57 protein-coding genes and 1 pseudogene (2 of these 58 cut by a window edge) are annotated in these 57,671 nt (G+C 53.6%); 41 read left to right on the top strand and 17 right to left on the bottom strand.

The window, feature by feature from the left end; genetic code table 11:
- From folC to hisP, 11 genes and pseudogenes are all read left to right on the top strand, one after another.
- Positions 1-84, top strand: partial view of a bifunctional tetrahydrofolate synthase/dihydrofolate synthase gene (gene folC / locus AC07NP_RS12450; RefSeq protein WP_494660654.1) — the final stretch only. It extends 1,185 nt beyond the left edge of the window; only the last 84 of its 1,269 coding nucleotides appear in the window; its start codon lies off the left edge, out of view; it ends in the stop codon at positions 82-84.
- Positions 74-757, top strand: coding sequence for a cell division protein DedD (gene dedD, locus AC07NP_RS12445; RefSeq protein WP_494660653.1), 684 nt, complete (start codon positions 74-76; stop codon positions 755-757). Before folC ends, dedD begins: the two co-directional genes overlap by 11 nt.
- 6 nt (positions 758-763) lie before the next feature.
- Positions 764-955 (top strand): annotated as a pseudogene (locus tag AC07NP_RS12440) (hypothetical protein); the annotation flags it as partial.
- 46 nt (positions 956-1,001) lie between these two features.
- A complete protein-coding gene (cvpA, locus tag AC07NP_RS12435) occupies positions 1,002-1,490 on the top strand; it encodes a colicin V production protein (RefSeq protein ID WP_162383106.1) in 489 nt (162 codons plus the stop codon).
- A gap of 37 nt (positions 1,491-1,527) precedes the next feature.
- Positions 1,528-3,045, top strand: coding sequence for an amidophosphoribosyltransferase (gene purF, locus AC07NP_RS12430; protein ID WP_192612919.1), 1,518 nt, complete (start codon positions 1,528-1,530; stop codon positions 3,043-3,045).
- 91 nt (positions 3,046-3,136) lie between these two features.
- Positions 3,137-3,712, top strand: coding sequence for a flavin prenyltransferase UbiX (ubiX, locus tag AC07NP_RS12425; protein WP_494660672.1), 576 nt, complete (start codon positions 3,137-3,139; stop codon positions 3,710-3,712).
- A 287-nt stretch (positions 3,713-3,999) separates the two neighbouring features.
- Entirely contained in the window at positions 4,000-4,782 is a 783-nt protein-coding gene (gene argT, locus AC07NP_RS12420) for a lysine/arginine/ornithine ABC transporter substrate-binding protein ArgT (RefSeq protein WP_203360555.1), read from the top strand.
- A gap of 247 nt (positions 4,783-5,029) precedes the next feature.
- Positions 5,030-5,812: a histidine ABC transporter substrate-binding protein HisJ gene (hisJ, locus tag AC07NP_RS12415; RefSeq protein ID WP_203360556.1), complete on the top strand. Its 783-nt coding sequence runs from the start codon at positions 5,030-5,032 to the stop codon at positions 5,810-5,812.
- A 94-nt stretch (positions 5,813-5,906) separates the two neighbouring features.
- On the top strand, positions 5,907-6,593 hold the full coding sequence (locus AC07NP_RS12410; RefSeq protein ID WP_162383101.1) for a histidine ABC transporter permease HisQ: 687 nt from the start codon (positions 5,907-5,909) through the stop codon (positions 6,591-6,593).
- Positions 6,590-7,303, top strand: coding sequence for a histidine ABC transporter permease HisM (gene hisM / locus AC07NP_RS12405; RefSeq protein ID WP_203360557.1), 714 nt, complete (start codon positions 6,590-6,592; stop codon positions 7,301-7,303). The genes AC07NP_RS12410 and hisM overlap by 4 nt, the downstream gene beginning before the upstream one ends.
- A 7-nt stretch (positions 7,304-7,310) precedes the next feature.
- Positions 7,311-8,084 (top strand): histidine ABC transporter ATP-binding protein HisP, encoded by a 774-nt coding sequence (hisP, locus tag AC07NP_RS12400; protein WP_203360558.1) that lies wholly within the window; start codon positions 7,311-7,313, stop codon positions 8,082-8,084.
- Positions 8,085-8,143: 59 nt separating this feature from the next.
- Here the strand turns inward: hisP and AC07NP_RS12395 are convergent, their stop codons facing one another.
- From AC07NP_RS12395 to yfcG, 4 genes are all read right to left on the bottom strand, one after another.
- On the bottom strand, positions 8,144-8,653 hold the full coding sequence (locus AC07NP_RS12395) for a GNAT family N-acetyltransferase (RefSeq protein WP_494660652.1): 510 nt from the start codon (positions 8,651-8,653) through the stop codon (positions 8,144-8,146).
- A gap of 70 nt (positions 8,654-8,723) precedes the next feature.
- Entirely contained in the window at positions 8,724-9,617 is an 894-nt protein-coding gene (locus tag AC07NP_RS12390) for a TIGR01777 family oxidoreductase (protein ID WP_494660651.1), read from the bottom strand.
- A gap of 21 nt (positions 9,618-9,638) precedes the next feature.
- Complete coding sequence (folX, locus tag AC07NP_RS12385) at positions 9,639-10,001, bottom strand: dihydroneopterin triphosphate 2'-epimerase (protein ID WP_494660650.1); 363 nt, start codon at positions 9,999-10,001, stop codon at positions 9,639-9,641.
- A 79-nt stretch (positions 10,002-10,080) separates the two neighbouring features.
- Positions 10,081-10,704, bottom strand: coding sequence for a GSH-dependent disulfide bond oxidoreductase (gene yfcG, locus AC07NP_RS12380; protein WP_494660649.1), 624 nt, complete (start codon positions 10,702-10,704; stop codon positions 10,081-10,083).
- A gap of 140 nt (positions 10,705-10,844) precedes the next feature.
- Here yfcG and yfcF point away from each other — a divergent pair, with 140 nt between their 5' ends.
- Genes yfcF through yfcD form a run of 3 tightly spaced genes read left to right on the top strand, consistent with a single transcriptional unit; the run spans position 10,845 to position 12,697 of the window.
- On the top strand, positions 10,845-11,489 hold the full coding sequence (gene yfcF, locus AC07NP_RS12375) for a glutathione transferase (protein ID WP_494660648.1): 645 nt from the start codon (positions 10,845-10,847) through the stop codon (positions 11,487-11,489).
- A gap of 55 nt (positions 11,490-11,544) precedes the next feature.
- Positions 11,545-12,096: a phosphodiesterase gene (yfcE, locus tag AC07NP_RS12370; protein ID WP_494660647.1), complete on the top strand. Its 552-nt coding sequence runs from the start codon at positions 11,545-11,547 to the stop codon at positions 12,094-12,096.
- Between the two features lie 55 nt (positions 12,097-12,151).
- Positions 12,152-12,697, top strand: coding sequence for an NUDIX hydrolase YfcD (gene yfcD / locus AC07NP_RS12365; RefSeq protein WP_192612907.1), 546 nt, complete (start codon positions 12,152-12,154; stop codon positions 12,695-12,697).
- 88 nt (positions 12,698-12,785) lie between these two features.
- Here the strand turns inward: yfcD and pta are convergent, their stop codons facing one another.
- Positions 12,786-14,927, bottom strand: coding sequence for a phosphate acetyltransferase (pta, locus tag AC07NP_RS12360; RefSeq protein WP_494660646.1), 2,142 nt, complete (start codon positions 14,925-14,927; stop codon positions 12,786-12,788).
- 75 nt (positions 14,928-15,002) lie between these two features.
- Positions 15,003-16,205 (bottom strand): acetate kinase, encoded by a 1,203-nt coding sequence (ackA, locus tag AC07NP_RS12355; protein ID WP_192612905.1) that lies wholly within the window; start codon positions 16,203-16,205, stop codon positions 15,003-15,005.
- 337 nt (positions 16,206-16,542) lie between these two features.
- On the opposite strand from ackA, the gene yfbV reads away from it, so the two are divergent.
- The 4 genes from yfbV (at position 16,543) to AC07NP_RS12335 (ending at position 20,157) form a co-directional block, all read left to right on the top strand.
- Entirely contained in the window at positions 16,543-16,998 is a 456-nt protein-coding gene (yfbV, locus tag AC07NP_RS12350) for a terminus macrodomain insulation protein YfbV (RefSeq protein WP_494660645.1), read from the top strand.
- 84 nt (positions 16,999-17,082) lie between these two features.
- On the top strand, positions 17,083-17,577 hold the full coding sequence (locus tag AC07NP_RS12345; protein WP_162383089.1) for a YfbU family protein: 495 nt from the start codon (positions 17,083-17,085) through the stop codon (positions 17,575-17,577).
- Entirely contained in the window at positions 17,570-18,247 is a 678-nt protein-coding gene (locus AC07NP_RS12340) for a sugar phosphatase (RefSeq protein ID WP_494660671.1), read from the top strand. Before AC07NP_RS12345 ends, AC07NP_RS12340 begins: the two co-directional genes overlap by 8 nt.
- A 77-nt stretch (positions 18,248-18,324) precedes the next feature.
- On the top strand, positions 18,325-20,157 hold the full coding sequence (locus AC07NP_RS12335) for an SLC13 family permease (protein WP_494660644.1): 1,833 nt from the start codon (positions 18,325-18,327) through the stop codon (positions 20,155-20,157).
- A gap of 45 nt (positions 20,158-20,202) precedes the next feature.
- Here AC07NP_RS12335 and yfbR read toward each other — a convergent pair whose 3' ends face one another.
- Together yfbR and alaA are read right to left on the bottom strand one after the other, a co-directional pair.
- A complete protein-coding gene (yfbR, locus tag AC07NP_RS12330; protein WP_203360567.1) occupies positions 20,203-20,802 on the bottom strand; it encodes a 5'-deoxynucleotidase in 600 nt (199 codons plus the stop codon).
- A gap of 91 nt (positions 20,803-20,893) precedes the next feature.
- On the bottom strand, positions 20,894-22,111 hold the full coding sequence (gene alaA, locus AC07NP_RS12325; protein WP_162383085.1) for an alanine transaminase AlaA: 1,218 nt from the start codon (positions 22,109-22,111) through the stop codon (positions 20,894-20,896).
- A gap of 919 nt (positions 22,112-23,030) precedes the next feature.
- Between alaA and lrhA the strand changes: the two genes are divergently transcribed.
- From lrhA to nuoN, 14 genes are all read left to right on the top strand, one after another.
- Positions 23,031-23,969, top strand: coding sequence for a transcriptional regulator LrhA (gene lrhA / locus AC07NP_RS12320; RefSeq protein ID WP_203360569.1), 939 nt, complete (start codon positions 23,031-23,033; stop codon positions 23,967-23,969).
- A gap of 626 nt (positions 23,970-24,595) precedes the next feature.
- A complete protein-coding gene (gene nuoA, locus AC07NP_RS12315; protein WP_162383083.1) occupies positions 24,596-25,039 on the top strand; it encodes an NADH-quinone oxidoreductase subunit NuoA in 444 nt (147 codons plus the stop codon).
- A gap of 15 nt (positions 25,040-25,054) precedes the next feature.
- The gene (nuoB, locus tag AC07NP_RS12310) at positions 25,055-25,717 is read left to right on the top strand and encodes an NADH-quinone oxidoreductase subunit NuoB (RefSeq protein WP_003028075.1); all 663 of its coding nucleotides are present in this window, start codon (positions 25,055-25,057) and stop codon (positions 25,715-25,717) included.
- A gap of 81 nt (positions 25,718-25,798) precedes the next feature.
- Entirely contained in the window at positions 25,799-27,601 is a 1,803-nt protein-coding gene (nuoC, locus tag AC07NP_RS12305; protein WP_494660643.1) for an NADH-quinone oxidoreductase subunit C/D, read from the top strand.
- Positions 27,602-27,603: 2 nt separating this feature from the next.
- Entirely contained in the window at positions 27,604-28,104 is a 501-nt protein-coding gene (gene nuoE, locus AC07NP_RS12300) for an NADH-quinone oxidoreductase subunit NuoE (protein WP_494660642.1), read from the top strand.
- Positions 28,101-29,438 carry an NADH-quinone oxidoreductase subunit NuoF gene (gene nuoF, locus AC07NP_RS12295; RefSeq protein WP_203360571.1) on the top strand — a complete coding sequence of 446 codons (1,338 nt, stop codon included), beginning with the start codon at positions 28,101-28,103 and terminating at the stop codon, positions 29,436-29,438. The genes nuoE and nuoF overlap by 4 nt, the downstream gene beginning before the upstream one ends.
- Positions 29,439-29,519: 81 nt before the next feature.
- Positions 29,520-32,246, top strand: coding sequence for an NADH-quinone oxidoreductase subunit NuoG (gene nuoG, locus AC07NP_RS12290; protein WP_301697954.1), 2,727 nt, complete (start codon positions 29,520-29,522; stop codon positions 32,244-32,246).
- Entirely contained in the window at positions 32,243-33,220 is a 978-nt protein-coding gene (gene nuoH / locus AC07NP_RS12285; RefSeq protein ID WP_162383079.1) for an NADH-quinone oxidoreductase subunit NuoH, read from the top strand. The genes nuoG and nuoH overlap by 4 nt, the downstream gene beginning before the upstream one ends.
- A gap of 14 nt (positions 33,221-33,234) precedes the next feature.
- Positions 33,235-33,777 carry an NADH-quinone oxidoreductase subunit NuoI gene (gene nuoI, locus AC07NP_RS12280; protein WP_003028062.1) on the top strand — a complete coding sequence of 181 codons (543 nt, stop codon included), beginning with the start codon at positions 33,235-33,237 and terminating at the stop codon, positions 33,775-33,777.
- Positions 33,778-33,788: 11 nt separating this feature from the next.
- Positions 33,789-34,343, top strand: coding sequence for an NADH-quinone oxidoreductase subunit J (nuoJ, locus tag AC07NP_RS12275; protein WP_192612894.1), 555 nt, complete (start codon positions 33,789-33,791; stop codon positions 34,341-34,343).
- Positions 34,340-34,642 (top strand): NADH-quinone oxidoreductase subunit NuoK, encoded by a 303-nt coding sequence (gene nuoK / locus AC07NP_RS12270; RefSeq protein ID WP_000612644.1) that lies wholly within the window; start codon positions 34,340-34,342, stop codon positions 34,640-34,642. The genes nuoJ and nuoK overlap by 4 nt, the downstream gene beginning before the upstream one ends.
- Positions 34,639-36,480, top strand: a complete 1,842-nt coding sequence (nuoL, locus tag AC07NP_RS12265; RefSeq protein WP_494660641.1) for an NADH-quinone oxidoreductase subunit L — start codon at positions 34,639-34,641, stop codon at positions 36,478-36,480. The genes nuoK and nuoL overlap by 4 nt, the downstream gene beginning before the upstream one ends.
- Positions 36,481-36,661: 181 nt before the next feature.
- Entirely contained in the window at positions 36,662-38,191 is a 1,530-nt protein-coding gene (nuoM, locus tag AC07NP_RS12260; protein WP_203360574.1) for an NADH-quinone oxidoreductase subunit M, read from the top strand.
- Between the two features lie 6 nt (positions 38,192-38,197).
- A complete protein-coding gene (gene nuoN / locus AC07NP_RS12255) occupies positions 38,198-39,655 on the top strand; it encodes an NADH-quinone oxidoreductase subunit NuoN (RefSeq protein ID WP_203360575.1) in 1,458 nt (485 codons plus the stop codon).
- A gap of 58 nt (positions 39,656-39,713) precedes the next feature.
- On the opposite strand, the gene AC07NP_RS12250 is transcribed toward nuoN, so the two are convergent.
- Positions 39,714-40,718 (bottom strand): chemotaxis protein, encoded by a 1,005-nt coding sequence (locus AC07NP_RS12250; protein ID WP_203360578.1) that lies wholly within the window; start codon positions 40,716-40,718, stop codon positions 39,714-39,716.
- 64 nt (positions 40,719-40,782) lie between these two features.
- A complete protein-coding gene (gene rbn / locus AC07NP_RS12245) occupies positions 40,783-41,700 on the bottom strand; it encodes a ribonuclease BN (protein WP_494660670.1) in 918 nt (305 codons plus the stop codon).
- Between the two features lie 65 nt (positions 41,701-41,765).
- On the opposite strand from rbn, the gene AC07NP_RS12240 reads away from it, so the two are divergent.
- The 8 genes from AC07NP_RS12240 (at position 41,766) to menE (ending at position 49,703) form a co-directional block, all read left to right on the top strand.
- Positions 41,766-42,227 (top strand): GNAT family N-acetyltransferase, encoded by a 462-nt coding sequence (locus tag AC07NP_RS12240; RefSeq protein ID WP_494660640.1) that lies wholly within the window; start codon positions 41,766-41,768, stop codon positions 42,225-42,227.
- Between the two features lie 53 nt (positions 42,228-42,280).
- Entirely contained in the window at positions 42,281-42,586 is a 306-nt protein-coding gene (gene elaB, locus AC07NP_RS12235) for a stress response protein ElaB (RefSeq protein WP_490470234.1), read from the top strand.
- A gap of 104 nt (positions 42,587-42,690) precedes the next feature.
- Positions 42,691-43,989: an isochorismate synthase MenF gene (gene menF / locus AC07NP_RS12230; protein ID WP_494660639.1), complete on the top strand. Its 1,299-nt coding sequence runs from the start codon at positions 42,691-42,693 to the stop codon at positions 43,987-43,989.
- A gap of 84 nt (positions 43,990-44,073) precedes the next feature.
- Positions 44,074-45,744: a 2-succinyl-5-enolpyruvyl-6-hydroxy-3-cyclohexene-1-carboxylic-acid synthase gene (menD, locus tag AC07NP_RS12225; RefSeq protein ID WP_494660638.1), complete on the top strand. Its 1,671-nt coding sequence runs from the start codon at positions 44,074-44,076 to the stop codon at positions 45,742-45,744.
- A complete protein-coding gene (gene menH, locus AC07NP_RS12220; protein ID WP_494660637.1) occupies positions 45,741-46,499 on the top strand; it encodes a 2-succinyl-6-hydroxy-2,4-cyclohexadiene-1-carboxylate synthase in 759 nt (252 codons plus the stop codon). Before menD ends, menH begins: the two co-directional genes overlap by 4 nt.
- Before the next feature lie 14 nt (positions 46,500-46,513).
- Positions 46,514-47,371 (top strand): 1,4-dihydroxy-2-naphthoyl-CoA synthase, encoded by an 858-nt coding sequence (gene menB / locus AC07NP_RS12215; protein WP_494660636.1) that lies wholly within the window; start codon positions 46,514-46,516, stop codon positions 47,369-47,371.
- The gene (gene menC / locus AC07NP_RS12210; protein WP_494660635.1) at positions 47,371-48,333 is read left to right on the top strand and encodes an o-succinylbenzoate synthase; all 963 of its coding nucleotides are present in this window, start codon (positions 47,371-47,373) and stop codon (positions 48,331-48,333) included. Before menB ends, menC begins: the two co-directional genes overlap by 1 nt.
- The gene (menE, locus tag AC07NP_RS12205; RefSeq protein WP_494660634.1) at positions 48,330-49,703 is read left to right on the top strand and encodes an o-succinylbenzoate--CoA ligase; all 1,374 of its coding nucleotides are present in this window, start codon (positions 48,330-48,332) and stop codon (positions 49,701-49,703) included. The genes menC and menE overlap by 4 nt, the downstream gene beginning before the upstream one ends.
- Positions 49,704-49,714: 11 nt before the next feature.
- Here the strand turns inward: menE and arnF are convergent, their stop codons facing one another.
- The 7 genes from arnF to arnB are packed head-to-tail and all read right to left on the bottom strand — an operon-like array spanning position 49,715 to position 57,097.
- Positions 49,715-50,107 (bottom strand): 4-amino-4-deoxy-L-arabinose-phosphoundecaprenol flippase subunit ArnF, encoded by a 393-nt coding sequence (arnF, locus tag AC07NP_RS12200; protein WP_494660633.1) that lies wholly within the window; start codon positions 50,105-50,107, stop codon positions 49,715-49,717.
- On the bottom strand, positions 50,107-50,442 hold the full coding sequence (gene arnE / locus AC07NP_RS12195) for a 4-amino-4-deoxy-L-arabinose-phosphoundecaprenol flippase subunit ArnE (protein ID WP_494660632.1): 336 nt from the start codon (positions 50,440-50,442) through the stop codon (positions 50,107-50,109). The genes arnF and arnE overlap by 1 nt, the downstream gene beginning before the upstream one ends.
- Entirely contained in the window at positions 50,439-52,094 is a 1,656-nt protein-coding gene (gene arnT / locus AC07NP_RS12190) for a lipid IV(A) 4-amino-4-deoxy-L-arabinosyltransferase (RefSeq protein WP_494660669.1), read from the bottom strand. Before arnT ends, arnE begins: the two co-directional genes overlap by 4 nt.
- On the bottom strand, positions 52,094-52,993 hold the full coding sequence (gene arnD, locus AC07NP_RS12185; protein ID WP_494660631.1) for a 4-deoxy-4-formamido-L-arabinose-phosphoundecaprenol deformylase: 900 nt from the start codon (positions 52,991-52,993) through the stop codon (positions 52,094-52,096). Before arnD ends, arnT begins: the two co-directional genes overlap by 1 nt.
- A complete protein-coding gene (gene arnA, locus AC07NP_RS12180; RefSeq protein WP_494660630.1) occupies positions 52,990-54,975 on the bottom strand; it encodes a bifunctional UDP-4-amino-4-deoxy-L-arabinose formyltransferase/UDP-glucuronic acid oxidase ArnA in 1,986 nt (661 codons plus the stop codon). Before arnA ends, arnD begins: the two co-directional genes overlap by 4 nt.
- Entirely contained in the window at positions 54,972-55,955 is a 984-nt protein-coding gene (gene arnC, locus AC07NP_RS12175; protein WP_494660629.1) for an undecaprenyl-phosphate 4-deoxy-4-formamido-L-arabinose transferase, read from the bottom strand. Before arnC ends, arnA begins: the two co-directional genes overlap by 4 nt.
- Before the next feature lie 2 nt (positions 55,956-55,957).
- Positions 55,958-57,097 carry a UDP-4-amino-4-deoxy-L-arabinose aminotransferase gene (arnB, locus tag AC07NP_RS12170; protein ID WP_494660668.1) on the bottom strand — a complete coding sequence of 380 codons (1,140 nt, stop codon included), beginning with the start codon at positions 57,095-57,097 and terminating at the stop codon, positions 55,958-55,960.
- A 281-nt stretch (positions 57,098-57,378) separates the two neighbouring features.
- On the opposite strand from arnB, the gene AC07NP_RS12165 reads away from it, so the two are divergent.
- Positions 57,379-57,671, top strand: partial view of a histidine phosphatase family protein gene (locus AC07NP_RS12165; RefSeq protein ID WP_494660628.1) — the start only. 313 nt of this gene lie beyond the right edge of the window; the window shows 293 of its 606 coding nt (coding positions 1-293); its start codon is at positions 57,379-57,381; the stop codon falls past the right edge of the window.

Raw genomic sequence — 57,671 nt, 5'->3', positions numbered from 1 at the left:
GATACCGTGCTGGTGTGTGGATCTTTTCACACTGTCGCACATGTCATGGAAGTGATTGACGCGGGGAGAAACGGTGGCAAGTAAATTTCAAAATCGTTTAGTCGGCACCATTGTGCTGGTCGCGCTTGGGGTGATCGTGCTTCCTGGGCTGCTTGATGGGCAGAAAAAACATTATCAGGATGAGTTTGCCGCGATCCCGCTGGTACCGAAACCCGGCGATCGTGATGAACCGGACATGATGCCTGCTGCGACGCAGGCGCTACCGACGCAGCCGCCTGAAGGCGCGGCGGAAGAGGTCAGGGCAGGGGACGCAGCTGCGCCATCCCTCGATCCGTCTCGTCTGTCGTTGAACAATACCGCCGATCTTGATCCGGTTCCTGAGCCTGTCGAACAACCCAAACCAAAACCGGTTGAAAAGCCGAAGCCACAACCGCCGCGTGAACAGCCGGTTGCTGTGACGCCGACGCCGCCTCCTGCGCCTAAACCGGTCGCTGAGGAAAAACCAGCACCGACCGGCAAAGCCTGGGTTGTACAGCTGGGCGCCTTGAAAAATGCCGACAAGGTCAATGAGATCGTTGGTAAACTTCGTGGCGCGGGGTTCCGGGTATATACTTCCCCCTCAACGCCAGTACAGGGTAAAATAACCCGCATTCTCGTTGGGCCTGACGCTTCGAAAGATAAGCTGAAAAGTTCACTGGGTGAGCTTCAGCAGATCTCAGGCTTAAGTGGGGTGGTGATGGGTTATAGCCCGAATTAAGTGACGTTGTTGCCTGATGGCGCTGCGCTTATCAGGCCTGTGATTCGACACTTATATCGACCGGATAAGGTGTTTACACCGCCATCCGGCAATGCCCAAAAAGGCAAAAAGTATGATGGCGTTGAAGATTTTTTCAGCGCCATTTTTATTTACGCGTGGAAAGGAAATCCCTACGCAAACGTTTTCTTTTTCTGTTAGAATGCGCCCCGAACAGGACGACAGGGCGTAAAATCGTGGGACATGTATGGTCTGGATTGATTACGCCATTATCGCGGTGATTGGTTTTTCCTGTCTGGTTAGCCTGATCCGTGGCTTTGTTCGTGAAGCATTATCGTTGGTGACATGGGGTTGTGCTTTCTTTGTCGCCAGCCATTACTACACTTACCTGTCTGTCTGGTTTACGGGCTTTGATGACGAACTGGTTCGAAATGGGATTGCTATCGCGATACTGTTTATCGCGACGCTTATCGTCGGCGCTATCGTCAATTTTGTGATAGGTCAGCTGGTCGAGAAAACCGGTCTGTCAGGGACTGACAGGGTATTGGGGATCTGTTTCGGGGCTCTGCGAGGAGCGTTGATAGTCGCTGCCATTCTGTTCTTTCTCGATACCTTTACAGGCCTGTCGAAAAGTGAAGACTGGAGTAAGTCGCAGCTTATCCCGCAGTTCAGTTTCATCATCAGATGGTTCTTTGACTATCTGCAAAGCTCGTCAAGTTTCTTGCCCAGAACATAACTGAGTTCTGAGATGTGGCTTAACGAGGAAAAGACGTATGTGCGGTATTGTCGGTATCGCCGGTGTTATGCCGGTCAACCAGTCGATTTATGACGCGTTAACGGTGCTCCAGCATCGTGGTCAGGATGCCGCGGGCATCATCACCATCGATGCGAACAACTGCTTCCGCCTGCGCAAGGCGAATGGCTTAGTGAGCGATATTTTCGAAGCTCGCCACATGTTGCGTTTACAAGGCAATATGGGCATCGGTCATGTGCGTTACCCTACGGCTGGCAGTTCCAGCGCCTCCGAAGCTCAACCTTTTTACGTCAACTCACCGTATGGTATTACGCTTGCCCATAATGGCAATCTGACCAATGCGCATGAGTTGCGTAAAAAGCTGTTTGAAGAAAAGCGCCGCCACATCAACACCACGTCAGATTCTGAAATCCTGCTCAATGTCTTCGCCAGCGAACTGGATAACTTCCGCCATTACCCGCTGGAAGCCGACAATATTTTTGCGGCCATCGCGGCGACTAACCGTCAGATCCGCGGCGCGTATGCGTGCGTGGCGATGATTATCGGTCATGGCATGGTCGCGTTCCGCGATCCGAATGGCATTCGCCCGTTAGTACTGGGCAAACGTGATATTGGCGATGGCCGTACCGAGTATATGGTCGCTTCCGAAAGTGTTGCGCTTGATACTTTGGGTTATGAGTTCCTGCGCGATGTAGCACCTGGCGAAGCGGTGTATATCACCGAAAAAGGCCAGTTGTTTACCCGTCAGTGTGCTGATAATCCGGTCAGCAATCCCTGCCTGTTCGAGTATGTTTACTTTGCGCGTCCTGACTCCTTTATCGATAAGATCTCCGTCTACAGCGCCCGCGTGAATATGGGCACCAAACTGGGCGAGAAAATTGCTCGTGAATGGGAAGATCTGGACATCGACGTGGTCATTCCGATTCCGGAAACTTCGTGTGATATCGCGCTGGAAATCGCGCGCATTCTCGGTAAACCGTACCGCCAGGGGTTTGTGAAAAACCGCTATGTAGGTCGTACCTTTATCATGCCGGGTCAGCAGTTGCGCCGTAAATCAGTACGCCGCAAGCTGAACGCCAATCGCGCGGAATTCCGTGATAAAAACGTCCTGCTGGTGGATGACTCAATCGTGCGCGGTACAACGTCCGAGCAGATTATTGAGATGGCCCGTGAAGCCGGGGCGAAGAAGGTGTATCTCGCTTCTGCTGCGCCGGAAATTCGCTTCCCGAATGTCTACGGTATTGATATGCCGACGGCGACGGAGCTTATCGCGCATGGCCGTGAAGTCGACGAAATCCGCCAGATCATCGGCGCTGATGGACTTATCTTCCAGGATCTGAACGATCTTATCGAAGCTGTACGTGCCGAGAACCCGGATATTCAACAGTTTGAATGTTCGGTGTTTAATGGCGTGTATGTGACGAAAGACGTTGACCAGCAGTATCTCGATTTCCTGGATACCCTGCGTAATGACGACGCCAAAGCGGTACAACGTCAGAACGAAGTGGAAAACCTCGAAATGCACAACGAAGGGTAATTTCCTTCTCCGGGCAAGGGCGCAGGCAGCGCCCTTGCTTGCAACTCCCCGTAAAATCCTGCAAAGTCAGCCCTGAAGCAAGAAAGGGCAAATAAACATGAAACGACTCATCGTAGGGATCAGCGGCGCCAGCGGCGCGATTTATGGCGTGCGCTTATTGCAGGTATTGCGCGACGTTGCTGACGTGGAAACCCATCTGGTCATGAGTCAGGCGGCGCGGCAGACGCTTTCGCTGGAAACGGATTTTTCTTTACGTGAAGTGCAGGCTTTCGCTGATGTCACCCACGATGCGCGTGATATTGCGGCCAGTATCTCCTCAGGCTCTTTTCAGACGGCAGGGATGGTGATTTTGCCATGCTCCATCAAAACCCTGTCTGGCATTGTGCACAGTTATACCGATGGATTGCTGACCCGTGCGGCGGATGTGGTGCTGAAAGAGCGTCGCCCGTTAGTGTTGTGCGTACGCGAAACACCGCTGCATCTTGGACATCTGCGCCTGATGACGCAGGCGGCTGAAATTGGTGCCGTGATTATGCCGCCGGTCCCGGCGTTTTATCATCGCCCTCAGACCCTGGATGATGTGATTAATCAAACGGTTAATCGCGTTCTCGACCAGTTTAACATTGCTCTGTCGCAGGATCTTTTTACCCGCTGGCAAGGGGCATAATCTGCATTTTCCCCGCGCATAATTCATTCCGTTGCCCTGTTTCAGGGCAATTTTGTAACCGCGATCATATCCTCAACATTTAATTCGTCAAAACTCACCGAAACGCTGCGGTTCAACCGCTATACCTGCTATCTTCAACATCAGGACAATATTGCAACGTTTTATTAACAAATTTAACGTCAAATATCCTCATTGACGTGAAAATGGCATAAGACCTGCATGAAAAAGTCTGCAAACACACAACACAACGTAAAACATAATAAAATTACGCCACTTGAGGGTTATGTATGAAGAAGACGGTTCTCGCTTTGTCTCTGCTGGTAGGACTTTCCGCGACAGCGGCCAGCTACGCAGCATTGCCACAGACGATTCGCATTGGAACAGATACCACCTATGCGCCTTTCTCATCGAAAGATGCCAAAGGGGATTTCGTGGGGTTTGATATCGATCTGGGTAACGAAATGTGTAAGCGTATGCAGGTTAAGTGTACGTGGGTCGCCAGTGACTTTGATGCGCTCATACCGTCGCTGAAAGCGAAAAAAATTGATGCGATTATCTCTTCTCTCTCTATCACCGAGAAGCGTCAGCAAGAGATTGCCTTCTCCGACAAACTGTATGCCGCTGACTCGCGACTGATTGCCGCGAAAGGCTCGCCGATTCAGCCGACCCTCGATTCACTGAAAGGAAAACATGTTGGTGTCCTGCAGGGCTCAACACAGGAAGCCTATGCCAACGATACCTGGCGGAGCAAAGGCGTCGATGTCGTGGCCTACGCCAACCAGGACCTCATCTATTCTGACCTGACGGCGGGACGTCTTGATGCTGCATTGCAGGATGAAGTGGCGGCCAGCGAAGGGTTCCTCAAACAGCCTGCCGGTAAAGACTATGCGTTTGCCGGTCCTTCTGTGAAAGACAAGAAGTACTTTGGCGACGGTACCGGTATTGGTCTGCGTAAAGACGATACCGAGCTGAAAGCGGCGTTTGATAAAGCGCTGGGCGATCTGCGTAAAGACGGTACCTACGACAAAATGGCGAAAAAGTACTTTGACTTTAATGTCTACGGTGACTGATTCACCGCAGCGGGAAATTTACTGCACCGTTTTGGTTAACCAAAGCGGTGCATGATAAGTTCCAGGCACTGTTATGGTGCAACAGTTGCTGTCGAAATGAGCATGAATGCATACTTAAGCGTTTTTCATGCAAATTAATATTGCTGGCAGGGTAGAATGCTTTGCCTTGTCAGCCCGATTGATGGCACGATAACTGCTGCTGGTCCTGTAAAGATCCCCTATAAAAGACAGTCTGTTGAGGATAGTTATGAAAAAACTGGTGTTGTCTCTTTCTCTGGTCCTGGCTTTCTCCAGTGCTACCGCCGCATTTGCAGCCATTCCGCAAAAAATTCGTATCGGTACCGATCCGACTTATGCCCCGTTCGAATCGAAGAATGCGCAGGGTGAATTAGTCGGTTTTGATATCGATCTGGCGAAAGAACTGTGCAAACGTATTAATACACAATGTTCCTTCGTGGAAAACCCGCTGGACGCGCTGATCCCTTCGTTAAAAGCGAAGAAAATCGACGCAATTATGTCTTCGCTGTCCATCACTGAAAAACGTCAGCAGGAAATCGCGTTTACCGACAAGCTTTATGCAGCAGATTCTCGTCTGGTTGTCGCGAAAGCGGCTGACATCCAGCCCACCATTGAATCCCTGAAAGGGAAGCGTGTTGGCGTATTGCAGGGCACCACTCAGGAAACGTTCGGCAATGAACACTGGGCGCCAAAAGGCATTGAAATCGTTTCTTATCAGGGGCAGGACAACATCTATTCCGACCTGACGGCAGGACGTATTGATGCGGCGTTCCAGGATGAAGTCGCTGCAAGTGAAGGTTTTCTGAAGCAGCCTGTAGGCAAAGATTACAAATTCGGCGGCCCGTCAGTGAAAGATGAGAAACTGTTCGGCGTCGGTACCGGGATGGGTCTGCGTAAAGAAGACAATGAGCTGCGCGAAGCCCTGAACAAAGCATTCGCTGAAATGCGTGCTGATGGTACTTACGAGAAGCTGGCGAAAAAGTACTTCGATTTTGATGTATACGGCGGCTAATCACCCCGGCAGTTGATAAAGCCCACTCCCTCCTGCTGATGCGGGAGGGTGAAAAAAGAGGCGAAGCGTTACCACACACGACAGGACAGGCAGCATGTTGTACGGGTTTTCAGGCGTTATTTTACAGGGCGCGATTGTTACGCTGGAGCTGGCTCTCAGCTCAGTTGTGCTGGCCGTTCTCATCGGTCTCGTCGGCGCGGGGGCAAAGCTGTCGCAAAGCCGCTCGATGGGGCTTATCTTCGAAGGATACACCACCCTGATCCGCGGGGTGCCGGATCTGGTCTTAATGCTGCTGATCTTCTACGGGTTGCAAATCGCGCTTAACGCGGTGACCGACGCGATAGGGATCGGCCAGATTGATATCGATCCGATGGTTGCAGGTATTATCACCCTGGGTTTCATCTACGGCGCCTATTTCACGGAAACATTCCGCGGGGCGTTTATGGCCGTGCCCAAAGGGCATATTGAGGCGGCAACGGCGTTCGGTTTTACCAGCTCGCAAACCTTCCGCAGAATTATGTTTCCGGCGATGATGCGTTATGCCTTGCCGGGGATTGGCAATAACTGGCAGGTGATTCTCAAGGCGACAGCGCTGGTTTCACTCCTCGGACTGGAAGATGTGGTCAAAGCCACTCAGTTGGCGGGTAAAAGCACCTGGGAACCGTTCTATTTCGCGGTGGTGTGTGGGGTCATCTATCTGGTATTTACCACGGTCTCGAATGGCGTGCTGCTCTTTCTTGAGCGTCGCTACTCCGTGGGTGTGAAGAGGGCTGACCTGTGATCGAAATTATTCAGGAGTACTGGAAATCCCTGCTCTGGAGCGATGGCTATCGCTATACAGGCGTGGCAATCACCTTGTGGTTGCTGATTTCCTCTGTGGTGATGGGCGGGGTTCTGGCCGTGTTTATGGCTATCGGTCGCGTCTCAAGCAATAAGTTCATCCAGTTTCCTATCTGGCTGTTTACCTATATTTTTCGTGGTACGCCGCTTTATGTGCAACTGCTGGTGTTCTATTCCGGGATGTATACGCTGGAGATCGTTAAAGGTACTGATTTCCTCAATGCGTTTTTCCGCAGTGGGCTTAACTGTACGGTGCTGGCGCTCACGCTGAATACCTGTGCTTATACCACCGAAATTTTTGCGGGCGCTATTCGCTCGGTACCGCACGGCGAGATTGAAGCAGCACGTGCTTATGGCTTCTCATCGTTCAAAATGTATCGCTGCATTATTTTGCCTTCCGCATTGCGAATTGCGTTGCCAGCATACAGCAATGAAGTCATTTTAATGCTGCACTCAACGGCGCTGGCATTTACGGCGACGGTGCCGGATTTGTTGAAAATCGCCCGCGATATCAACTCGGCAACTTACCAGCCGTTTACCGCATTCGGTATTGCCGCCGTACTGTATTTGATTATTTCGTATGTCCTGATCAGTCTGTTCCGTAAAGCGGAAAAACGCTGGTTGCAGCATGTAAAACCTTCGACGCACTGAGAACATGATGTCTGAGAATAAATTAAACGTAATCGATTTACACAAACACTACGGTGAGCATGAAGTGTTGAAAGGGGTATCGCTGCAGGCTAATGCCGGGGATGTGATCAGCATTATCGGCTCATCCGGCTCCGGGAAAAGTACCTTTCTGCGCTGCATTAACTTCCTCGAAAAACCGAGTGAAGGCTTAATCGTGGTCAACGGACAGAACATTAATCTGGTCCGGGACACTGATGGTCAGCTCAAGGTGGCGGATAAAAACCAACTGCGTTTGCTGCGTACGCGTCTGACGATGGTGTTCCAGCATTTCAACCTCTGGAGCCACATGACCGTGCTGGAAAACGTCATGGAAGCGCCCATTCAGGTGTTAGGTCTGAGCAAGCAGGAAGCCCGTGAACGCGCGGTGAAGTACCTTGCGAAGGTTGGCATTGATGAGCGTGCTCAGGGGAAATACCCGGTGCATCTTTCCGGCGGTCAGCAGCAGCGCGTCTCTATCGCACGCGCGTTGGCTATGGAGCCAGAAGTGCTGCTATTTGATGAACCGACTTCGGCGCTTGATCCGGAACTGGTAGGCGAAGTGTTGCGAATCATGCAACAACTGGCGGAAGAGGGGAAAACGATGGTCGTGGTGACCCATGAAATGGGCTTTGCTCGCCATGTTTCCACCCACGTGATTTTCCTGCACCAGGGGAAAATAGAAGAAGAAGGTGATCCAGAGCAGCTGTTTGGTAATCCGCAAAGTCCCCGCTTGCAGCAGTTCCTTAAGGGATCGTTGAAGTAACGTTTTGCCCGGTGGCGCTGCGCCAACCGGGCCTGCGTTATGGCGTGCGCATCCGATTTTTACTCCGGGTTGCGCTCCAGGCGATACACCCAGTCATCGTAGCGTATGCCATTTACCTCATACGCTTTCTCCAGCACCTGAGTACGTATAAATCCCTGTTTCTCCAGTACGCGTGCGGAAGGTGTGTTATCCGCCAGCACGTAACCGTTAATCGCGTTTACACCCGTTTGGGTAAAGGCATACCGGCAGATTGCCTGGAGTGCTTCGCTGGCGATCCCTTTGCCTTGCGCTGGTGGGATTACGGTATAGCCGACATCGGCTTCCTGCGGATGCAGATGACTTATCTGTAACCCAATATCGCCCAGCGGCGTCCCGTTTTTCTGATCGCGAATAACAAAGGTATGCTGTGCGGCAAGGCGACGGGCAAACAGGAGACGGGTTTCTCTTTCCGGGCTGATATTGGCCATAAAACGCATAATGTCCGGGTTTTCACGCAGCGCCAGAAAAAACAGCCAGTCTGAAGGTTGAAAAGGGGAAAGCGTAAGTCGTGATGTCGTAATGATCGCCATAAAGTCGTTATTCCGGTAGTTAGGCTTATCACCTTACCACCGGAACGATTGTGATGAACAGAGGAGGGGATTAGTGGATCACATCCGCCAGCGCCTCTTCTAAGTCGTACCAGCGAAAAGCAAACCCGGAAGCCTCCAGCCGTTTGGGAAGTGCGCGTTGTCCACCGAGAACCAGCACGGAAGATTCGCCCATCAGCAGCCGAATGGCGGTAGCCGGTATGCGAACAATGGCGGGACGGTTCAGCGCATGACCCAGCGCATGGGCGAATTGTTCATTGCGCACGGGATACGGCGAAACCATATTGAAAGGTCCCTGCAGGTCGTGATTGAGCAGCCAGAGAATCCCGTTGACCATATCATCGATGTGGATCCAGGCCAGGTATTGACGTCCGGTACCGATAGGTCCGCCCATCCCGATACGAAAAGAGGGGACCATTTTCGCCAGAATCCCGCCTTTCGGCGCCAGTACCACGCCGGTCCGCAGCAGACAAACCCGTGTTTTTTCGCTTTGCGCGCTGCTGGCGATCTGCTCCCAGCGCGCACAAAGTTTATGGGTAAACTCGTTGTGAGGCGGCTCTTCTTCTGTCACCACCACTTCACCCAGATCGCCGTAATAGCCAGCGGCGGAACCGGAGATCAGCACCGCAGGCGGTGTGTCGCTGGCGTTGATTAAGTCAGCCAGCTTTTGTGTGATGCTCCAGCGACTCTGGCACAAGCGTTCCTTTTGCTGTTCGGTCCAGCGTTTGTCGGCAATGGGTTCCCCGGCGAGGTTAATCACGGCGTCAACATGGTTGAGGTTTTTCTTATCCTCCAGCCCTTTCCAGAGTATGACCCGGGAGTCCAGAATCTGGCGTGCCTTTTCAGGGTTGCGCGTTACAACCGTCACCTGATGTCCTGATTCCAGCAAACGGGGGATCAAATGACGTCCAATAAGACCAGTACCACCGGTTACCACTATTTCCATACCGCCTCCCGAAGTCCGCGCTTAGCGTCGCCAGCTCAGCGTCATTGAGACGGAATCGGCGTAACGCAGTGCATGTAGTTTATCGATCTCTACTTCAGCATAAGTGACCCAGTGATGTTCACGTGCGATATCGAGCACATCCTGAGTTAATTTTTCCAGCAATGAGAAGCGGTTGCTCTCAACATGCCGAATGATGCTTTTGGTGATGGTGCGATAATTCAGCGCATCGCTGATGTCCTCGCTGGTGCGTGCATTTTCCGCCGGATAATGAATAACAACATTGATGACAATGTCCTGGCGGTTGTTGATCTCTTCTTCTTTGATACCAATAAACGTGCGTAGGCGAAGATTTTTTATACGAATAATAGCGTCAGACTGTGACATTGCAGGTCTCCTCCATGTATGAACCTTTGCATGATACACGAGAATAGGAATGCTTTATCTCCCCCGAACGAGGGCGCGTCTACTGCGCGTGCTGCATTGCCCGCACTGTCGCGGGGCGTGTACGGATACGTTCGAACCAGTTATTGACCGCCGGGAACATATCGAGATCGATCCGTTGCCGTAGATGCGCGTTTACCCATGGCCAGCACGCGATATCGGCAATGCTGTACTGATCGCCGCCCAGCCACGGGGAAGACTCCAGACGTTTGTTCAGCACGTTGTACAGACGCTGCGTCTCAACCTGATATCGTTCAATGGCGTAGGGGATCGTCTGTGGCGCGAAGTGGTTGAAGTGATGATTCTGACCGAGCATCGGGCCAAGCCCACCAACCTGCCAGAAAAGCCATGTGAGCGTCGTGTGGCGTTCGCGTAACTTTTCACTCAGCAATTGCCCGGTTTTTTCCGCCAAATACAGCAAGATCTCACCCGATTCAAACACACTGAATGGCGCGCCGCCGTCTACAGGGGTATGGTCAACAATCGCCGGAATTTTATTGTTGGGCGAGATAGCTAAAAATTCGGGGCGGAACTGACTACCTTTACTGATATCCACGTTGATCAGACGATAGTCAAGGCGGGTCTCTTCCAGAAACAGCGTAATTTTATGCCCGTTGGGGGTTGGGGCGTAGTAGAGGTCGATCATTTCAGCTCCCGTGCATATCGAAAAAATGGCTGACCAACACAAGTATAGAAAGCCTCTTGCGGTACGTGAGTTTTCATCAAGTGACAGCGCGTAAAAGACTCTATATTTTGAGATAACGCCTAAACATCGATGAGGATATTATGAGCAAGCCCGCGATAACGCTCTGGTCAGACGCTAACTTTTTTTCTCCCTACGTGATGTCTGTCTACGTTGCCCTGCAGGAGAAAGGGCTTCCCTTTACCCTCAAAACCGTTGATCTGAACAGCGGTGAACATTTACAACCGACCTGGCAGGGTTATGCGCTCACCCGTCGCGTCCCGGTGCTGGAGATCGAGGGTTTTGAACTCAGCGAATCTTCGGCCATTGCGGAGTATCTGGAAGATCGCTTCGCGCCGCCGCAATGGGAGCGCATTTACCCTCTCGATCTGCAAAAACGTGCTCGTGCTCGCCAGATTCAGGCATGGTTGCGCAGCGACTTGATGCCGATTCGCGAAGAGCGTCCCACGGATGTGGTGTTTGCAGGCGCGAAAAAGGGCCCTCTCAGCGAGGCGGGAAAAGCCAGCGTGGAGAAATTGTTTGCGACAGCCGGCAATTTGCTTGCCCACGGCAAACCGAATTTATTTGGCGAATGGTGCATTGCCGATAGCGATCTGGCGTTAATGATTAACCGCCTGGCGCTACAGGGTGATGAGGTGCCTGAACCGCTGGCTGAATATGCAGCATTCCAGTGGCAGCGCGCTTCTGTCCAGCGTTTTATCGCGCTTTCTGCGAAGCGTTCTGGCTGATAATCCACGCGTATTCCAGTATCATAGAGGGGTTATTTACGACGAGGAGTGAGTGATGAAACTGATGTTTGCATCAGACATTCATGGGTCGTTACCGGCCACGGAACGTGTACTCGAACTGTTTACTAACAGTGGTGCACAATGGCTGGTGATACTGGGGGATGTGCTGAACCACGGCCCGCGCAATGCGTTGCCGGAAGGCTATGCGCCTGCTCAGGTTGCAGACCTTCTTAACACACAGGCTGGGCGGATCATTGCCGTGCGGGGCAACTGCGACAGCGAAGTAGATCAAATGCTGCTTCATTTCCCGATGACGGTGCCCTGGCAGCAGATACTGATGGAAAACCAGCGCCTGTTTCTGACGCATGGGCATCTTTTCGGTCCGGAGAACCTTCCTGCATTAAATGCCGGTGATGTGCTGGTGTATGGACATACACATCTGCCTGTTGCAGAAAAGCGGGGAGAGGTATATCACTTTAATCCAGGTTCGGTGAGCATCCCGAAAGGTGGCTTTAAGGCAAGCTACGGGATTCTGGATGATAATGTTATACGTGTTATCGCACTCAATGATCAAAGTACCATTGCGCAGATGACAATTAATCCGTAATTTACCCCACAATTGTAAACGCGCCGTAAGAGCGCTAGATAAAGAAGGTTTCCTGATGGTGGAACAGCGTCGTTTGGCAAGTACTGAATGGGTGGATATTGTGAATGAAGACAACGAAGTCATCGCACAATCCAGCCGCGAACAAATGCGGGCGCAATGTTTACGTCATCGTGCAACATACATCGTTGTGCATGATGGCATGGGCAAAATCCTGGTTCAGCGTCGTACCGAAACAAAAGACTTTTTGCCGGGTATGTTAGATGCTACTGCGGGTGGTGTGGTACAGGCCGATGAGCAATTGCTTGAATCCGCCCGCCGTGAAGCGGAAGAAGAACTGGGTATTGCAGGCGTTCCGTTTGCTGAACATGGCCAGTTCTATTTCGAAGATAAACACTGCCGCGTGTGGGGCGCTCTGTTTAGCTGCGTATCCCATGGCCCGTTTGCGCTTCAGGAAGCCGAAATCAGTGAGGTCTGCTGGCTGACGCCTGCGGAGATTACCGCGCGCTGCGATGAGTTTACGCCAGATTCGCTGAAAGCATTGGCGCTGTGGATGACCCGCAATGCGAAGAATGAAACCGCCACGGCGGAAGAAACAGAATAATACTGTTTTGCAGAAGTAAAAAAGGCAGCCTGATGGCTGCCTTTTTCGTATCACCGCCAGATAATCTGTTCGATTATCCGGCGAGATATTACTGCTGCTGTGAAGACTGAATCGCGGTCAGAGCGATGGTGTAGACGATATCGTCTACCAGCGCGCCACGGGACAGGTCGTTCACCGGCTTGCGCATACCCTGCAGCATCGGCCCGATGGAGATCAGGTCGGCAGAACGCTGTACCGCTTTGTAGGTGGTGTTACCGGTGTTCAGATCCGGGAAGATGAACACGGTAGCGCGACCAGCAACCGGAGAGTTCGGCGCTTTGGACTTCGCAACATCAGCCATAACTGCGGCGTCATACTGCAGCGGACCATCGATCATCAGGTCAGGACGTTTTTCCTGCGCCAGACGAGTCGCTTCACGTACTTTCTCTACATCGCTACCTGCACCAGAGGTGCCTGTGGAGTAAGAGAGCATTGCCACGCGTGGTTCGATACCAAAGGCGGTCGCGGAGTCAGCAGACTGAATCGCGATTTCTGCCAGCTGTTCTGCGGTCGGATCCGGGTTGATCGCGCAGTCGCCGTAAACGTAGACCTGTTCCGGCAGCAGCATGAAGAACACAGAAGACACCAGGGAGCTACCCGGCGCAGTTTTGATCAGCTGCAGCGGCGGACGAATGGTGTTCGCGGTGGTGTGAACGGCACCGGAAACCAGACCGTCAACGTCATCCTGTTCCAGCATCAGGGTACCGAGAACCACGTTGTCTTCCAGCTGTTCGCGGGCAACAGTTTCGGTCATGCCTTTGTTTTTACGCAGTTCGACCAGGCGAGCCACATAGCTTTCGCGAACCACATCCGGGTCAACGATTTCTACGCCGGCACCCAGTTCAACGCCCTGAGAGGCAGCAACACGGGTGATCTCATCCGGGTTACCCAACAGTACGCAGGTTGCGATACCACGTTCAGCACAGATGGCGGCGGCTTTAACGGTACGCGGCTCATCGCCTTCCGGCAGAACAACACGTTTACCGGCTTTACGCGCCAGTTCGGTCAACTGGTAACGGAACGCAGGCGGAGACAGGCGACGGCTACGCTCAGAGGTCGCAGTCAGAGACTCGATCCAGTCAGCGTTGATGTAGTTAGCTACGTATTCCTGAACTTTCTCGATGCGCTCGTGATCGTCAACCGGTACTTCCAGGTTGAAGCTCTGCAGGCTCAGGGAGGTCTGCCAGGTGTTGGTGTTCACCATAAATACCGGCAGGCCGGTTTCGAAAGCACGTTCGCACAGTTTGGTGATGCGCGCGTCCATTTCGTAGCCGCCAGTCAGCAGCAGGGCGCCGATTTCTACGCCGTTCATTGCGGCCAGGCATGCTGCAACCAGCACGTCCGGACGGTCAGCGGAAGTCACCAGCAGAGAACCTGCGCGGAAGTGTTCCAGCATGTGCGGAATGCTGCGTGCACAGAAGGTGACAGACTTCACGCGACGCGTGTTGATATCGCCTTCGTTAACCACGGTAGCGTTCAGATGACGCGCCATGTCGATTGCACGCGTTGCGATCAGGTCGAAGCTCCATGGCACTGCGCCGAGAACCGGCAGCGGGCTGGATTCTTGCAATTTAGCCGGATCAACTTTAACCACTTTCGCTTTGGAGGAGTCGTCAAAAATCTCGGACAGATCCGGGCGAGTACGGCCTTGTTCGTCAACAGGTGCGTTCAGCTTGTTAACGATAACGCCAGTAATGTTGGCGTTTTTGGCGCCGCCGAAGCTGCTGCGAGTCAGTTCAATACGCTCGTTCAGCTGTTCTGGCGTGTCGGTGCCCTGAGACATGACAAACACGATTTCCGCGTTCAGCGTTTTCGCGATTTCAAAGTTCAGCGCCTGAGCAAACTGATGTTTACGGGTCGGTACCAGACCTTCAACCAGAACGACTTCTGCATCTTTGGTGTTCGCGTGATAGTTCGCGATGATCTCTTCCATCAGCACATCTTTCTGATTGCTGGAGAGCAGAGATTCTACGTAGCTCATGTTCAGCGGTTCTGCTGCAGGCACAGAAGAGTTTGCACGTAAGATGGTCGTGGTCTGGTCTGGCGCATCGCCACCGGAGCGCGGTTGAGCGATTGGCTTAAAGACGCTCAGACGAACGCCTTTACGTTCCATAGCACGGATCACGCCAAGGCTGACGCTGGTCAGGCCGACGCTGGTTCCGGTAGGGATCAGCATAATAATACGGGACACGGTTTATCCTCTTTCGTTACCACCGGTTTCGGCGGGTTACAAAACAGCACCGCCAGCAAGGCTGGCGGTGTGAAATCAGGCAGTCAGACGGCTCGCGTCTTGCGCGATAACCAGTTCTTCGTTGGTTGGGATAACCACCGCAGGACGGGTACCTTCTTTATTGATGAAACCAGATTTGCCGAAACGGGCAGCCAGGTTGCGTTCGTGGTCAACTTCAAAGCCCAGCACGCCCAGTTTGCCCAGAGACAGTTCGCGAACCATCGCCGCGTTTTCACCGATACCACCGGTGAAGACAACTGCGTCCAGACGACCATCCATCAGCGCAGTGTAAGAGCCGATGTATTTCGCCAGACGGTGGCAGTAAACGTCCATTGCACGTTTAGCGTCTTCTTTGGTGGTGTAGTTGTCTTCAACGTAGCGGCAATCGCTGGTGACTTCGGTCAGACCCAGCAGGCCAGACTCTTTGGTCAGCATTTTGTTGATTGCGTCAACGCTCATGCCCAGGGTGTCGTGCAGGTGGAAGATAATCGCCGGGTCAATATCACCGGAACGCGTACCCATTACCAGACCTTCCAGCGGGGTCAGACCCATAGAAGTATCGACACATTGACCATTACGGATAGCAGAAACAGAACCACCGTTGCCCAGGTGGCAGGTGATGATGTTCAGTTCTTCAACCGGTTTGTTCAGCATTTTTGCCGCTTCCTGAGTAACGAAGAAGTGGCTGGTGCCGTGCGCGCCGTAACGACGAACGCCGTGCTCTTTGTACAGGCTGTACGGCAGGGCATAGAGGTAAGATTCTTCCGGCATAGTCTGATGGAACGCGGTGTCAAACACAGCAACGTTCTTGTCTTTCAGATTCGGGAAGGATTTCAGCGCTTCTGCGATACCGATCAAATGAGCCGGGTTATGCAGCGGTGCGAAAGAGGCAGAGTCTTTGATGCCCTGGATAACGGAGTCATCAATAACCACGGAGCTGGTATACTTCTCACCGCCGTGTACGATACGATGACCAATAGCAGTCAGCTGCGCAGACAGTTCTGGTTTTTGTGCCAGAATAGTATTAACGATAAAGTTCAGCGCTTCACTGTGAGCGGCGCCTGCACCTAAAGCCGCTTCTTGTTTACCGCCGTCCATTTTCCATTTGATACGTGCTTCTGGGAGATGGAAACATTCGGCTAAACCAGAAAGGTACTCTTCACCATTAACTGCATCGATGATTGCAAATTTCAGTGAGGAGCTACCGCAGTTCAGAACCAGTACTAACTTACTCGACATGGAAGTACCTATTTATGATACGTGGCTAAAAAAACGTCAGGGAGCCATAGAGCGTAGCGCATGATGACGCTGACATTTATGATTAACATCATGCTCAATTATCTTTTTTGCATGATGGAAGAAATACCTTTGAGTCTATGCCATTTTGCGTATTTTTCAGCCAATGGCATACTGTATGTAAATTTGACGACTCAATAATTTTGTACTACTGGCCATACAGGCCGACACAGGATACCCGATAGTGGGTATCGAAGACAAAATGTTTTGAACGTTGTCCCATGCAGTTGTTGTTTTGCACAAATATTTTAATTTTTGTATGTGAAGTTGAGGTAAAGCCATGTCGACACCGGATAATCGCTCCGTAAATTTTTTTAGTTTGTTTCGCCGGGGGCAGCACTACGCAAAGACGTGGCCAATGGAAAAGCGACTCGCACCCGTTTTTGTTGATAATCGCGTGATCCGGATGACGCGTTATGCCATTCGCTTTATGCCGCCCATTGCTGTGTTTACGCTGTGCTGGCAAATCGCGCTGGGAGGGCAACTCGGCCCCGCTGTAGCGACAGCGCTGTTCGCTCTCAGCTTGCCGATGCAGGGGTTATGGTGGCTGGGTAAACGCTCCGTAACACCACTGCCCCCCTCAGTTTTGAGTTGGTTTTATGAGGTCCGCAGTAAATTACAGGAGGCCGGACAGGCGCTGGTGCCGGTAGAAGGTAAGCCTGATTACCAGGCATTAGCTGACACGCTTAAGCGCGCCTTCAAACAACTGGATAAAACTTTCCTTGATGATTTGTAATTGACCCCTGATTACGCATATAAAAGAAGGCATAAGATGCCTTCTTTTTTTTCACCGTAGTAGAAGTGATACAGGAGTCCCAAAATGGAAATGACTAACGCTCAACGTCTTATTTTGTCTAACCAGTACAAAATGATGACCATGCTCGACCCGAGCAATGCCGAACGCTATCGTCGTATACAGACGATTATTGAACGTGGTTATGGTTTGCAGATGCGTGAGCTGGATCGTGAGTTTGGCGAGTTGACCGAAGAAACCTGCCGCACGGTGATCGATATTATGGAAATGTATCACGCACTCCACGTTTCCTGGACTAACCTGAAAGACGCGCAATCTATTGATGAACGTCGTGTAACGTTCCTGGGTTTTGACGCGGCAACGGAAGCGCGTTACCTCGGCTATGTTCGCTTTATGGTGAATGTGGAAGGGCGCTATACTCATTTTGATGCGGGCACGCATGGTTTTAATGCTCAGACGCCGATGTGGGAGAAGTATCAACGTATGCTGAATGTCTGGCATTCTTGCCCGCGTCAGTATCACCTGAGCGCGAATGAAATTAATCAAATCATTAATGCCTGAGGGGGTCAGTGTGCAGTGCAAAGGTTTTCTGTTTGATCTGGATGGAACGCTGGTCGACTCATTGCCCGCCGTAGAGCGAGCGTGGTGCAACTGGGCCGATCGTTTTGGGCTCAATCACGATGACGTGCTGGGCTTTATACACGGCAAACAGGCGATCACCTCGCTACGACACTTTATGGCGGGCAAGTCTGAATCGGAGATTGCGGCCGAGTTCTCGCGTCTGGAACAAATAGAGGCCACCGATACTGCAGGAATTGTCGCTCTGCCTGGCGCGATTGCATTGCTGAATCACCTCAATAAAGCCGGGATCCCCTGGGCGATTGTCACGTCTGGCTCAATGCCGGTCGCACGGGCTCGTCATAAGGCCGCGGGACTTCCTGTCCCGGAAGTCTTTGTCACGGCCGAACGGGTAAAAAGAGGCAAGCCGGAACCTGATGCATACCTGCTGGGCGCACAGTTGCTTGGGCTCTCGCCGCAAGAATGTTCCGTGGTTGAAGATGCGCCAGCCGGGATCCTTTCCGGCCTGGCCGCGGGATGCCACGTTATAGCGGTGAATGCGCCAGAAACGACCCCTCGCCTCGATGAAGTTGATTTTTCCCTGCAGAGTCTTGAACAGATTTCCGTGACTAAACAACCCAACGGAAATGTCGTGGTTCTCAGACATACCTGATCATGATTTAGCCCCGTCCATGCGGGGCTTTTTTATGGCAGAATCAGTCTATCCCCCTCATTACACAAGGATATGTTGTGAACGGTGAATTGATATGGGTCCTCTCCTTACTGGCGATCGCCGTTATCCTGTTTGCGACGGGCAAAGTGCGTATGGACGCGGTCGCTTTGCTGGTCATCGTGGCGTTTATTCTGAGCGGAACGCTGAGCATCACAGAGGCGTTTTCGGGTTTTAGCGATCCTAACGTTATCCTGATTGCTGCCTTATTTATCATCGGTGATGGCCTGGTGCGCACTGGCGTGGCGACCGTCATGGGGACCTGGCTGGTAAAAATGGCCGGTAGCAGTGAAATCAAAATGCTGGTGCTGCTGATGATCACCGTTGCCGGTCTGGGCGCATTTATGAGCTCAACGGGCGTCGTTGCTATCTTCATTCCCGTGGTGTTAAGCGTGTCGATGCGTATGCAGACGTCGCCTTCGCGTCTGATGATGCCACTCAGTTTTGCCGGGCTTATCAGTGGGATGATGACGCTGGTCGCCACCCCCCCCAACCTGGTGGTCAACAGCGAATTGCTGCGCGAAGGGTTACACGGCTTTAGCTTCTTTAGCGTTACGCCGATTGGTCTGGTGGTCCTGGTGCTTGGGATCATCTATATGCTGCTGATGCGCTTCATGCTCAAAAGCGAGACGCCGGGGCAGCACCGTGAAGGGTGGAAGCGGCGAACTTTTCGCGATTTAATTAAAGAGTATCGTCTGGCTGGACGCGCCCGTCGTCTTGCTATTCGTCCGGGTTCTCCGCTGGTGGGGCAGCGTCTGGACGACCTGAAATTGCGCGAGCGCTACGGCGCAAACGTCATTGGCGTGGAGCGCTGGCGGCGTTTTCGGCGCGTGATCGTCAATGTGAATGGTGTGTCAGAATTTCGCGCCCGCGACGTGTTACTGATCGATATGTCGACGGCCGAGGTGGATCTCCGTCAGTTTTGCAGCGAGCAATTGCTGGAGCCGATGGTGCTGCGTGGGGAGTATTTTTCCGACCAGGCACTGGATGTCGGGATGGCAGAGATTTCGTTGATCCCTGAATCAGAGTTAATCGGCAAATCGGTTCGGGAAATGGCTTTTCGTACACGTCACGGTCTGAATATTGTGGGTCTGAAACGTGATGGCGTTGCGATGGAAGGTGCGGTGGTCGATGAACCGTTGCTGATGGGCGATATTATTCTGGTGGTGGGAAACTGGAAGCAGATAAGCCTGCTGGCGCAACAGGGGCGTGACTTTGTGGTGCTCAACATGCCGGAGGAGGTCAGCGAGGCTTCACCGGCGCATAGCCAGGCGCCGCATGCGATTTTTTGTCTGGTGCTGATGGTAGCCCTGATGCTGACAGATGAAATCCCTAACCCTGTCGCCGCCATTATCGCCTGTCTGTTGATGGGTAAGTTTCGCTGCATTGACGCAGAAAGCGCCTATAAATCCATTCACTGGCCGAGCATCATCCTGATTGTCGGCATGATGCCTTTTGCACTGGCGTTGCAAAAAACCGGCGGTGTCGATCTGGTGGTGAAAGGATTGATGGACGTTGGGGGCGGGTACGGTCCGTATATGATGCTGGCCTGCCTGTTTGTCATGTGTGCCAGCATCGGACTATTTATTTCTAATACCGCGACAGCTGTGCTGATGGCACCCATTGCGCTGGCGGCGGCGAAGTCTATGGGCGTTTCGCCGTATCCTTTTGCGATGGTGATTGCGATGGCGGCATCCGCGGCCTTCATGACGCCAGTATCGTCACCGGTCAATACGCTGGTTCTGGGGCCGGGGAACTACAGCTTCAGCGACTTTGTGAAACTGGGTGTGCCGTTTACCGTCATCGTGATGGTGGTATGTGTGGTGATGATACCGATGCTGTTTCCGTTCTGATTTTGTGTCGCGTTGCCGGATGGCGCTGGGGCCATCCGGCAACGGTTATAGCGGAGAATCCTGGCTAATCTCATCCAGAGATAAATGGAAGCTTGGCACAAACACATCCATAAAATAGTCCATCTCTTCGCTGCGGCGTGATTCCAGCGTTTTTTCCAGACGCGCTTTTGCCAGCAAAAATTCATTGTTGCCTGCAGACAACTCTTCCAGACACTTCAGATACGCGCACAGCGCATCTGCTTGTTTAACAATCGATTTTTCTTCTTCGCTGTAGGCTTGTTCATCGATCAGCGGCTCGAAAATATCACGTAGTTCCTCAGGCACCATATCGACCAGTTTCTGCTGAGCGATTTTCTCAATGGCTTTGTATTCCTGCGCAATCTGCGAGTTAAAGTATTTGACCGGAGTAGGCAGATCGCCTGTCAGGACCTCAGAGGCATCGTGATACATTGCCAACAGAGCAATACGTTCCGCATTGACCTGACCTGCAAATTTACGGTTTTTAATGGCGGCCAGCGCATGGGCGACCATGGCAACCTGCAGGCTGTGTTCGGAGACGTTTTCCGTGCGTACATTACGCATTAGCGGCCAGCGGTTAATGAGTTTGAGGCGGGAGAGGTGGGCAAAAAAATGGCTCTGCTTCATAGTGACCTTTTCATCATGACAACCTGGAGGTCATTTTGCGCAGAGAAGGCGGCCGGATGCAAATACCGGCAGCCAATTTCAGATGGTGGCCTTAAGCCTGGTGATAACCCGACAGGAAACGCTCAAATTTACTGAGCGACATCTCAATGTCGTCAATACGTGGCAGCGTCACGATGCGGAAGTGATCCGGCCATGGCCAGTTGAACGCGCTTCCCTGAACCAGCAGCACTTTTTCCTGCAACAGGAAATCGAGCACCATTTTCTGGTCGTCATGAATATTAAAGCGTTTTGCATCAATTTTCGGGAACATATACAGCGCGCCACGCGGTTTCACGCAGGAAACACCGGGAATATCATTAATCAATTCCCATGCGCGGTTACGCTGTTCATAAAGGCGTCCGCCGGGCATGATAAATTCGCTAATGCTCTGGTATCCGCCTAATGCGGTTTGAATGGCGTGCTGCGCTGGCACGTTTGCGCACAGACGCATTGACGCCAGCATCTCCAGGCCTTCGATATACCCCTTCGCATGTTTCTTCGGCCCGTTCAGAACCATCCAGCCCTGACGGAATCCAGCCACACGATAGGTCTTGGACAAGCCGTTAAAGGTGATCGTTAGCAGATCCGGCGCCAGCGCGGCGATGGAATGGTGCTCGGCGTCATCGTAGAGAATTTTGTCGTAAATTTCGTCGGCAAAAATAATGAGATTATGCTGGCGAGCAATCTCAACAATTTCCATCAGCAGCTCTTTGGAATAAACGGCGCCGGTGGGGTTGTTGGGGTTGATGATGACAATACCACGGGTGCGCGGCGTAATTTTGGCGCGGATATCATCAAGGTCTGGGAACCAGTCAGAAGATTCATCACAAAGGTAATGTACCGCTTTGCCACTTGAAAGCGAAACCGCCGCCGTCCACAACGGATAGTCGGGCGCTGGCACCAGCATTTCATCCCCGCTGTTCAGCAACGCTTGCATTGCCTGAACGATAAGCTCAGATACGCCGTTACCAATATAAATATCTTCTACGGTGACATCGCGTATTCCGCGAGCCTGGTAATGCTGCATAATCGCTTTACGGGCAGAGTAGAGACCTTTTGAGTCGCAATATCCTTGCGCCGTTGGCAAATTACGGATGACATCAACCAGAATCTCATCAGGCGCTTCAAACCCAAAAGGCGCGGGATTGCCAATGTTCAGTTTCAGAACTTTATTGCCTTCTTCTTCCAGACGTTTTGCTTCTTTCAGAACCGGGCCGCGGATGTCGTAACAGACGTTATCTAATTTGCTGGATTTTTCAATAGGGGACATGAATCTTGACCTTTTAGCTGTTATCGCCACTCCCTGCCGTGGAAGTCAGCACGGAACAATGTACTCCCACGACGGTGAGTTTTGAAGGGTCTACAGTAGAAGATTTTGCCAATGGGTGGCGCATGAATGTGCTGTTAATGACTTTATGGATGCTGATTTGTTAGTTTTATATTTGTTAGAGTCATTATTATATAGAATATAATTCTTTGTGACTGCGCAAATTTTGGTGTTTTGTGTTGTTAAAAAATAATCTATTTTTGCGTAGGATCGCGTTCTCAGCAGAGCTCCTGCAGGTAAATAATTCGTAAATACTGAAAGCTTGCAATGCGCGACTGTTATAAATGTGTTCGATGGGCTTGAGGGTGTGAATCTATTGTTAAGTAGAATTAATGAATACTGTGTTTATTAATTAATTATTATTTAATATTTAAAAAGCATTTACCGAAGGCATTAATAATAAAGAATACTTTGATCAGCATAACATAACTTTGCATCAGATTAATCGCATTAAGGCTTATAAATAATGCGGTTTTAGGTTAAGATAACCATGAAAAATGGCGCGAAGGTTATGATTTCTGCTATTAGGCAAGAGATGCTTTAATAACTAACTCATTGCGCAACTTGCTTTTTTTGTGTCTGCGAGAGTACGTTAACTATTCTTACATTTACCATGCTTACACGTTTAACATTAGCAAGAAACCACGAGCATCTAATAGATACGACGCTTTTTAACGATATATATTTTAGTATATATCGGATAGGGGGTCATGTTGTCAGCAACGTGATATTCCCTCTTACTTCGCTCAGTGACACCAGAGTGATACTGCCAGGGAGGGACATTACAAATGGAGTTGTTTGTTTCCGAATACACAGCATTAGCCCGCTCAGCTCAGTATGAGCCGCCAGTAAGTGAAAAATTATGATAAATGCAAATCGTCCGATCATTAATCTCGACCTCGATCTGCTGAGAACGTTTGTTGCTGTTGCGGATCTGAACACCTTCGCGGCTGCAGCTGCGGCAGTATGCCGTACGCAGTCTGCGGTCAGTCAGCAAATGCAACGCCTTGAGCAGCTCGTAGGAAAGGAATTGTTCGCCCGACATGGTCGTAACAAGCTTTTGACTGAACACGGTATCCAACTTCTGGGATATGCCCGAAAAATTCTGCGTTTTAATGATGAAGCCTGTTCATCATTAATGTTCAGTAATCTTCAGGGGGTATTAACAATCGGCGCTTCCGATGAATCTGCCGATACGATACTGCCTTTTTTACTCAATCGCATCAGTTCGGTTTATCCGAAACTTGCACTGGACGTCAGGGTGAAGCGTAACGCCTTTATGGTCGATATGCTGAAGTCGCAGGAAGTGGATCTGATTGTGACCACCAATCGACCTGGCGCTTTCGACTGCCTTAACCTGCGCACATCACCCACTCACTGGTACTGTGCCGCAGAGTATGTGCTGCAAAAAGGCGAGCCGATTCCGTTAGTGTTGCTGGATGATCCCAGTCCGTTTCGTGACATCGTGCTGGCAACATTGAATGCGGCGAACATCCCGTGGCGTCTGGCGTATGTTGCGTCGACACTACCGGCAGTTCGTGCGGCGGTGAAGGCCGGATTAGGGATCACCGCGCGTCCAGTCGAGATGATGAGTCCGGATCTGCGCGTGTTGAGCGCAGTGGATGGACTACCGCCGTTGCCTGACACGGAATACCTGCTGTGTCGCGATCCTGCCAGCCAGAACGAACTCGCTCAGATTATCTATCAGGCGATGGACAGCTATCAGAATCCCTGGCAGTACTCGCAGTTTACCCCGGAAGGGGGAGATGATTCTCTGATGGTTGAAGGTGACTTCGAGTAACGCGCCACCTAAAAACGTTATTAATTGTAAGTGTAAAAAAGAACCGCTGGTGATGAAAAATCACTCAGTGGTTCTTTTTTTGTACAAATTGCCAGAAATGGCATTCGAAACTGAAATAAAGTCTCATTAAATCAGTTGGTAAAGATTATTTTTCAGTATTGCGCATAAAATACGCACCTGGGGCTTGAGTTTCTGCCAATGTTAAAAAACTAGAGAAATTGTTGCTGTTTTTTAGGGTGAATTAACAAAAGCGTGTCACAGATCAAGAAAATACTCCTATTTAGGGGGAGGCATCTGCACGAATTCCTGTCAAAATAGAGGCGCATTAACTCTTTAACCTCACAACGGACACGATTCAACAAAGTTAAAGCCGACTGGCGATGCGATCGAAATCAGTCATAACGGCATTAAATGTTAACCAAGTTGTCTTGATGTGAATTAATGTGAGGTAACTTTTGTTAAAGTTGACAAAAGGTTATAGAAAGGAGTAAAAAACCACATCAATTAGCTGTTTAATCATTTTCTACAGTTATTGTAGGGTTTTTTTTATTCCTCCCCATGAATCGATGTGGCGTTCATCTGCCGAAAAGAGCAGAGAATTTGGCGCTACTTTTGATGAGTAAGCAATGAGTATGTCAACATCCACTGAAATCATCGCTCATCACTGGGCATTCGCTATCTTTCTTATTGTTGCCATTGGACTGTGCTGCCTGATGCTCGTCGGCGGTTGGTTTTTAGGCGGTCGCGCACGCGCGAGGTCGAAAAACGTTCCGTTCGAATCAGGTATTGACTCAGTTGGCTCCGCCCGCTTGCGCCTGTCTGCCAAGTTTTATCTGGTAGCCATGTTCTTCGTTATCTTCGACGTTGAAGCGCTGTATCTGTTCGCATGGTCAACTTCTATCCGCGAGAGCGGCTGGATTGGCTTTGTGGAAGCTGCAATTTTTATTTTTGTGTTACTGGCAGGTCTGGTTTATCTGGTGCGTATTGGCGCGCTGGACTGGACGCCCGCGCGTTCACGCCGCGAGCGTATGAACCCGGAAACGAACAGTATCGCTAATCGTCAACGCTAACCGCGAGGCATTAAGATGGATTATACGCTCACCCGCATAGATCCTAACGGTGAGAATGACCGTTACCCCCTGCAAAAACAGGAGATCGTAACCGACCCCCTGGAGCAAGAAGTTAACAAAAACGTGTTCATGGGCAAACTGCATGACATGGTTAACTGGGGCCGTAAGAACTCAATTTGGCCGTACAACTTCGGCCTTTCCTGCTGCTACGTAGAGATGGTGACCTCGTTCACCGCCGTGCATGACGTGGCGCGCTTTGGTGCGGAAGTACTGCGTGCTTCGCCGCGTCAGGCTGACCTGATGGTGGTTGCGGGAACCTGCTTCACCAAAATGGCGCCAGTCATTCAGCGTCTTTATGACCAGATGCTGGAGCCGAAGTGGGTTATCTCCATGGGCGCATGTGCCAACTCTGGTGGTATGTACGATATTTACTCGGTGGTTCAGGGTGTTGATAAGTTTATCCCGGTGGATGTGTACATCCCGGGATGCCCGCCGCGCCCGGAAGCGTATATGCAGGCGCTGATGCTGCTGCAGGATTCCATTGGCAAAGAACGTCGTCCGCTCTCCTGGGTGGTTGGCGATCAGGGCGTTTATCGCGCCAATATGCAGTCAGAGCGCGAACGTAAACGCGGCGAACGCATTGCAGTAACGAATCTTCGTACACCAGACGAGATTTAATTTGCGCCTGTCGGCAGCCGAACTTCGCTCATCACTACATAAATAGCGCGAAGCACTGCCGACCACCACGGACCATTTGCAATGGTGAACAATATGACCGACTTAACCGCGCAAGACGCCGCATGGCAAACCCGGGATCATCTGGATGACCCGGTTATTGGCGAACTGCGCAACCGTTTTGGGCCGGATGCCTTTACCGTTCAGGCGACCCGCACCGGAGTACCCGTTGTTTGGGTTAAACGCGAACAATTGCTGGAAGTTGGCGATTTCTTAAAGAGACTGCCAAAACCTTACGTCATGCTGTTTGACTTACACGGCATGGACGAGCGTCTGCGCACACACCGTGACGGGTTACCCGCCGCGGATTTTTCCGTTTTCTATCACCTGATCTCCATTGAACGCAATCGCGACATCATGCTCAAGGTGGCGTTGTCTGAACACGACCTGCGTGTGCCGACCTTCACCAAACTGTTCCCCAACGCTAACTGGTATGAGCGTGAAACCTGGGAAATGTTTGGTATCGATATCGAAGGTCACCCGCACCTGACGCGACTTCTGATGCCGCATACCTGGCAGGGCCATCCGCTGCGTAAAGACTACCCGGCGCGTGCGACCGAATTCGATCCGTTTGAGCTGACCAAAGCCAAGCAGGATCTGGAAATGGAATCGCTGACCTTTAAGCCAGAAGATTGGGGAATGAGTCGCGGTACCAACAACGAGGACTTCATGTTCCTCAACCTCGGTCCGAACCACCCGTCTTCCCACGGTGCATTCCGTATTGTGCTTCAGCTTGACGGCGAAGAGATCGTCGACTGCGTACCTGACATCGGCTACCACCACCGTGGCGCTGAAAAGATGGGCGAACGTCAGTCCTGGCACAGCTACATTCCGTACACTGACCGAATCGAGTACCTCGGCGGTTGCGTCAACGAAATGCCTTACGTGCTGGCCGTTGAAAAACTGGCGGGGATTACCGTGCCGGATCGCGTCAACGTGATCCGCGTGATGCTTTCCGAACTGTTCCGCATCAACAGCCACCTGCTGTATATCTCGACGTTTATTCAGGACGTCGGCGCGATGACTCCCGTGTTCTTCGCCTTTACCGACCGTCAGAAAATCTATGACGTGGTAGAAGCGATCACCGGTTTCCGTATGCACCCGGCCTGGTTCCGTATCGGCGGTGTTGCTCACGACCTGCCGCGTGGCTGGGACAAACTGCTGCGTGACTTCCTCGACTGGATGCCGAAGCGCCTCGATTCTTATGAGAAAGCCGCGCTGCGTAACACCATCCTGAAAGGTCGTTCGCAGGGCGTTGCCGCTTACGGCAAGAAAGAAGCGCTGGACTGGGGTTGTACCGGTGCTGCGCTGCGCGCGACCGGGGTTGACTTCGACGTGCGTAAATCACGTCCGTACTCTGGCTACGAAAACTTCGACTTTGAAGTACCGGTTGGCGGTGGTGTTTCCGACTGCTATACCCGCGTCATGTTGAAAGTAGAAGAGTTGCGTCAGAGTCTGCGCATCCTTGAGCAGTGCCTCAATAACATGCCGGAAGGCCCGTTCAAAGCGGATCACCCGCTGACCACGCCGCCGCCGAAAGAGCGCACGCTACAACATATCGAAACCCTGATCACCCACTTCCTGCAAGTGTCGTGGGGCCCGGTGATGCCGGCGAACGAGTCCTTCCAGATGGTGGAAGCGACCAAGGGTATCAACAGTTACTACCTGACCAGCGATGGCAGCACCATGAGCTACCGTACGCGTATCCGTACCCCGAGTTTTGCGCACCTGCAGCAGATCCCGGTGGCGGTTCGCGGCAGCCTGGTGTCCGACCTGATCGTCCATCTGGGTAGTATCGATTTTGTTATGTCAGATGTGGACCGCTAATTATGCACGAGAATCAACAACCACAGACCGAGGCTTTTGAGCTGAGTGCGGCAGAGCGTGAAGCCATTGAGCACGAGAAGCACCACTACGAAGACCCGCGTGCGGCGTCCATTGAAGCGCTGAAAATCGTTCAGAAACAGCGTGGCTGGGTGCCGGATGGCGCGATCTATGCGATCGCTGACGTGTTGGGTATTCCAGCCAGCGACGTCGAAGGCGTTGCGACGTTCTACAGCCAGATCTTCCGCCAGCCGGTCGGTCGCCATGTGATCCGCTATTGCGACAGCGTGGTGTGCCATATCAACGGCTACCAGGGGATCCAGGCCGCGCTCGAGAAAAAGCTCGACATCAAGCCGGGGCAGACGACTTTTGACGGTCGCTTTACGCTGCTGCCGACCTGCTGTCTGGGGAATTGCGACAAAGGGCCGAACATGATGATCGATGACGACACTCATGCTCACCTGACCCCGGAAGGCATTCCTGAATTACTGGAGCGGTATAAATGAAAAACATTATCCGTACTCCCGAAACGCATCCGCTGACCTGGCGTCTGCGCGATGACAACCAGCCGGTATGGTTGGATGAATACCGCAGCAAGAACGGCTACGAAGGTGCGCGTAAAGCGCTGACCGGTCTCTCTCCGGATGAGATCGTCAACCAGGTGAAAGACGCTGGCCTGAAAGGGCGCGGCGGCGCAGGCTTTTCCACGGGTCTGAAGTGGAGCCTGATGCCGAAAGACGAATCCATGAACATCCGTTACCTGCTGTGTAACGCCGATGAAATGGAGCCGGGTACCTATAAAGACCGTCTGCTGATGGAACAGCTGCCGCACCTGCTGGTGGAAGGCATGCTGATCTCCGCGTTTGCGCTGAAAGCGTACCGGGGTTACATCTTCCTGCGCGGTGAATACATTGAAGCGGCAGTGAATCTGCGCCGCGCCATTGCCGAAGCGACCGAAGCGGGTCTGCTCGGCAAAAATATTATGGGCACCGGCTTTGACTTCGAGCTGTTTGTCCATACCGGGGCAGGGCGTTATATCTGCGGTGAAGAAACCGCGCTTATCAACTCCCTCGAAGGTCGTCGCGCTAACCCACGCTCCAAGCCGCCGTTCCCGGCAAGCTCCGGTGCATGGGGCAAACCAACCTGCGTCAACAACGTCGAAACGTTGTGTAACGTCCCGGCGATCCTCGATCACGGCGTGGAGTGGTATCAGAACATTTCGAAGAGCAAAGATGCGGGCACCAAGCTGATGGGCTTCTCCGGTCGCGTGAAGAATCCGGGACTGTGGGAGTTACCGTTTGGCACCACCGCGCGTGAGATCCTCGAAGATTATGCTGGCGGTATGCGCGATGGCCTGAAGTTCAAAGCCTGGCAGCCGGGCGGCGCAGGTACTGACTTCCTGACCGAAGCACATCTCGACTTGCCGATGGAATTCGAAAGCATCGGGAAAGCGGGAAGCCGTCTGGGAACCGCGCTGGCGATGGCCGTTGACCATGAAATTGGCATGGTTGGCCTGGTGCGTAACCTGGAAGAGTTCTTTGCCCGTGAATCGTGTGGCTGGTGTACGCCGTGCCGCGATGGCCTGCCGTGGAGCGTAAAAATTCTGCGTGCGCTGGAGCGTGGCGAAGGCCAGCCGGGGGATATCGAGACACTTGAGCAACTGTGTCGTTTCCTCGGTCCGGGGAAAACCTTCTGTGCGCACGCGCCAGGTGCGGTTGAACCTTTGCAGAGCGCCATTAAATATTTCCGCGAAGAATTCGAAGCCGGCATCAAGCAGTCGTTCAGCAATACCCATGCGATTGGTGGTATTCAGCCGAACCTGCTGAAAGAGCGCTGGTAATTTCAGGGGTAACCCTGGATCGCGATATGAATTTCGATTAACGCTCAGTCACAGACTGAGCCAACTGGAAGCATGCTGACTATGGCTACGATTCATGTAGACGGCAAAGAATATGAGGTCAATGGCTCAGACAACCTGTTACAGGCATGTCTGTCCCTCGGCCTTGATATTCCGTACTTTTGCTGGCACCCGGCGCTGGGAAGCGTCGGTGCTTGCCGCCAGTGTGCGGTGAAGCAATATCAAAACGCGGAAGACACGCGTGGTCGCCTGGTGATGTCTTGTATGACACCGGCCACCGAAGGCACCTTTATCTCTATTGACGACGAAGAAGCGAAACAGTTCCGTGAAAGCGTGGTCGAGTGGTTGATGACAAACCACCCGCACGACTGCCCGGTTTGTGAAGAAGGCGGTAACTGCCATCTTCAGGATATGACCGTGATGACCGGCCATAACTTCCGTCGCTATCGTTTCACCAAACGTACTCACCGTAATCAGGATTTGGGGCCGTTCATCTCTCACGAAATGAACCGCTGCATCGCTTGCTACCGCTGCGTGCGTTACTACAAAGATTACGCTGATGGCGGCGATCTGGGCGTTTATGGCGCACACGACAACGTCTACTTCGGTCGCCCGGAAGACGGTACGCTTGAAAGCGAATTCTCCGGCAACCTGGTCGAAATCTGCCCGACCGGCGTCTTTACCGATAAAACGCACTCCGAGCGTTATAACCGTAAATGGGACATGCAGTTTGCGCCAAGCATCTGCCAGCAATGTTCCATCGGCTGTAACACCAGCCCGGGAGAGCGTTACGGCGAATTGCGTCGTATCGAAAACCGCTATAACGGGACCGTTAACCACTACTTCCTCTGCGACCGTGGTCGTTTTGGCTATGGTTACGTCAACCTGAAAGACCGTCCGCGTCAGCCGGTTCAGCGTCGTGGCGATGATCTGATCACGCTGAACGCCGAACAGGCGATGCAGGGTGCGGCGGACATTCTGCGTCAGTCGAAGAAAGTGATTGGTATCGGTTCTCCACGCGCCAGCGTAGAGAGCAACTTCGCGCTGCGTGAACTGGTGGGGGCGGAAAACTTCTATACCGGTATCGCTCACGGCGAACAGGAACGTCTGGAACTGGCGCTGAAAGTGCTGCAAGAAGGCGGCATTCATACCCCTGCGTTGCGTGATATCGAATCTTACGATGCCGTGCTGGTGCTGGGTGAAGACATCACGCAGACCGGGGCGCGCGTTGCGCTGGCCGTGCGTCAGGCCGTGAAGGGTAAAGCACGTGAAATGGCAGCAGCACAGAAAGTAGCTGACTGGCAGATTGCGGCCATCCTTAACATCGGTCAACGTGCGAAGCATCCGCTGTTCGTCACTAACGTCGATAACACCCGTCTGGATGATATTGCGGCGTGGACTTACCGTGCGCCGGTCGAAGATCAGGCTCGCTTAGGTTTTGCTATTGCTCATGCGCTTGATAATAGCGCGCCGGCAGTGGACGGAATCGATCGCGATCTGCAAAACAAAATTGATGTGATCGTTCAGGCATTGGCCGGCGCGAAAAAACCATTGATTATCTCCGGCACCAACGCCGGTAGCGCGGAAGTGATTCAGGCGGCTGCCAACGTGGCAAAAGCACTGAAAGGCCGTGGCGCTGACGTCGGTATCACCATGATTGCCCGTTCCGTGAACAGCATGGGCCTCGGCATGATTGGCGGTGGTTCGCTTGACGACGCGTTAACCGAACTGGAAACCGGTCGTGCTGACGCCGTCGTGGTACTGGAAAACGACCTGCATCGCCATGCTTCGGCCATTCGCGTCAACGCTGCGCTGGCAAAAGCGCCGCTGGTGATGGTGGTTGACCATCAGCGTACGGCGATTATGGACAGTGCCCACCTGGTACTCTCCGCAGCAAGCTTTGCTGAAAGCGACGGTACCGTTATCAACAACGAAGGCCGTGCACAGCGTTTCTTCCAGGTGTATGACCCGGCGTACTACGAAGCCAACACCGTCATGCTGGAAAGCTGGCGCTGGCTGCACTCGCTGCACAGTACTGTACGTAACCGTGAAGTCGACTGGACGCAGCTTGACCACGTCATCGATGCTGCGATTGCTGCACTGCCGCAGCTGGCGGGTATCAAAGATGCCGCGCCGGACGCGACTTTCCGCGTGAAGGGTCAGAAACTGGCGCGTGAGCCGCACCGTTACAGCGGTCGTACCGCGATGCGCGCCGACATTAGCGTTCACGAACCGCGTCAGCCGCAGGATAAAGACACCATGTTTGCCTTCTCAATGGAAGGGAACAACCAGCCGGATGCACCGCGTTCGCAGATTCCATTTGCCTGGGCACCAGGCTGGAACTCCCCGCAGGCATGGAACAAATTCCAGGCTGAAGTGGGCGGGAAACTGCGTCATGGCGATCCGGGCGTTCGCCTGATCGAGGCCTCTGAGGGTGGTCTGGAGTATTTCACGACCGTTCCGGCAGGTTTCCAGGCAGAAGAGGGTAAATGGCGTATCGCACCGTACTACCATCTGTTTGGTAGCGACGAGATGTCACAGCGTTCTCCGGTCTTCCAGAGCCGTATGCCGCAACCGTACATCAAACTCAACCCGGCCGATGCCGCGAAGTTGGGAGTGAATGCCGGTACGCACGTCTCCTTTAGTTATGATGGCAACACGGTCACGCTGCCGGTTGAAATCGCTGAAGGACTGACGGCAGGGCAGGTCGGTTTGCCGATGGGTATGCCGGGCATTGCGCCAGTGCTGGCGGGCGCGCGTCTTGAGGATCTGCAGGAGGCACAACAATGAGTTGGATTACACCGGATCTGATTGAGATCCTGCTGAGCATTCTCAAAGCGGTGGTGATCCTGCTGGTGGTGGTCACCTGCGGGGCATTCATGAGCTTTGGCGAACGTCGCCTGCTGGGTCTGTTCCAGAACCGTTATGGACCAAACCGTGTTGGCTGGGGCGGTTCGCTCCAGCTGGTCGCGGACATGATCAAAATGTTCTTTAAAGAAGACTGGATCCCGAAATTCTCGGATCGCGTCATCTTTACGCTGGCGCCAATGATCGCCTTTACCTCGCTGCTGCTGGCCTTTGCCATTGTGCCGGTCAGCCCAGGCTGGGTGGTTGCGGATCTGAACATCGGGATTCTGTTCTTCCTGATGATGGCGGGGCTGGCGGTCTACGCGGTGCTGTTTGCCGGCTGGTCGAGCAACAACAAATACTCGCTGCTGGGTGCGATGCGTGCCTCTGCGCAGACCCTGAGTTATGAAGTGTTCCTGGGACTTTCCCTGATGGGCGTAGTGGCGCAAGCCGGTTCATTTAACATGACCGACATCGTCAATAACCAGGCTGATATCTGGAACGTTATCCCGCAGTTCTTTGGTTTTATCACCTTTGCCATCGCGGGCGTGGCGGTGTGTCACCGTCACCCATTTGACCAACCGGAAGCCGAGCAGGAACTGGCTGATGGTTACCACATTGAATATTCCGGTATGAAGTTCGGTCTGTTCTTCGTGGGGGAGTACATCGGTATCGTCACCATTTCTGCGCTGATGGTTACCCTGTTCTTCGGTGGCTGGCATGGCCCGTTCTTACCGCCATTCGTCTGGTTTGCGCTGAAAACCGCATTCTTCATGATGATGTTCATTTTGATTCGCGCGTCATTACCTCGTCCTCGTTATGACCAGGTGATGTCCTTCGGCTGGAAGATCTGCCTGCCGCTGACGCTTGTCAACTTGCTGGTAACGGCGGCTGTCATTCTCTGGCAGGCGCAATAAGGGGCGAAAAGACCATGACCTTAAAAGAATTGTTCGTAGGCTTCGGCACCCAGGTACGCAGTATCTGGATGATCGGCCTGCATGCGTTCGCCAAACGCGAAACGCAGATGTACCCGGAAGAACCGGTCTATCTACCACCCCGTTTCCGTGGCCGTATCGTACTGACGCGCGACCCGGACGGCGAAGAACGCTGTGTTGCCTGTAACCTGTGTGCGGTAGCTTGCCCGGTAGGCTGTATCTCTCTGCAAAAAGCAGAGACCAAAGATGGTCGTTGGTATCCGGAGTTTTTCCGCATCAACTTCTCACGCTGCATTTTTTGCGGACTGTGTGAAGAAGCCTGTCCGACAACGGCAATTCAGCTCACACCAGATTTCGAACTGGGTGAGTACAAGCGCCAGGATCTGGTTTACGAGAAAGAGGATCTGCTGATCTCCGGTCCGGGCAAATACCCGGAATATAACTTCTACCGGATGGCAGGTATGGCAATCGACGGCAAAGATAAGGGCGAAGCAGAGAACGAAGCCAAGCCTATCGACGTCAAGAGCCTGTTACCGTAAGGAGAGGGGCAATGGAGTTCGCTTTTTATATTTGTGGGCTGGTAGCCATTCTCGCGACCTTGCGAGTGATCACCCACACCAATCCGGTGCATGCGTTGCTGTATCTGATTATTTCGCTGCTGGCGATTTCCGGGGTGTTCTTCTCGCTGGGGGCTTACTTCGCGGGTGCGCTGGAAATTATCGTCTACGCAGGCGCCATCATGGTGCTGTTCGTGTTCGTGGTAATGATGCTCAACCTGGGCGGTTCCGAAATCGAACAGGAACGTCAATGGCTGAAACCCCAGGTATGGATTGGTCCGGCGATTCTGTCGGCCGTCATGCTGGTGGTCATTGTGTATGCCATTCTGGGTGTTAATGACCAGGGTATCGACGGTACGCCGATTAGCGCGAAAGCGGTCGGTATCTCTCTGTTCGGACCTTACGTACTGGCGGTTGAACTGGCTTCCATGCTGCTGCTGGCGGGTCTGGTTGTGGCCTTCCACGTCGGTCGCGAAGAGCGTGCAGGCGAAGTGCTGAGCAACCGCACTGAAGACCGTGCGAAAAGAAAAACGGAGGAGCACGCATGATCCCCTTACAACATGGACTGATCCTCGCTGCGATTTTATTCGTTCTGGGCTTAACCGGTCTGGTTATCCGCCGCAATCTGCTGTTTATGCTGATCGGTCTGGAAATCATGATTAACGCTTCCGCGCTGGCCTTTGTGGTCGCCGGTAGCTACTGGGGCCAGACCGATGGTCAGGTGATGTACATTCTCGCCATCAGCCTTGCGGCTGCTGAAGCGAGTATCGGACTTGCGCTGTTACTGCAACTGCATCGCCGTCGCCAGAACCTGAACATCGATTCAGTAAGTGAGATGCGTGGATGAACATGCTTGCCTTAACCATTATTCTGCCATTGATTGGCTTTGTACTACTGGCGTTCTCTCGCGGTCGCTGGTCGGAAAACCTCTCCGCTACCGTGGGCGTAGGCTCCATTGGTCTGGCTGCGCTGGTGACAGTGTTAGTCGGCATGGACTTCTTCGCGAACGGTCAGCAAGCGTATAGCGTCCCGCTGTGGACCTGGATGTCGGTCGGCAACTTCAACATTGGTGTTAACCTGGTACTGGATGGTCTCTCCCTGACCATGCTGTCGGTGGTCACCGGTGTGGGCTTCCTGATCCACATGTTTGCGTCCTGGTATATGCGCGGTGAAGAGGGTTACTCTCGCTTCTTCGCCTACACCAACCTGTTTATCGCCAGCATGGTTATCCTGGTGCTTGCCGATAACCTGCTGTTGATGTACCTCGGCTGGGAAGGCGTGGGCCTGTGCTCCTATCTGCTGATCGGTTTCTACTACACCGATCCGAAGAATGGCGCGGCTGCGATGAAAGCGTTTGTCGTGACCCGTGTGGGTGACGTCTTCCTCGCCTTCGCGCTGTTCATTCTTTACAACGAACTGGGCACCCTGAACTTCCGCGAAATGGTGGAACTGGCGCCAGCGCACTTCGCTGCAGGCAACAACATGCTGACCTGGGCGACGCTGATGCTGCTGGGTGGTGCGGTCGGTAAATCTGCGCAGTTGCCGTTGCAAACATGGCTGGCAGACGCGATGGCAGGCCCAACGCCTGTTTCTGCGTTGATCCACGCCGCGACCATGGTAACCGCCGGTGTCTACCTGATTGCCCGTACTCACGGTCTGTTCCTGATGACCCCGGATATTCTGCATCTGGTGGGTATCGTCGGTGCGATAACGCTGGTGCTGGCAGGTTTCGCCGCGCTGGTGCAGACCGACATCAAACGTGTACTCGCTTACTCCACCATGAGCCAGATTGGCTACATGTTCCTGGCGCTGGGCGTTCAGGCGTGGGATGCGGCGATTTTCCACCTGATGACGCACGCCTTCTTTAAAGCGCTGCTGTTCCTGGCGTCCGGTTCGGTGATTCTGGCCTGCCATCACGAACAGAATATCTTCAAGATGGGTGGTCTGCGTAAATCCATTCCGCTGGTTTATCTCTGCTTCCTGGTAGGTGGCGCGGCGTTGTCGGCTCTGCCGCTGATCACTGCAGGCTTCTTCAGTAAGGATGAGATTCTGGCAGGTGCGATGGCCAACGGTCATATCAATCTGATGGTTGCAGGTCTGGTCGGTGCGTTCATGACCTCCTTGTATACCTTCCGTATGATTTTCATCGTGTTCCACGGTAAAGAACAAATTCACGCTCATGCAGGGAAGGGGATTACCCATCACTTGCCGCTGATTGTGCTGATGATCCTGTCCACCTTCGTTGGCGCGCTGATTGTGCCGCCGCTGCACGGTGTACTGCCGGCAACAACCGAGCTTGAGCACGGCCGCGTGATGACCCTGGAAATTACCTCTGGCGTCGTGGCGATTGTGGGCATTCTGATGGCGGCCTGGCTGTGGTTGGGTAAACGCACTCTGGTGACCTCGATTGCCAACAGCGCCCCGGGCCGTCTGCTGGGGACCTGGTGGTTTAACGCCTGGGGCTTCGACTGGTTGTACGACAAAGTGTTCGTGAAGCCGTTCATGGGTATCGCCTGGTTGCTGAAAAGCGACCCGCTGAACTCAATGATGAACATTCCGGCGATCCTTTCCCGCTTTGCAGGTAAAGGCCTGCTGTTCAGCGAGAACGGTTATCTGCGCTGGTATGTGGCGTCCATGAGCATTGGTGCGGTCGTGGTGCTGGCACTGTTGATGGTACTGCGTTGAGTTTGAGGATTGCGGTTGTTTTGCCCGGTGGCGCTAACGCTTACCGGGCCTACAAGACCGTAGGTCGGGTAAGCGCTAGCGCCACCCGACATTAAAACCACAATCCGAAGTGAATTTTCTGTTGTGAGAATTCGTTGAAAATCAGGTCCTGTTGGGACTTTAACAAGGAATAAAGATCGCCATGTTACTACCCTGGCTAATATTAATTCCCTTTATCGGTGGCTTCCTGTGCTGGCAGACCGAACGCTTTGGCGTGAAGGTGCCGCGCTGGATCGCGCTGGTAACCATGGGACTGACGCTGGCGCTTGGTCTGCAACTGTGGTTGCAGGGCGGCTATTCACTGACGCAATCCGCTGGCATTCCGCAGTGGCAGTCTGAGTTCGTGCTGCCGTGGATCCCGCGCTTTGGCATCTCAATCCATCTGGCCATTGACGGTCTGTCGCTGCTGATGGTGGTGCTGACCGGTCTGCTGGGTGTTCTGGCGGTACTGTGTTCCTGGAATGAAATCGAAAAATACCAGGGCTTCTTCCACCTGAACCTGATGTGGATCCTTGGCGGCGTTATCGGCGTGTTCCTTGCCATCGACATGTTCCTGTTCTTCTTCTTCTGGGAAATGATGCTGGTGCCGATGTACTTCCTGATCGCGCTGTGGGGGCATAAAGCTTCTGACGGGAAAACGCGTATCACGGCGGCCACTAAGTTCTTCATCTATACCCAGGCGAGCGGTCTGGTGATGTTGATTGCTATCCTGGCGCTGGTGTTTGTGCACTACAAAGCCTCCGGCGTCTGGACCTTCAACTATGAAGAGCTGCTGAATACCCCGATGTCCCACGGTGTGGAATATCTGCTGATGCTGGGCTTCTTTATCGCCTTCGCGGTAAAAATGCCGGTGGTTCCGCTGCACGGCTGGTTGCCGGACGCGCACTCTCAGGCACCGACGGCAGGTTCCGTTGACCTGGCGGGGATTTTGCTGAAAACCGCGGCTTACGGTCTGCTGCGTTTCGCCCTGCCGCTGTTCCCGAACGCGTCTGCGGAGTTCGCGCCAATCGCCATGTGGCTGGGTGTGATCGGTATTTTCTACGGCGCATGGATGGCGTTCGCTCAGTACGACATCAAACGTCTGATTGCTTACACCTCTGTTTCACACATGGGCTTCGTGCTGATTGCTATCTACACTGGCAACCAACTGGCGTACCAGGGTGCGGTTATCCAGATGATCGCGCACGGTCTGTCCGCTGCGGGCCTCTTTATTCTGTGTGGCCAGCTGTACGAACGTCTGCACACCCGTGATATGCGTATGATGGGCGGTCTGTGGGGCAAAATGAAATGGTTGCCTGCGCTGTCGATGTTCTTCGCGGTCTGTACGCTGGGTATGCCGGGCACCGGTAACTTCGTCGGCGAATTCATGATTCTGTTCGGCAGCTTCCAGGTGGTTCCGGTCATTACGGTGATCTCGACCTTTGGTCTGGTGTTTGCCTCTGTTTACTCGCTGGCGATGCTGCATCGCGCTTACTTCGGTAAGGCGAAAAGCCAGATTGCCAGTGTTGAACTGCCAGGGATGTCGCTGCGTGAGCTGTTTATCATCCTGTTGCTGGTCGTGCTCCTGGTACTGCTCGGCATCTATCCGCAGCCGATTCTGGATACCTCGCATTCAGCGATGGGCAACATCCAGCAGTGGTTTGTTAATTCCGTTACTACTACAAGGCCGTAAATCGCCATGACAATAACTCCACAACACCTGATTGCGCTGCTACCGCTGCTGATCGTCGGCTTGACGGTGGTGGTTGTGATGCTCTCCATTGCGTGGCGACGCAATCACTTCCTCAATGCCACGCTGTCGGTCATTGGGCTTAACGCCGCGCTGGTTTCGCTCTGGTTTGTTGGCCAGGCGGGCGCGATGGACGTGACGCCGCTGATGCGCGTCGATGGTTTCGCGATGCTCTACACCGGGATGGTCCTGCTGGCGAGCCTCGCCACCTGTACCTTTGCCTACCCGTGGCTGGAAGGCTATGACGACAACCGGGAAGAGTTCTACCTGCTGGTGCTGATTGCCGCGCTGGGTGGAATTCTGCTGGCCACCGCTAACCATCTGGCAGCGTTGTTCCTCGGTATCGAGCTTATCTCTCTGCCGCTGTTTGGCCTGGTGGGTTACGCGTTCCGTCAGAAACGTTCGCTGGAAGCCAGTATCAAATACACCATCCTGTCTGCCGCAGCGTCTTCATTCCTGCTGTTTGGTATGGCGCTGGTGTACGCGCAGTCCGGCAACCTGTCGTTTGTCGCACTGGGTAAGAGCCTGGGCGACGGGATGCTGAACGAGCCGCTGCTGCTGGCGGGCTTTGGCATGATGATTGTCGGCCTTGGCTTTAAACTCTCTCTGGTGCCGTTCCACCTGTGGACGCCAGACGTTTACCAGGGTGCTCCGGCACCGGTTTCCACGTTCCTGGCGACGGCGAGCAAGATCGCTATCTTCGGCGTGGTGATGCGTCTGTTCCTGTACGCGCCGGTTGGCGACAGCGAAGCGGTACGTGTGGTGCTGGGCGTGATTGCCTTTGCCTCCATCATCTTCGGTAACCTGATGGCGCTGAGCCAGACCAACATCAAACGTCTGCTCGGTTACTCCTCTATCTCTCACCTCGGTTATCTGCTGGTGGCGTTGATTGCCCTGCAGAGCGGTGAGATGTCGATGGAAGCGGTCGGTGTTTATCTGGCCGGTTACCTGTTCAGCAGTCTCGGCGCGTTCGGCGTGGTGAGCCTGATGTCCAGCCCGTACCGTGGGCCAGATGCGGATTCACTGTTCTCCTACCGCGGTCTGTTCTGGCATCGTCCGATCCTCGCGGCCGTGCTGACGGTGATGATGCTGTCTCTGGCGGGTATCCCGATGACGCTGGGCTTTATCGGTAAATTCTACGTCCTTGCCGTCGGTGTCCAGGCTAACCTGTGGTGGCTGGTCGGTGGCGTAGTCATTGGCTCCGCGATTGGTTTGTACTACTACCTGCGCGTTGCTGTAAGCCTCTACCTGAGTGCGCCGCAGCAGCTGAACCGTGATGCGCCGTCAAACTGGCAGTACAGCGCGGGCGGTATCGTGGTACTGATCTCCGCGCTGCTGGTGCTGATTCTCGGTGTCTACCCGCAGCCGTTGATCAGCATTGTGCAGTTGGCCGCACCGCTGATGTAAGCGAAATGCAGAAACGAAAAAACCCGCCTCGGCGGGTTTTTTTATATCCGGAGTAAAATTAGCCAATCAACTGACGGCTCACCAGCGGGCCGCTGACGTTTTGCGCCGCGCGTTCCATTACCTCCTGAATCACCGATGACAGCTCATTAACTTCAAACTTCGCCACATAGCCATCGGCTTTCACTTTGCGCACATGGTCTTCGTTGGCGCTGCCGGAAAGCGACGAGTGGATCACCACCGGGATCTTCTTCAGCCGTTCGTCGGTTTTGATTTTACGGGTGAGGGTAAAACCGTCCATCTCCGGCATTTCGAGGTCGGTCAACACGAGGGCGATTTTCTCGCTAATCGGTTTGCCTTCCGCTTCGGCCTCTTTGGCCAGTTGCTGGATCTTCTCCCAGGCATCTTTACCGGTGATATGCATCTGATGCGGGATTTCCATGGCATTTAACCCTTTCTCCAGCATCGCGCGGGCCACTCTCGAATCTTCTGCGACGATCGCCACCGCCCCTGGCGTGATATTGAACTTATTGGTCTTCAGATGGGCGGCGCGCAAATCGTGATTTGACGGTACGATGTCATAGAGGATCTGCTCAACGTCGAGCACCAGCGCCAGGTTGTTGGTTTCTTTGTCTTCATCCAGACAGGCGATACTGGTGATATAGCGCCCATTGACGGCTTTCTCGGCGGTGTGAACCTGCTGCCAGTCCAGACGCATGATATTCTCGACAGACTCCACGGCGAATGCCTGAACACTGCGGGCATATTCGGTAATCAGCAGAATATTCAAACCGGTCTCGGGTTTACATCCGGCGACGGCCGGAAGGTCGATAACCGGGATCACCTGATCGCGAATATTTACCATACCTAAGAGGGGCGCTTTCATTCCGGCCGGGCGCGTAAACGTCGGCATGGGAACAATTTCGCGCAGCTTAAATACGTTGATGCCAAAAAGCTCTGATTTCTGTTCGTGCAGGGATGTCCCGAGACGAAACAACAGCAATTCAAAACGGTTGGACAGGGTCAGGTTCGCCCTGTCATCAATATCTTTCTGGAAATTGTCCATTCTGTCCTCAATGTGAAATCCAGCCTTGTCACTGTTATCGGCACGGAGGGCAAAAAATGGAGCGTTAAACCGTGAAAACGGCGAAATCGTAGGCCAGTTCGGTCGCAGGGAAAATCGCCTGGCACTCCGCCAGCATCCTGCGGCATCCTTCAGCATCATAGCGTGAACTTATATGGGTAATTACCAGGCGACCGACGCACGCCTCTTTCGCCAGCAGCGCAGCCTGTCGGGTTGAACTGTGTCCGCGGCTATTGGCTTTTTCTTCCATCGACGTCTCCAGCGTGGTTTCATGCACCATCACATCCACGCCTTTTGCCAGTTCGTATGCGCCGGCACAGGGAGCGGTATCACCGAAGATCGCCACGGATTTTCCCGCAACGGGTGCCGCGAGATAGTCCGCGCCGTGGATCCGTCGACCATCCTCCAGCACAACGCTTTTTCCGGCCTTCAAATCCTGAAAGTGGGGACCAGGCTTAACGCCTGCAGCCTTTAACGCTTTTGCATCCAGCGCGCCGGGTTTGTCGTGCTCTTCAACACGGTAGCCGTAGCACTCCAGCGGATGTTCCAGCGTAAACGCCGTCACTTTGCGTAAACCATCGTCCAGAATCTCACCGGCGGTGATTTCGATAATCTCCAGCGGATAGTCGGTCCAGGAACCGCTGAGGCGCAGCGCCGTTTCGGTAAATTCGCGCAGTCCCTTTGGTCCGTAAATCGTCAGCGGATGGGGATTGCCCGCCATCGACCGACTGCACAGTAAACCCGGCAAACCAAAAAGGTGATCGCCATGCAGATGGCTGATGAAGATGCGTTCGAGCTTACCCGGATTAAACGCGGTGCTGAGCATCTGGTGCTGCGTGCCTTCGCCACAGTCAAACAGCCACAGCCCGGGCTGCGTAGGGTGCTGTAGATTCAGTAAGATCGCCGTCACATTGCGTGAGCGCGTAGGAACGCCTGCAGAAGTACCTAAGAAAATGAATTCCATCATTCCATTACACTTTTGAACAACATTCTGGCTAGTATAAAGCGAATACGACAAAGGAGCGCACAATGATCCACTGGCAAGATCTTCACCATTCTGAATTATCCGTCACCGCGCTCTACGCGCTGCTTAAATTGCGTTGCACGGTGTTTGTGGTTGAACAGCAGTGTCCTTACCAGGATGTCGATGGCGACGATCTGGTGGGGGATAATCGCCATATTCTGGGGTGGCGCAACGATGAACTGGTCGCGTATGCGAGGATTCTGAAAAGTGACGACGACCTGGAGCCTGTGGTGATTGGCCGGGTGATTGTCAGTGAGGCGCTGCGTGGCGCAAAACTGGGTGAACAACTGATGACCCAGACGTTAACCTCTTGCGTTAACCACTGGCCGGAAAAGGCATTTTATCTGGGGGCGCAGGCGCATTTACAATCGTTCTATGGTCGTTTTGGATTTACCCCCGTGACCGGCGTCTATGACGAAGACGGTATTCCCCATATCGGTATGGCGCGGGAGCCCGGACAGGCGTAACCGGGCTCAGTTGTCTATAGTTAGCGGATACGTTAATCGCAAGGGAGAAGACAATGTCATTTCATTCTTATCATTCACGTATCGATGACGACATCGAATTTTTGAGCGAAACGCTGGAAGAAGTTCTGCGATCCTCGGGTGATCCTGCCGATCAGAAATATGTCGAGCTCAAAGCGCGGGCGGAAGCGGCGGTGGAAGAGGTCAAAAATCGCGTGAGTCACGCATCAGACAGCTATTATTACCGGGCGAAACAGGCTGCCTACCTGGCGGATGACTATGTTCATGAAAGACCCTGGCAGGGAATTGGCGTGGGTGCGGCGGTTGGACTGGTGCTCGGATTACTGCTGGCGCGGCGTTAAATTCCGTCTTGTAGCCGGGATCGCATTTCCTCCCTAAACTGAGGTACTGCAATTTCTTTGCAGTACCCCGTATAATGTGAGGTTTTTAACAGGGAGAGGTCCGCGTGCATTCAATTACTACAGCGCTGGAAAATCTGATGCGTCAGTTGTCGCAAGAGATACCGGCGGCACCCGGAATTCGTGTTTTCGACGTTCCTTTTCCTCTTAATGATGCGTTTGACGCCCTGAGCTGGCTGGCGAGCCAGCCCATCTGGCCGCAATTTTACTGGCAGCAGCGCAATGGCGATGAAGAAGCCGCCGTGCTGGGCGCGGTGGCGACATTCCGCTCTCTGGACCTGGCGCAACAGTTTTTGCGCCTGCATGCGAACCATGCCGATCTGCGTATCTGGGGATTAAACGCGTTTGAGCCGCAGCGCGGGAACCTGGTGCTACCGCGCCTGGAATGGCGACGCTGTGGCGGATCTGCGACACTGCGCCTGCATCTCTACAGCGAGCATTCCCTGCGTGAAGATGCCGCAGACGCGGTTCGCTTTCTCTCATCACTGGTGAGCATTAAATCGCTGCCAGCGCTGCATTTGACCCTCACGGATGAAAAGCATTCGCCGGATAAAACCGGGTGGATGAATTTAATCCAGCTCGCCACCCGCACCATTGCTCAGGAACAGCTTGATAAAGTGGTCCTGGCGCGGGCGACGGATTTGCAGTTTTCCCGTCCGGTGAATGCCGCGGCGGTGATGGCATCAAGCCGCCGCCTGAACCTGAACTGCTACCACTTTTTCATGGCATTTTCTGCCGACAGCGCTTTCCTGGGTTCTTCGCCTGAACGCCTCTGGCGGCGGCGTGATACGGCGCTGCGTACTGAAGCGCTGGCCGGGACGGTGGCTAATCATCCCGACGATCACCGTGCCTGGCAACTCGGCGAGTGGTTGATGAAGGACGATAAAAATCAGCGTGAAAATATGCTGGTGGTGGAAGATATCTGCCAGAGACTGCAAAACTGCACCCATACGCTTGATGTTCTCCCTCCACAGGTTCTCAGGCTGCGTAAAGTTCAGCACTTGCGGCGTTGCATCTGGACGGCGCTCAATCAGCCGGACGACGCGCTCTGTTTACACCAGTTACAACCGACGGCGGCGGTAGCGGGAATTCCCCGTGAACTGGCGCGTCAATTTATTCAGCAAAATGAACCCTTCGAACGTGAATGGTACGCCGGTTCGGCGGGCTATTTGTCGCTACAGCAAAGCGAATTTTGCGTGTCGCTCCGTTCGGCGAAAATTACCACCAATATTGTGAGGTTGTACGCAGGTGCGGGGATTGTGCGCGGCTCGGATCCTGAGCAAGAATGGCAGGAAATAAACAATAAAGCGGCAGGGTTGCGCACTTTATTACAGATGGAAGTGTAATGAGTTACACATTCCCGACTCATATCAAAAATCCATTATTTCGATTCTCTATACTTAGTCGCAATATTGATACCGGACAATCTCATGTCAGTAAGCGCATTTAACCGACGCTGGGCGGCGGTCATTCTGGAAGCTTTAACCCGCCACGGCGTGAGGCATGTTTGCATTGCCCCTGGCTCTCGTTCAACGCCATTAACGCTGGCGGCGGCGGAAAATCCTGCTTTTATCCACCACACGCACTTTGATGAGCGTGGGCTGGGCCACCTGGCACTGGGGCTGGCGAAGGTCAGTAAACAACCGGTTGCGGTGATCGTCACTTCCGGGACGGCGGTGGCCAATCTCTATCCGGCGCTGATCGAAGCCGGGCTGACGGGCGAAAAACTCATTTTGCTCACGGCGGATCGTCCGCCAGAATTGATCGACTGCGGCGCCAATCAGGCGATTCGTCAGTCAGGCATGTTTGCTTCACATCCCTCGCAGACACTCTCTTTACCGCGACCGACTCAGGATATTCCGGCAAGCTGGCTGGTTTCTACACTTGATAATGCGCTTGCTTCGTTGCACGCCGGGGCAGTCCATATCAACTGTCCTTTTGCTGAGCCGCTGTATGGCGAAATGGACGACACGGGCATTGAGTGGCAGCAGCACCTTGGCGACTGGTGGCAGGATGATAAGCCCTGGCTGCGCGAGGCACGTCGGCTGGAGAGTGAAAAACAGCGTGACTGGTTCTTCTGGCGGCAAAAGCGCGGCGTGGTGGTTGCCGGGCGGATGAGCGCGGAAGAGGGCAAAAAAGCCGCGCTTTGGGCACAAACGCTGGGCTGGCCGCTGATTGGCGATGTGCTATCGCAAACAGGGCAACCGCTGCCCTGTGCCGATCTTTGGTTGGGTAATGCGAAGGCGGTTACCGAACTGCAGCAGGCGCAAATTGTCGTGCAGCTGGGCAGTAGCCTGACCGGTAAACGCCTGCTGCAGTGGCAGGCCAGTTGTGATCCCCAGGAATACTGGATTATCGACAATATCGAAGGCCGCTTGGATCCGGCTCACCATCGCGGACGCCGACTGGTGTCGAAAATTGCTGACTGGCTGGATCTGCACCCGGCTGAAAAACGCAATCCGTGGTGCGTGGAAATTCCGCGTCTGGCCGAGCAGGCATGGCAGGCGGTGGCTGCCCGTCGCGAAAACTTTGGCGAAGCCCAACTGGCTCACCGAATTCGCGAGTATTTGCCGGAGCAGGGGCAACTGTTCGTGGGTAACAGTCTGGTAGTGCGGCTGATTGATGCCTTGTCGCAGCTGCCCGCCGGATACCCGGTATACAGTAATCGGGGGGCGAGCGGGATTGATGGCTTGCTCTCAACGGCCGCTGGCGTCCAGCGCGCGAGTGCGAAATCGACGCTGGCGATTGTGGGCGATTTGTCGGCGCTTTACGATCTCAATGCGCTGGCGTTATTACGCCAGGTCTCTGCGCCGTTTGTGCTGATTGTCGTGAACAATAATGGTGGGCAAATTTTCTCGCTGTTACCCACACCGCAGAGCGAGCGCGAACGTTTTTATCTGATGCCGCAAAACGTCCATTTTGACCATGCGGCGGCGATGTTCAATCTGAAATACCATCGTCCGGAAAACTGGGCTGAGCTGGAAGATGTGCTGGCTGGCGCGTGGCGAACCCCGACGGCGACGGTGATTGAACTGGTGGTCAATGACACCGACGGTACGCAAACGCTGCAACAGTTATTAGCGCAGGTCAGCCACCTGTGACCCTGCATGCCCACGCAGTGAAGGGACAGCCGGGTTCGCCCTGGCTGGTCTTTTTGCATGGGTTTTCCGGCGATTATCGGGAATGGCAAACCGTTGGCGAGCAGTTTCAGACCTGCTCGCGGTTGTATGTTGACTTGCCAGGGCACGGCGGTTCTGCAACGATTCGTGTGGAGGGGTTCAGCGAGGTGATTGCGTTGCTGCGCAGAACCTTGCTTAGTTACAACATACTCAACCACTGGCTGGTGGGATACTCGCTTGGCGGCCGGGTGGCGATGATGGCGGCGAGCGAGGGGATTCCCGGACTGTGCGGCCTGGTCGTTGAAGGCGGTCATCCTGGGCTGCAAAGCGAGGCTGAGCGAGACGCGCGCCGACGCTCTGATGGGCATTGGGCGGCGCGTTTTCGTCATGAACCGCTGCGTGACGTCTTTAACGACTGGTATCTGCAACCGGTTTTTGCCTCGCTGAACGCACAGCAACGAGAAGCACTGGTTGCACTGCGTAGCCAGAACAACGGCGAAACGCTGGCGGCGATGCTCGAAGCGACGTCGCTTGGCGTACAACCTGATTTACGTGATGCGCTTAATGCGCGCACATTTGCGTTTTATTATTTATGTGGCGAGCGAGACAGTAAATTTCGCGCACTGGCGAACGAACTGTCTGCGCCTGTCCATGTGATTCGTAATGCCGGACACAACGCGCATCGGGAAAATCCCGCAGGCGTGGTGGAAAGTCTGGCTCAGATTCTGCGTCTCTGACTAAAGGACACACTATGATCTACCCTGATGAAACAATGCTTTACGCACCGGTTGAATGGAACGATTGCTCCGAGGGCTACACTGACATTCGTTATGAGAAATCCACCGATGGTATCGCAAAAATCACCATTAACCGTCCGCAGGTACGCAACGCATTTCGTCCTGTGACCGTTAAAGAAATGATCCAGGCGCTGGCGGATGCGCGTTATGACGACAATATCGGCGTGATTGTACTCACCGGCGCAGGCGACAAAGCGTTTTGTGCTGGCGGTGACCAGAAGGTCCGCGGCGACTACGGCGGCTATCAGGATGACTCCGGCGTCCATCACCTGAACGTGCTGGACTTCCAGCGCCAGATCCGTACCTGTCCGAAGCCGGTTGTGGCGATGGTCGCTGGGTACTCCATCGGCGGCGGTCACGTACTGCATATGATGTGCGACCTGACCATTGCAGCGGAAAATGCTGTCTTTGGGCAGACCGGCCCGAAAGTCGGCTCCTTCGACGGCGGCTGGGGCGCATCTTACATGGCGCGTATCGTCGGCCAGAAAAAAGCGCGTGAAATTTGGTTCCTGTGCCGTCAGTACGACGCGAAGCAGGCGCTGGACATGGGCCTGGTCAACACCGTGGTTCCGCTGGCGGATCTGGAAAAAGAGACCGTTCGCTGGTGCCGTGAAATGTTGCAAAACAGCCCGATGGCGCTGCGTTGCCTGAAAGCGGCACTGAACGCTGACTGCGATGGTCAGGCGGGTCTGCAGGAACTGGCAGGTAATGCCACCATGCTGTTCTATATGACGGAAGAGGGTCAGGAAGGCCGTAACGCCTTTAACCAGAAACGTCAGCCTGATTTCAGCAAATTCAAACGGAATCCGTAATGCGTAGCGCGCAGGTATACCGCTGGCAGATCCCCATGGACGCGGGGGTGGTTCTGCGCGATCGGCGGTTAAAAACTCGCGATGGCCTGTATGTCTGTCTTCGTGACGGTGAGCGCGAAGGGTGGGGAGAGATTTCCCCACTGCCGGGCTTCAGCCAGGAAACCTGGGAAGAAGCGCAGACAGTTCTGTTGGCGTGGGTAAACGACTGGCTTGCGGGCGCCGCATCGCTGCCGGAGATGCCGTCCGTCGCCTTTGGCGTCAGCTGTGCGCTGGCCGAGCTGGAAGGCACCTTGCCAGAAACGGCTGATTACCGGGCTGCGCCGCTGTGTACGGGTGATCCTGATGATCTGGTGCTCCAGCTTGCTGACATGGCAGGCGAAAAAGTGGCGAAGGTAAAAATCGGCCTGTACGAAGCCGTACGCGATGGCATGGTCGTTAACCTGTTACTGGAGGCGATTCCAGACCTGCATTTACGTCTGGATGCTAACCGTGCCTGGACGCCGTTAAAAGCGCAGCAGTTTGCGAAATATGTGAACCCGGATTTCCGTTCCCGGATTGCCTTTCTCGAAGAACCGTGTAAAACCCGCGATGATTCTCGCGCGTTTTCCCGTGAAACCGGTATTGCAATCGCCTGGGACGAAAGTCTGCGCGAGGCCGATTTTGTCTTTATGGCCGAAGAGGGCGTGAGTGCGGTAGTGATCAAACCGACCTTGACCGGTAGCCTGGAAAAAGTACGCGAGCAGGTTCAGGCGGCGCATGCGCTCGGACTGACCGCCGTCATCAGTTCTTCTATCGAATCCAGTCTGGGTTTGACGCAGCTGGCGCGCATTGCTGCCTGGCTGACGCCACAAACCATTCCTGGTCTGGATACGTTAAGCCTGATGCAAATCCAACAGGTGCGTACCTGGCCGGGGAGCACGCTGCCGTGCGTAGACGTTGATGCACTGGAACGACTGCTATGATCTTCCCTGACTGGCCGTGGCGGTACTGGCGGCAAGTTCGGGGGGATGCGCCAGCCTTACGCCTGAATGATGAGGTGTTAAGCTGGCGCACGCTCTGTACACGTATTGATCGCCTGGCGGCGGGGTTTGCCGCCCAGGGTGTGGAGGAAGACAGTGGTGTCATGCTGCGGGCCTGGAACCACCCGCAGTCTCTGTTGACCTGGCTCGCCCTGTTGCAATGCGGGGCGAGAATCTTGCCCGTCAATCCGCAACTGCCTCAACCGCTGCTGGACGCCCTGCTACCTGAACTCTCTTTACACTTTGCGCTGGTGCTGGACGGGGAAAATACCTTTCCTGCGTTGACCCCGTTGCAGATGCAGGACATTGAAAACGACTATGCCTGCGTGTGGCAGCCGCAGCGTCTGAGTTCAATGACGTTGACCTCTGGCTCGACGGGATTACCCAAAGCGGCGGTACACAGCTGTCAAGCGCATCTGGCAAGCGCTGCGGGCGTTTTATCGTTGATGTCCTTTGGTGAAGGCGATGACTGGTTGCTGTCGCTGCCGTTGTTTCATGTCTCTGGCCAGGGCATTTTGTGGCGTTGGCTATGTGCTGGCGCGCGAATGACTGTACGCGAGAAACAACCGCTGGAACAGATGCTGGCAGGTTGTACTCACGCCTCTCTGGTGCCGACGCAGCTCTGGCGTTTGCTGGTCAACCGTTCATCGATAACATTAAAAGCGGTGCTTTTAGGCGGTGCGGCGATTCCGGTCGAGCTGACAGAAAAGGCGCGTGAGCAGGGGATTCGCTGCTGGTGTGGCTATGGTCTGACGGAGTTTGCTTCCACGGTGTGTGCGAAAGAGGCGGATGGTCTGAGTGATGTTGGCTCAGCGCTGCCTGGCAGAGAGGTTAAAATCGTCAATGACGAGGTCTGGCTGCGTGCCGCCAGCATGGCGGAAGGATACTGGCGCAACGGTAAGCTGATGCCGTTAGTCAATGACGAAGGCTGGTTTGCCACGCGCGATCGCGGCGTGTTGCAAAACGGCAGGCTGACGATTGCTGGCCGTCTGGATAATCTGTTTTTCAGCGGCGGCGAGGGGATTCAGCCCGAAGAGGTGGAGCGTGTTATCACCGCGCACCCCCACGTGCTACAGGCCTTTGTGGTTCCGATTGAAGACCGCGAGTTTGGTCATCGTCCGGTGGCGGTTGTTGAGTATGATGCTCAGGCTGAAGGTGTCGATCTCGCCGCGTGGGTTCAGGGCAAACTGGCGCGCTTTCAGCAACCCGTTCGCTGGCTGACACTCCCGCCAGAGTTGAAAACCGGTGGCATCAAAATTTCTCGCCGCGCGTTGCTGGAGTGGGTTCAGAAAGTGGAAGCCTCTGATGGGTAAAAAGTGACAGCTCAGGTTCGGCGAGGGATTTTTTGTGCGGGTAAGAAAATGATCATTAGTCCGGCCATAATGCACGCAACGCCCAACAGTGCTTTCACAGAGAACGCGCCCTGCATCCCAGGCAGCACCATCGACGCAACCCAGACGAGAATATAACTGAGACTCAGCAAGGCGTATGCCTTACTGAGTTCGAGATGATGCAGTGCGTTATGCCAGCAAAAGACGGAAGCCAGATAGCCCAGCAGTCCGGAAAATAACGCGATAGCACTGGCGTGAGCGGCAAACAGTGCCGCAATGAAGGCACCTGGGTGCAGCATGGGCGGCAATGACGCCATGGCAAAGCCAAGACTCAGTTGGGCTGCCGACGTAATCAAAACGCTGAGAAGTCCCCACAGTAATCCCATTATACCGCGCTCCCAAGCACAAAAATGCCGGTGATAATCAGCCCGACGCCAAGCCAATGGCGAACAGAGACGGGCTCTTGCCAAATTTTCCAGGCGGCCAGAGTAACCCAGACAAAGTTAAGACTGAGCATCGGATAGGCAATGCCGACGGGAATCGTTTGCAAAACCAGTAACCACAGCACCATTGCCGAGCCGAGGCAGGCCAGAGCAAGACCGAGCCACAGGGCAATGTGGCGTTTTCGGTAGTGCGACTGAACCGGTCGGGTAGCCTGCTTCTGGCATAACTGTCCGCCAACGCTGAGCAAACTGGCCAGGATTAAGACAGGCCAGATCATTTGGGATAGTACTGAATTAGCACCAGACGCCCCTGATTATCAATATTATCGGCAGGTGGAATGGCAAGGTCATTGATGTCTTCATCTTTTGCAATTGAAAGCACGAGTGAAATTTTTCCCTCCTGACGATGTTGGCTAAGCCAGTCATTAAAATCAGCACGGCTGACAAAACGCCCTTTAGCGTCCGGATAATTGAGACCATATTTTAGCTCTCCTTTCTGCCCGTACATGATGATGTCATCACGCCGCAGACTCCAGGCCAGACCGGCCGCGACGCCGACGCCATCCGTCAGAATATAGCGACTCGTCATCAACGATTCCCGGGTCATCTCGACGAAAAACTGCGGTTGCTTCGACTCCATGACCCGGTCGGGGATCGAAAAACCAACGAAAATCGCCAGTCCCAGAGGGCTCAACGCAGAGAGCATCCACGTGTTGCGGGGATAACTCAGGGTATACCAGCCAAAAAATGTCCAGATGATGAAGATCCCCCATGAGCAAAAGACCTTGTACAACTCGATATGTTGCCAGATGGGGGATTTCAACGGTCCCCAGGGGGAAATAATAAAGGTCGCGACGATCCCAACAATGCCAAAGGCGATGTTAATCCAGGCATTGGCACGCAGTGAGCGGCTCTCTTTGTGTGCCGCCAGTTGGCCGTAATGCGCCATTAAGATGGCTAATGGTGCGAAACAGGAAAGCACATAGGTCGGCAATTTTCCCCTGGCGATGCTGAAAAAGAACAGCGGCATCACAATCCAGCATAACAAGTAGCCGGTGGTACGTGCGGGATCGCGGTTTTTCCAGCCAGCCCACAGTGAACCGGGGAGCAGCCCCAGCCACGGAAGGCTTCCCGCAATTAACACGGGCAGGTAGTACCAGACAGGGGCTTTATGTTGGGCGTCGTCCATCGCAAAACGTTGAATGTGCTCGACCCAGAAGAAATAGTGCCAGAAATCCGGCTCGCGCAGGGCGATGGCAATCCCCCACGGGAGTACGATTGCAGTACAGCCCAGGATCGCCAGCCAGCCGTAAATGAACAGATCGCTCCAGCGTTTTTGGACTACTACCCACGGTAAAACGCTCACGACCGGAACGGCCAGGGCAAGAAAACCCTTGGTCATCACCCCCATGCCGCATGTCACGCCCAACAAGAGAAACGCGATGATTTTTGTCTTTGTTGACGTTGCCTGCATCCCTTCCCAGAAACAGCACATACCGGCCATTAACCACAGGGCGATGATCGGGTCGAGTACGGCAAAGGTGCCAATACTGTACACCGCAAACATCGTCAGATAGATAATGCAGGCGAAGGCGGCAGTGCGTTTATCTTGCCAGAGTCGGAATGCAAGCCAGCCCACCAGTAATGTGGTGAGTAATGTTGCAACAATAACACCGGCCCGAACGCCAAAATTGGTGGTGCCAAATAACCACTGCCCGAGACTATTGAGCCAATAACCGGCAACGGGTTTTTCAAAATAGCGTAGTCCCAGAAAATGCGGGACTACCCAGTCGCCGGACGCCAGCATCTCACGGCTGATTTCGGCGTAGCGTGATTCATCAGGCTGCCAGAGCAGGCGACTGTTGATGGGGAGAATATAGTAGAGCGTAAATAACGCGGCGAATGCCAGATAATAACGTAGAGATTTCATCACGTGTCACTCACCTGTTGCTGGCAGCCCAGCCAGCCTTCACGGCCTGCGATTTTGCCACGACCAATTTTCCCCACTGGTAATGCCTCCGGCGTGGCCGGAAGTAAATCGCCAAGCGGACAGAAAGTAATACCCGCCGCCGCCGCACGAATGAGCAGGTCTTCAAATTCCTGATGATGAGCAATACCTTCAACCTCGGCGTGAATGGTATAGACCGGTGTTCCTTCGCTCATCGATATGCGGGAGAGGAGCCAGGCATTGAATTCATCTGCCTTCACTTCCCGTCCTACAACTTCATCCCAGGTGGGGAGCGTAACGGGGATCTGCGGTGTGCCAGCTTGACCTGAATCGAGTACGGGGCGAAATAATGACGAACCCCGACAGTCGCTGTTATAGCGCAAATGGAAAGTTTCTTTTGCATGAACGACGCGCTGGTCGGCACGCCAGCCCGCGACGGCGGAGCAGGTGACCGGTCGTCCGGTTAACGCCTCCAGCGCGGTGATGCCACGTGAGATATCGTTAATGAGCGTGTAATCATCCCAGTTTCCGCTGTGGGTCTGCCAGGCATGATGATCCCAGGCGTGCAGCCCCGTTTCGTGGCGCGCGGCGGTTTCGCGGATAATCTGTGCATTTGCACGCCCAATCTCTTTACCCGGCCAGGCAGTGCCAGCCAGCAGGATATCCCAGCCATAAAGCGATGCTGCGTTCGAACGCAGCATTTTCCACAAAAACTGGGGCTTCACGAGACGCCAGAGATGGCGCCCCATGTTGTCGGGTCCGACGCTGAAGAAAAAACTTGCCCGAATATGATATCGGTTCAATGTTTCTAACAGACGGGGTACGCCTTCACGCGTCCCCCTGAAGGTATCGACATCAATACGCAAGCCCACTTTTGTCATGATGCGTGTTCCGTTATATCCACGCTACGCAAGAAGAAGTCCAGCGTCTCTTCTACGGTTTCATCCATAGCAATGGACGGTTCCCAATCCAGGCAGCGTTTTGCATTACGGATATTGGGTTTGCGGTGCTCGACGTCCTGATAACCTTTACCGTAGTAGGTGCTGCTTTCGACGACCCGGAAACCGGCAAACGGCGGGAAATGCTGGCGCAGCGGGTGTTTCTCGAAGCTGCTGAGCAACATTTCCGCCAGTTCCTGAATGCTCGCTTCATTATCCGGGTTACCGATGTTAATAATTTCACCTTCGCAACGGCCCCCTTCATTTTCAATGATGCGGAATAACGCCTCAATGCCATCGCGAATATCGGTAAAGCAACGTTTCTGTTTTCCGCCTTCAATGAGCTTAATGGGAGAACCTTCGACCAGGTTCAGGATCAACTGGGTGATGGCGCGCGAACTGCCGATGCGGGCGGCATCGAGGCTGTCCAGGCGCGGGCCCATCCAGTTGAAAGGACGAAAGAGGGTAAACCGTAATCCTTCTTTCTCGCCGTATGCCCAAATCACGCGGTCCAGCAATTGCTTAGAAACCGAGTAAATCCAGCGCGGTTTATTCACCGGGCCGACAATGAGATTCGAACTATCCTCATCAAACATCTTATCCGTACACATGCCGTAGACTTCAGATGTTGACGGGAAAATAATCCGCTTACGGTATTTCACGCAGTAACGGATGATTCTCAGGTTCTCTTCAAAATCCAGCTCAAAGACGCGCAGCGGGTTACGGGTGTACTCAATCGGGGTCGCAATCGCCACCAGTGGCAGCACGACATCGCATTTTTTGACATGGTATTCAATCCATTCGGAATGAATGCTGATGTCACCTTCCACAAAATGAAAGCGCGGATGATTGAGAAAACGGCCAATCGCATCGCTGCCAATGTCCAGACCATAAACTTCGTAGTTCTCTTCCCGCAGCAATCGTTCGGTCAAATGATTACCAATAAAACCGTTCACACCGAGGATCAGCACGCGGGTAGGCCGTGTAGCGGTTGAAACAGACTGTGTATTCAGGCGAGAACCCGCCACCAGGCCCAATGCCAGCGCCAGCTGCGAGCCTTGCATATAGATACCGTCACCGGCTTGCCCGGTGACAATCTCCAGTGCGCCATCCGCGCAGGCGATAAGCAACGGCGCGATGGAAATCACCGTTCCCGCCGGATGGTTAACTGCCATCCTGGGATGTACGCGTGATGACCAGACCGTGAACTTTTGGGTGCCGACGTAGCTAAACGCGCCAGGCCAGGGATCTGACACCGCACGAACCATATTGTGTAATTCTGTTGCCGGTTTATTCCAGTCAAGGCAGCTGTCTTCTGGTGTGCGACGGCCATAACAACTGGCGTCGGACTCCCGCTGAGGAATCTCTTCAATGTGCCCGTTTTTAATGGCGGGCAGAATGTTTACCAGTAACTGGCGGGCTGCCTGACATAATTTTCGGTGCAGGGTAATCGCGACGTCTTCCGGTGCGATGGCAACGTGTTGCTGAGCGACAATTGCCCCCGCATCAGCGCGTTTCACCATCCGGTGAAGCGTCACGCCAGTTTCGGTTTCGCCATTGACCAACACCCAGTTCAGCGGCGCACGCCCCCGGTATTTGGGCAGCAGTGAACCGTGAAGATTGAATGCACCTGCCGGCGAGAGGGACAAAATGTCATCGCTCAGCAAATGGCGGTAGTAGAATGAGAAAATAACCTCAGGGGCGAGCTGGCGAATACGCTCAGTCCAGATAGGATGGTTGACGTCATCCGGAGCAAAAACCGGGATACCGGCATCCGCACCCAGGCGGGAAACCGAGCCAAAAAACGCTTTTTCTGAGGGGTTATCAGCGTGGGTAAAAATGGCGGTTATTTCATAACCTGCGTCCAGTAATGCCTCAATTCCCTGACATCCCATATCGTGATACGCGAAGACGACGGCTTTCATGCGTGACTTTCCTCAGTTGACTGCGGGTTTTGTGGACGGATAACGTGCTGAACAAAATAGCGGGGACGGGCGCGTACATCGTTATAGATGCGTCCAATATATTCACCGAGTAACCCCATACCGATGAACTGCGCGCCGATAAACGTAAACAGGACGGCAAACAGCATAAAGACCCCTTCTGCGGCCCACTGAGGTCCGAGCGTCAGTCGAAGCACGACGAGAAGTACCGCCAGAATAAAGCCGGAAGCGGCGATCACGCTGCCCAACAGGCTTAACATGCGTAACGGCGTGGTTGTCAGGCAGGTCACCAGGTCGTACATCAAATTGATCAGGCGCATGAAGCTGTATTTGGAATCGCCAAATTCGCGTTCTGCGTGATGCACCGGAATTTCTGTGGCCCGGCGGGCGAAAATATTGGCAAGAATGGGGATGAACGTACTGCGCTCCTGGCAATGCAGCATGGCGTCGACAATGTGCCGACGATAAGCACGCAGCATGCAACCATAGTCTCCCATGGCTTTGCCCGTTGTCCGTTGAATCAAATTATTGATCATTCGGGAGGCTGTTTTGCGAAACAGACTGTCCTGCCGGTTTTGACGCACCGTTCCAACGACATCAAATCCTTCCTCTGCGGTGGCCACCAGACGCGGGATCTCTTCCGGCGGATTTTGTAAATCGGCGTCCAGCGTGATCACCAAATCCCCTGTGACGTGACTGAAACCGGCCATAATGGCGGAATGTTGACCATAGTTGCGATTCAATAAGACGGCTACGATGTGGCTCTCTTCACCCTGAGACGCGTTGATCAGCAGCTCTGCAGAGTTGTCGCTGCTGCCGTCATCCACCAGCAAAATTTCGTACTCTTTGCCGAGCTGTTGGCATGCGGCGTTGGTTCGTCTGATCAGTTCAGGCAGGCTCTCCTGTTCGTTATAGACAGGAATTACAACAGACACTTTCTTAATGGGGGCAGCGTCAAACATGATTATTGTCCCACCAGCTGTTGAAGCGCCGTAATGACGCGGTCGGTATCATCGGAAGTCATATCAGGGAATAACGGCAGTGAGCAGATGCGGGCACTGTTCCATTCGGTATTCGCCAGCTGCAGATTTTTGAACTGCTCACGGTAATATTTTTGCGTGTGTGCGGCCCGGAAATGTAAACCCGTACCAATTCCGCGGGACTTAAGCGCTTCCATTAACGCGTCCCGACCCATTCCACAACGCGTTTCATCTACGCGGATAATAAACAGATGCCAGGCATGAACGTGCGCCCAGGAAGGCTGAGCCAGCGGTTGAAAGGGAGTATTCGCCAGCGCCTGTTGATAGCGCAGGGCTATCTCCGCCCGACGGGCATTAAGTTGCTCCAGCTTACGCAACTGCACCAGAGCGATAGCCGCATTAATATCGGTCAAATTGTATTTAAACCCGGGATCGAGGACTTCAGCCTGCGGCGCCCGGCCATAGGTTTGTCGGTCATAGGCATCAACGCCAAGACCGTGAAACTTAAGGCTACGAAGCTGTTGAGCGAGATGTTTATCATCCGTCACAATTAACCCGCCTTCGGCGCAGGTGACGTTTTTGATGGCGTGGAAGGAGAAAATGGCGGTGCCGCGCCAGCCGACATGATGCCCCTTATACCGGGTGCCTGTAGCATGGGCGGCGTCTTCAATAATCGGAATACCATAACGCTCGCCAATCGCGTAAATAGCGTCCATATCGGCCGGTGCGCCTGCGTAATGTACCGGGATAATGGCTTTAGTACGGGGCGTGATCGCGGATTCGATTTGCTCCGGCGTGACCATCAACGTGTCGCTGTCAATATCGATCATCACGGGCGTCGCGCCCAGCAACACAATCATGTTGAGTGTGGAAACCCAGGTCATTGACGGTGTAATCACCTCGTCGCCTGCACCGATGCCAAGCGCCATGAGCGTGATGTGCATTCCGGCGGTGGCAGAACTCACGGCAATGGCGTGTTGGTTTCCGGTTAGCGTACAGAAGGCGTCTTCTAACGCCTGGTTTTTGGGACCGGTCGTTATCCATCCAGAGTCAAGAACTTCCCGGACAGCGGTAAGTTCTTCCTCACCCATCGCTGGGCGAGAAAAAGGCAAAAAGTCAGACATCATATTTCCTTTAGCCATAAATCGCTGTCACCCCTTATATTCAAAGAGGATAAAGAGCAGAACGAAAGGGTAGTTATTTCATTTGGTCATGCAGATTAAAGATTGAATATTAATTTAACCTTAAGAACTTAAGATGAATGAAAAATAATAAAATATTTTTGTTTTTATCTATTTATCTTTTGCCTTTATCGTTTTTTTAAGGCATTTTGCGCACATTCCTGGATTTATTTTTGAGCTGGCCTGGTAACGTGGTTTATCAGTTATAATGAGTGGAAATTATCGTGTTAGCATTAACCCTAAGTTCAGTAAAATCTAAAAAAATTGTCACTATCATGATGATGGTGTTCGCGCTTCTGGCTGGTCTCAGCACCCGTTTAGCCTGGAGTAGTAATGGATTGCCACGGATCGATAGCGAGACGCTCGCGGCCATCGCCCAGCATCATCCCGTAGTGGTGCTATATCGCCACGCTGAGCGCTGCGATCGCTCTGATAATAAATGTCTGTCGGATCAAACCGGGATCACCGTCAACGGCGCGCATAACGCCAGAGAGCGTGGCAAAATGTTTAGTGCCAA

Source organism: Citrobacter sp. GW821-FHT07H02 (assembly GCF_059418505.1).
This window is presented reverse-complemented; position numbering and strand designations above follow the sequence as displayed.

Coding starts and splice junctions, on each gene's coding strand:
- cvpA (WP_162383106.1), top strand. CDS start 1,002: ATGGTCTGGATTGATTACGCCATTATCGCGGTGATTGGTTTTTCCTGT.
- purF (WP_192612919.1), top strand. CDS start 1,528: ATGTGCGGTATTGTCGGTATCGCCGGTGTTATGCCGGTCAACCAGTCG.
- argT (WP_203360555.1), top strand. CDS start 4,000: ATGAAGAAGACGGTTCTCGCTTTGTCTCTGCTGGTAGGACTTTCCGCG.
- hisJ (WP_203360556.1), top strand. CDS start 5,030: ATGAAAAAACTGGTGTTGTCTCTTTCTCTGGTCCTGGCTTTCTCCAGT.
- AC07NP_RS12410 (WP_162383101.1), top strand. CDS start 5,907: ATGTTGTACGGGTTTTCAGGCGTTATTTTACAGGGCGCGATTGTTACG.
- hisP (WP_203360558.1), top strand. CDS start 7,311: ATGTCTGAGAATAAATTAAACGTAATCGATTTACACAAACACTACGGT.
- AC07NP_RS12395 (WP_494660652.1), bottom strand. CDS start 8,653: ATGGCGATCATTACGACATCACGACTTACGCTTTCCCCTTTTCAACCT.
- AC07NP_RS12390 (WP_494660651.1), bottom strand. CDS start 9,617: ATGGAAATAGTGGTAACCGGTGGTACTGGTCTTATTGGACGTCATTTG.
- folX (WP_494660650.1), bottom strand. CDS start 10,001: ATGTCACAGTCTGACGCTATTATTCGTATAAAAAATCTTCGCCTACGC.
- yfcG (WP_494660649.1), bottom strand. CDS start 10,704: ATGATCGACCTCTACTACGCCCCAACCCCCAACGGGCATAAAATTACG.
- yfcF (WP_494660648.1), top strand. CDS start 10,845: ATGAGCAAGCCCGCGATAACGCTCTGGTCAGACGCTAACTTTTTTTCT.
- yfcE (WP_494660647.1), top strand. CDS start 11,545: ATGAAACTGATGTTTGCATCAGACATTCATGGGTCGTTACCGGCCACG.
- yfcD (WP_192612907.1), top strand. CDS start 12,152: ATGGTGGAACAGCGTCGTTTGGCAAGTACTGAATGGGTGGATATTGTG.
- ackA (WP_192612905.1), bottom strand. CDS start 16,205: ATGTCGAGTAAGTTAGTACTGGTTCTGAACTGCGGTAGCTCCTCACTG.
- yfbV (WP_494660645.1), top strand. CDS start 16,543: ATGTCGACACCGGATAATCGCTCCGTAAATTTTTTTAGTTTGTTTCGC.
- AC07NP_RS12345 (WP_162383089.1), top strand. CDS start 17,083: ATGGAAATGACTAACGCTCAACGTCTTATTTTGTCTAACCAGTACAAA.
- AC07NP_RS12340 (WP_494660671.1), top strand. CDS start 17,570: ATGCCTGAGGGGGTCAGTGTGCAGTGCAAAGGTTTTCTGTTTGATCTG.
- yfbR (WP_203360567.1), bottom strand. CDS start 20,802: ATGAAGCAGAGCCATTTTTTTGCCCACCTCTCCCGCCTCAAACTCATT.
- alaA (WP_162383085.1), bottom strand. CDS start 22,111: ATGTCCCCTATTGAAAAATCCAGCAAATTAGATAACGTCTGTTACGAC.
- lrhA (WP_203360569.1), top strand. CDS start 23,031: ATGATAAATGCAAATCGTCCGATCATTAATCTCGACCTCGATCTGCTG.
- nuoA (WP_162383083.1), top strand. CDS start 24,596: ATGAGTATGTCAACATCCACTGAAATCATCGCTCATCACTGGGCATTC.
- nuoB (WP_003028075.1), top strand. CDS start 25,055: ATGGATTATACGCTCACCCGCATAGATCCTAACGGTGAGAATGACCGT.
- nuoC (WP_494660643.1), top strand. CDS start 25,799: ATGGTGAACAATATGACCGACTTAACCGCGCAAGACGCCGCATGGCAA.
- nuoE (WP_494660642.1), top strand. CDS start 27,604: ATGCACGAGAATCAACAACCACAGACCGAGGCTTTTGAGCTGAGTGCG.
- nuoF (WP_203360571.1), top strand. CDS start 28,101: ATGAAAAACATTATCCGTACTCCCGAAACGCATCCGCTGACCTGGCGT.
- nuoG (WP_301697954.1), top strand. CDS start 29,520: ATGGCTACGATTCATGTAGACGGCAAAGAATATGAGGTCAATGGCTCA.
- nuoH (WP_162383079.1), top strand. CDS start 32,243: ATGAGTTGGATTACACCGGATCTGATTGAGATCCTGCTGAGCATTCTC.
- nuoI (WP_003028062.1), top strand. CDS start 33,235: ATGACCTTAAAAGAATTGTTCGTAGGCTTCGGCACCCAGGTACGCAGT.
- nuoJ (WP_192612894.1), top strand. CDS start 33,789: ATGGAGTTCGCTTTTTATATTTGTGGGCTGGTAGCCATTCTCGCGACC.
- nuoK (WP_000612644.1), top strand. CDS start 34,340: ATGATCCCCTTACAACATGGACTGATCCTCGCTGCGATTTTATTCGTT.
- nuoL (WP_494660641.1), top strand. CDS start 34,639: ATGAACATGCTTGCCTTAACCATTATTCTGCCATTGATTGGCTTTGTA.
- nuoM (WP_203360574.1), top strand. CDS start 36,662: ATGTTACTACCCTGGCTAATATTAATTCCCTTTATCGGTGGCTTCCTG.
- nuoN (WP_203360575.1), top strand. CDS start 38,198: ATGACAATAACTCCACAACACCTGATTGCGCTGCTACCGCTGCTGATC.
- AC07NP_RS12250 (WP_203360578.1), bottom strand. CDS start 40,718: ATGGACAATTTCCAGAAAGATATTGATGACAGGGCGAACCTGACCCTG.
- rbn (WP_494660670.1), bottom strand. CDS start 41,700: ATGGAATTCATTTTCTTAGGTACTTCTGCAGGCGTTCCTACGCGCTCA.
- AC07NP_RS12240 (WP_494660640.1), top strand. CDS start 41,766: ATGATCCACTGGCAAGATCTTCACCATTCTGAATTATCCGTCACCGCG.
- elaB (WP_490470234.1), top strand. CDS start 42,281: ATGTCATTTCATTCTTATCATTCACGTATCGATGACGACATCGAATTT.
- menD (WP_494660638.1), top strand. CDS start 44,074: ATGTCAGTAAGCGCATTTAACCGACGCTGGGCGGCGGTCATTCTGGAA.
- menB (WP_494660636.1), top strand. CDS start 46,514: ATGATCTACCCTGATGAAACAATGCTTTACGCACCGGTTGAATGGAAC.
- menC (WP_494660635.1), top strand. CDS start 47,371: ATGCGTAGCGCGCAGGTATACCGCTGGCAGATCCCCATGGACGCGGGG.
- menE (WP_494660634.1), top strand. CDS start 48,330: ATGATCTTCCCTGACTGGCCGTGGCGGTACTGGCGGCAAGTTCGGGGG.
- arnF (WP_494660633.1), bottom strand. CDS start 50,107: ATGGGATTACTGTGGGGACTTCTCAGCGTTTTGATTACGTCGGCAGCC.
- arnE (WP_494660632.1), bottom strand. CDS start 50,442: ATGATCTGGCCTGTCTTAATCCTGGCCAGTTTGCTCAGCGTTGGCGGA.
- arnT (WP_494660669.1), bottom strand. CDS start 52,094: ATGAAATCTCTACGTTATTATCTGGCATTCGCCGCGTTATTTACGCTC.
- arnD (WP_494660631.1), bottom strand. CDS start 52,993: ATGACAAAAGTGGGCTTGCGTATTGATGTCGATACCTTCAGGGGGACG.
- arnA (WP_494660630.1), bottom strand. CDS start 54,975: ATGAAAGCCGTCGTCTTCGCGTATCACGATATGGGATGTCAGGGAATT.
- arnC (WP_494660629.1), bottom strand. CDS start 55,955: ATGTTTGACGCTGCCCCCATTAAGAAAGTGTCTGTTGTAATTCCTGTC.
- arnB (WP_494660668.1), bottom strand. CDS start 57,097: ATGTCTGACTTTTTGCCTTTTTCTCGCCCAGCGATGGGTGAGGAAGAA.